The 44,025-nt window shown below is 68.8% G+C and carries 43 protein-coding genes; 23 read left to right on the top strand and 20 right to left on the bottom strand.

Going from position 1 to position 44,025, the window contains the following annotated elements; translation table 11 throughout:
- The 3 genes from H5J31_RS29460 to H5J31_RS29450 all read right to left on the bottom strand — a co-directional run.
- On the bottom strand, window positions 1–921 hold a 921-nt coding region (locus H5J31_RS29460), incomplete at its 3' end, for a sensor histidine kinase (protein WP_181775918.1).
- A complete protein-coding gene (locus H5J31_RS29455; protein ID WP_181775917.1) occupies window positions 918–1,595 on the bottom strand; it encodes a response regulator transcription factor in 678 nt (225 codons plus the stop codon). The genes H5J31_RS29460 and H5J31_RS29455, both read right to left, overlap by 4 nt.
- Window positions 1,596–1,644: 49 nt before the next feature.
- A complete protein-coding gene (locus H5J31_RS29450; protein ID WP_181775916.1) occupies window positions 1,645–3,126 on the bottom strand; it encodes a PucR family transcriptional regulator in 1,482 nt (493 codons plus the stop codon).
- A 111-nt stretch (window positions 3,127–3,237) separates the two neighbouring features.
- On the opposite strand from H5J31_RS29450, the gene H5J31_RS29445 reads away from it, so the two are divergent.
- The 5 genes from H5J31_RS29445 (at window position 3,238) to H5J31_RS29425 (ending at window position 10,254) form a co-directional block, all read left to right on the top strand.
- Complete coding sequence (locus tag H5J31_RS29445; protein ID WP_181775915.1) at window positions 3,238–4,689, top strand: sodium:solute symporter; 1,452 nt, start codon at window positions 3,238–3,240, stop codon at window positions 4,687–4,689.
- A 29-nt stretch (window positions 4,690–4,718) separates the two neighbouring features.
- Complete coding sequence (gene speB / locus H5J31_RS29440) at window positions 4,719–5,672, top strand: agmatinase (protein ID WP_181775914.1); 954 nt, start codon at window positions 4,719–4,721, stop codon at window positions 5,670–5,672.
- Window positions 5,669–7,324 carry a thiamine pyrophosphate-binding protein gene (locus H5J31_RS29435; RefSeq protein WP_181775913.1) on the top strand — a complete coding sequence of 552 codons (1,656 nt, stop codon included), beginning with the start codon at window positions 5,669–5,671 and terminating at the stop codon, window positions 7,322–7,324. The genes speB and H5J31_RS29435 overlap by 4 nt, the downstream gene beginning before the upstream one ends.
- The gene (locus tag H5J31_RS29430; protein ID WP_181775912.1) at window positions 7,321–8,727 is read left to right on the top strand and encodes an aminobutyraldehyde dehydrogenase; all 1,407 of its coding nucleotides are present in this window, start codon (window positions 7,321–7,323) and stop codon (window positions 8,725–8,727) included. The genes H5J31_RS29435 and H5J31_RS29430 overlap by 4 nt, the downstream gene beginning before the upstream one ends.
- Before the next feature lie 81 nt (window positions 8,728–8,808).
- Window positions 8,809–10,254 (top strand): purine-cytosine permease family protein, encoded by a 1,446-nt coding sequence (locus H5J31_RS29425; protein ID WP_181775911.1) that lies wholly within the window; start codon window positions 8,809–8,811, stop codon window positions 10,252–10,254.
- Here H5J31_RS29425 and H5J31_RS29420 read toward each other — a convergent pair.
- Window positions 10,251–11,066, bottom strand: a complete 816-nt coding sequence (locus H5J31_RS29420; protein ID WP_181775910.1) for an oxidoreductase — start codon at window positions 11,064–11,066, stop codon at window positions 10,251–10,253. The two genes, H5J31_RS29425 and H5J31_RS29420, sit on opposite strands and share 4 nt — an antisense overlap.
- Window positions 11,067–11,157: 91 nt before the next feature.
- Between H5J31_RS29420 and H5J31_RS29415 the strand changes: the two genes are divergently transcribed.
- On the top strand, window positions 11,158–11,685 hold the full coding sequence (locus H5J31_RS29415) for a TetR/AcrR family transcriptional regulator (RefSeq protein WP_181775909.1): 528 nt from the start codon (window positions 11,158–11,160) through the stop codon (window positions 11,683–11,685).
- Between the two features lie 77 nt (window positions 11,686–11,762).
- A complete protein-coding gene (locus tag H5J31_RS29410; protein WP_181775908.1) occupies window positions 11,763–12,413 on the top strand; it encodes a DJ-1/PfpI family protein in 651 nt (216 codons plus the stop codon).
- A 368-nt stretch (window positions 12,414–12,781) separates the two neighbouring features.
- Here the strand turns inward: H5J31_RS29410 and dxs are convergent, their stop codons facing one another.
- Window positions 12,782–14,686: a 1-deoxy-D-xylulose-5-phosphate synthase gene (gene dxs, locus H5J31_RS29405; RefSeq protein ID WP_181775907.1), complete on the bottom strand. Its 1,905-nt coding sequence runs from the start codon at window positions 14,684–14,686 to the stop codon at window positions 12,782–12,784.
- A gap of 218 nt (window positions 14,687–14,904) precedes the next feature.
- On the opposite strand from dxs, the gene H5J31_RS29400 reads away from it, so the two are divergent.
- Genes H5J31_RS29400 through H5J31_RS29390 form a run of 3 tightly spaced genes read left to right on the top strand, consistent with a single transcriptional unit; the run spans window position 14,905 to window position 19,467 of the window.
- Entirely contained in the window at window positions 14,905–16,389 is a 1,485-nt protein-coding gene (locus tag H5J31_RS29400) for an aldehyde dehydrogenase family protein (protein WP_181775906.1), read from the top strand.
- Between the two features lie 16 nt (window positions 16,390–16,405).
- Window positions 16,406–17,917, top strand: a complete 1,512-nt coding sequence (locus H5J31_RS29395) for an APC family permease (RefSeq protein ID WP_181775905.1) — start codon at window positions 16,406–16,408, stop codon at window positions 17,915–17,917.
- Window positions 17,914–19,467, top strand: a complete 1,554-nt coding sequence (locus tag H5J31_RS29390; protein WP_181775904.1) for a GMC family oxidoreductase — start codon at window positions 17,914–17,916, stop codon at window positions 19,465–19,467. Before H5J31_RS29395 ends, H5J31_RS29390 begins: the two co-directional genes overlap by 4 nt.
- A 605-nt stretch (window positions 19,468–20,072) precedes the next feature.
- On the opposite strand, the gene H5J31_RS39980 is transcribed toward H5J31_RS29390, so the two are convergent.
- From H5J31_RS39980 to H5J31_RS29375, 3 genes are all read right to left on the bottom strand, one after another.
- Window positions 20,073–20,288 (bottom strand): hypothetical protein, encoded by a 216-nt coding sequence (locus H5J31_RS39980; RefSeq protein ID WP_236005457.1) that lies wholly within the window; start codon window positions 20,286–20,288, stop codon window positions 20,073–20,075.
- Between the two features lie 379 nt (window positions 20,289–20,667).
- Window positions 20,668–21,873 carry a class I SAM-dependent RNA methyltransferase gene (locus H5J31_RS29380; RefSeq protein WP_181775902.1) on the bottom strand — a complete coding sequence of 402 codons (1,206 nt, stop codon included), beginning with the start codon at window positions 21,871–21,873 and terminating at the stop codon, window positions 20,668–20,670.
- Entirely contained in the window at window positions 21,870–23,903 is a 2,034-nt protein-coding gene (locus H5J31_RS29375) for an APC family permease (RefSeq protein WP_181775901.1), read from the bottom strand. The genes H5J31_RS29380 and H5J31_RS29375 overlap by 4 nt, the downstream gene beginning before the upstream one ends.
- Window positions 23,904–24,055: 152 nt before the next feature.
- Between H5J31_RS29375 and H5J31_RS29370 the strand changes: the two genes are divergently transcribed.
- Together H5J31_RS29370 and H5J31_RS29365 are read left to right on the top strand one after the other, a co-directional pair.
- The gene (locus H5J31_RS29370; RefSeq protein ID WP_181775900.1) at window positions 24,056–24,721 is read left to right on the top strand and encodes a potassium channel family protein; all 666 of its coding nucleotides are present in this window, start codon (window positions 24,056–24,058) and stop codon (window positions 24,719–24,721) included.
- Window positions 24,721–25,377, top strand: a complete 657-nt coding sequence (locus H5J31_RS29365) for a potassium channel family protein (protein WP_039917818.1) — start codon at window positions 24,721–24,723, stop codon at window positions 25,375–25,377. The genes H5J31_RS29370 and H5J31_RS29365 overlap by 1 nt, the downstream gene beginning before the upstream one ends.
- Before the next feature lie 103 nt (window positions 25,378–25,480).
- On the opposite strand, the gene H5J31_RS29360 is transcribed toward H5J31_RS29365, so the two are convergent.
- Both H5J31_RS29360 and H5J31_RS29355 read right to left on the bottom strand, forming a co-directional pair.
- The gene (locus tag H5J31_RS29360) at window positions 25,481–26,224 is read right to left on the bottom strand and encodes a DUF3159 domain-containing protein (protein WP_181775899.1); all 744 of its coding nucleotides are present in this window, start codon (window positions 26,222–26,224) and stop codon (window positions 25,481–25,483) included.
- A 9-nt stretch (window positions 26,225–26,233) separates the two neighbouring features.
- Window positions 26,234–26,614, bottom strand: coding sequence for an OB-fold nucleic acid binding domain-containing protein (locus H5J31_RS29355; RefSeq protein ID WP_181775898.1), 381 nt, complete (start codon window positions 26,612–26,614; stop codon window positions 26,234–26,236).
- A 103-nt stretch (window positions 26,615–26,717) separates the two neighbouring features.
- Here H5J31_RS29355 and H5J31_RS29350 point away from each other — a divergent pair, with 103 nt between their 5' ends.
- Window positions 26,718–27,428 (top strand): alpha/beta hydrolase, encoded by a 711-nt coding sequence (locus H5J31_RS29350; RefSeq protein ID WP_181775897.1) that lies wholly within the window; start codon window positions 26,718–26,720, stop codon window positions 27,426–27,428.
- On the opposite strand, the gene H5J31_RS29345 is transcribed toward H5J31_RS29350, so the two are convergent.
- Together H5J31_RS29345 and dut are read right to left on the bottom strand one after the other, a co-directional pair.
- The gene (locus H5J31_RS29345) at window positions 27,425–28,081 is read right to left on the bottom strand and encodes a DUF3710 domain-containing protein (RefSeq protein ID WP_181775896.1); all 657 of its coding nucleotides are present in this window, start codon (window positions 28,079–28,081) and stop codon (window positions 27,425–27,427) included. The genes H5J31_RS29350 and H5J31_RS29345 overlap by 4 nt on opposite strands.
- Window positions 28,081–28,563 (bottom strand): dUTP diphosphatase, encoded by a 483-nt coding sequence (gene dut, locus H5J31_RS29340; RefSeq protein ID WP_026467910.1) that lies wholly within the window; start codon window positions 28,561–28,563, stop codon window positions 28,081–28,083. Before dut ends, H5J31_RS29345 begins: the two co-directional genes overlap by 1 nt.
- 24 nt (window positions 28,564–28,587) lie before the next feature.
- On the opposite strand from dut, the gene H5J31_RS29335 reads away from it, so the two are divergent.
- Complete coding sequence (locus tag H5J31_RS29335; RefSeq protein ID WP_328701644.1) at window positions 28,588–29,082, top strand: DUF3093 domain-containing protein; 495 nt, start codon at window positions 28,588–28,590, stop codon at window positions 29,080–29,082.
- A 107-nt stretch (window positions 29,083–29,189) separates the two neighbouring features.
- On the opposite strand, the gene H5J31_RS29330 is transcribed toward H5J31_RS29335, so the two are convergent.
- The gene (locus H5J31_RS29330) at window positions 29,190–29,498 is read right to left on the bottom strand and encodes a DUF4193 domain-containing protein (RefSeq protein ID WP_005164528.1); all 309 of its coding nucleotides are present in this window, start codon (window positions 29,496–29,498) and stop codon (window positions 29,190–29,192) included.
- Between the two features lie 454 nt (window positions 29,499–29,952).
- Here H5J31_RS29330 and cei point away from each other — a divergent pair, with 454 nt between their 5' ends.
- Complete coding sequence (cei, locus tag H5J31_RS29325; protein WP_181775895.1) at window positions 29,953–30,636, top strand: envelope integrity protein Cei; 684 nt, start codon at window positions 29,953–29,955, stop codon at window positions 30,634–30,636.
- Window positions 30,637–30,717: 81 nt separating this feature from the next.
- Here cei and H5J31_RS29320 read toward each other — a convergent pair whose 3' ends face one another.
- Window positions 30,718–31,536, bottom strand: a complete 819-nt coding sequence (locus tag H5J31_RS29320; RefSeq protein WP_181775894.1) for an inositol monophosphatase family protein — start codon at window positions 31,534–31,536, stop codon at window positions 30,718–30,720.
- 67 nt (window positions 31,537–31,603) lie between these two features.
- Between H5J31_RS29320 and ppgK the strand changes: the two genes are divergently transcribed.
- Both ppgK and H5J31_RS29310 read left to right on the top strand, forming a co-directional pair.
- Entirely contained in the window at window positions 31,604–32,365 is a 762-nt protein-coding gene (gene ppgK, locus H5J31_RS29315) for a polyphosphate--glucose phosphotransferase (RefSeq protein WP_181775920.1), read from the top strand.
- A gap of 246 nt (window positions 32,366–32,611) precedes the next feature.
- Window positions 32,612–34,012 (top strand): RNA polymerase sigma factor, encoded by a 1,401-nt coding sequence (locus H5J31_RS29310; protein ID WP_181775893.1) that lies wholly within the window; start codon window positions 32,612–32,614, stop codon window positions 34,010–34,012.
- Window positions 34,013–34,084: 72 nt separating this feature from the next.
- Here H5J31_RS29310 and H5J31_RS29305 read toward each other — a convergent pair whose 3' ends face one another.
- A complete protein-coding gene (locus tag H5J31_RS29305; RefSeq protein WP_181775892.1) occupies window positions 34,085–35,284 on the bottom strand; it encodes a hypothetical protein in 1,200 nt (399 codons plus the stop codon).
- Window positions 35,285–35,406: 122 nt separating this feature from the next.
- On the opposite strand from H5J31_RS29305, the gene H5J31_RS29300 reads away from it, so the two are divergent.
- Window positions 35,407–35,733: a hypothetical protein gene (locus H5J31_RS29300; protein ID WP_181775891.1), complete on the top strand. Its 327-nt coding sequence runs from the start codon at window positions 35,407–35,409 to the stop codon at window positions 35,731–35,733.
- A 21-nt stretch (window positions 35,734–35,754) separates the two neighbouring features.
- On the opposite strand, the gene H5J31_RS29295 is transcribed toward H5J31_RS29300, so the two are convergent.
- A complete protein-coding gene (locus H5J31_RS29295; protein WP_181775890.1) occupies window positions 35,755–36,132 on the bottom strand; it encodes a hypothetical protein in 378 nt (125 codons plus the stop codon).
- A gap of 62 nt (window positions 36,133–36,194) precedes the next feature.
- Here H5J31_RS29295 and H5J31_RS29290 point away from each other — a divergent pair, with 62 nt between their 5' ends.
- Window positions 36,195–36,995, top strand: coding sequence for a class I SAM-dependent methyltransferase (locus H5J31_RS29290; protein WP_181775889.1), 801 nt, complete (start codon window positions 36,195–36,197; stop codon window positions 36,993–36,995).
- Entirely contained in the window at window positions 36,992–38,224 is a 1,233-nt protein-coding gene (locus H5J31_RS29285) for a hypothetical protein (protein WP_181775888.1), read from the top strand. Before H5J31_RS29290 ends, H5J31_RS29285 begins: the two co-directional genes overlap by 4 nt.
- Here the strand turns inward: H5J31_RS29285 and H5J31_RS29280 are convergent.
- Together H5J31_RS29280 and H5J31_RS29275 are read right to left on the bottom strand one after the other, a co-directional pair.
- The gene (locus H5J31_RS29280) at window positions 38,216–38,434 is read right to left on the bottom strand and encodes a hypothetical protein (protein ID WP_181775887.1); all 219 of its coding nucleotides are present in this window, start codon (window positions 38,432–38,434) and stop codon (window positions 38,216–38,218) included. The genes H5J31_RS29285 and H5J31_RS29280 overlap by 9 nt on opposite strands.
- A complete protein-coding gene (locus H5J31_RS29275) occupies window positions 38,431–39,033 on the bottom strand; it encodes a hypothetical protein (RefSeq protein ID WP_181775886.1) in 603 nt (200 codons plus the stop codon). The genes H5J31_RS29280 and H5J31_RS29275 overlap by 4 nt, the downstream gene beginning before the upstream one ends.
- A gap of 108 nt (window positions 39,034–39,141) precedes the next feature.
- Between H5J31_RS29275 and H5J31_RS29270 the strand changes: the two genes are divergently transcribed.
- From H5J31_RS29270 to H5J31_RS29260, 3 genes are all read left to right on the top strand, one after another.
- Window positions 39,142–40,338: a sensor histidine kinase gene (locus H5J31_RS29270; RefSeq protein ID WP_181775885.1), complete on the top strand. Its 1,197-nt coding sequence runs from the start codon at window positions 39,142–39,144 to the stop codon at window positions 40,336–40,338.
- Window positions 40,335–40,997 carry a response regulator gene (locus H5J31_RS29265; protein WP_181775884.1) on the top strand — a complete coding sequence of 221 codons (663 nt, stop codon included), beginning with the start codon at window positions 40,335–40,337 and terminating at the stop codon, window positions 40,995–40,997. Before H5J31_RS29270 ends, H5J31_RS29265 begins: the two co-directional genes overlap by 4 nt.
- A gap of 294 nt (window positions 40,998–41,291) precedes the next feature.
- Window positions 41,292–42,734 (top strand): APC family permease, encoded by a 1,443-nt coding sequence (locus H5J31_RS29260; protein WP_181775919.1) that lies wholly within the window; start codon window positions 41,292–41,294, stop codon window positions 42,732–42,734.
- Here H5J31_RS29260 and H5J31_RS29255 read toward each other — a convergent pair.
- Both H5J31_RS29255 and H5J31_RS40270 read right to left on the bottom strand, forming a co-directional pair.
- Entirely contained in the window at window positions 42,709–43,470 is a 762-nt protein-coding gene (locus H5J31_RS29255) for a DUF6885 family protein (protein WP_181775883.1), read from the bottom strand. The two genes, H5J31_RS29260 and H5J31_RS29255, sit on opposite strands and share 26 nt — an antisense overlap.
- Window positions 43,470–43,886, bottom strand: coding sequence for a GNAT family N-acetyltransferase (locus tag H5J31_RS40270; protein WP_181775882.1), 417 nt, complete (start codon window positions 43,884–43,886; stop codon window positions 43,470–43,472). The genes H5J31_RS29255 and H5J31_RS40270 overlap by 1 nt, the downstream gene beginning before the upstream one ends.
- Window positions 43,887–44,025: the final 139 nt, after the last annotated feature.

Raw genomic sequence — 44,025 nt, 5'->3', positions numbered from 1 at the left:
AGAGCGCACCCGCAGCACCGACCACTGTGGACCGGCTTGCGTGACGACGTCCAGCCAGCCGCGGTCGACGTTGTGCCGGATCGCGTTCTCCAGCAGGTTGCCCGCGATCCGTTCCAGGAGCGCGGGATCACCGAACGCCGGCGCGCCCGCGGTGGCGAATTCGGCGCGGATGCCCCGTTTCTCGGCGTCGGCCCGTACCGCGCGCCACGCGCTAGCGACGATCACCGCGAGGTCGACCGGTTCCCTGGCCACCAGCCCGGCGCCGTCCGTCCGCGCGAGCAACAACAGCGAGCCGACCAGGCGCTCGGCCCGTTCGGTCGCGTCGCGCACCACGCCGGCCATCCGCCGCAGTTCCGCCTCGTCGGCCTGTTCGTCGGCGAGGGTGACGTCGAGTTCGGTGCGGATGACGGCGAGCGGCGTCCGTAGTTCGTGGCTGGCGTTCGCGACGAAATGCCGCTGCGCGTCGAACGCGGCCTGCAACCGGTCGAGCATGTCGTCGAAGGTTTCGGCCAGTTCGGCGAGTTCGTCCTTGGTACGGACCTCGCCGATCCGCTCCCCCATCGACTCGATCGACAGCCGCCGTGCCGTACCGGTGATCTCGCGCAACGGCAGCAGGACGCGCGCGGTGAACGTCCACGCCAGGATCCCGGCCGCCAGCACCACGAAACAGAACGCGACCGCGCCGAACAGCAGCACCCGGTTCCGGGCGTAGATCCGCAGATGCTCGGTGACGGCGGAGGCGTCGACGTCCACGCCGTCGACCCGCACCGTGGTACCCGGCGGCAGTTGCGGGACGGCGGAAACGGCGTCGCCGACCAGATTCCAGGTGAGCCAGAGCAGCAGCAGGCTGACCAGCGCCACCAGCCCGGTCGCGAGCAGCGTGACCCGGCCACGCAGACTGCGAGCGCCGGACAGGTTCACCCTCGTGCGGTCCCCTGCTCAGGCACTCGGTACCCGGAACCGACGACGGTTTCGATGATCCCCGGCTCGCCGAGTTTCTTCCGCAGGGTCATCACGGTGACCCGGACCGTGGTGGTGAACGGGTCGGCGTTCTCGTCCCAGACGCGTTCGAGCAGTTCCTCACTGCTGACCACCGAACCGGCGGCCGACAGGAGCACCTCGAGCACGCCGAATTCCTTGCGCGTCAACTCGATCGGCCCGGTCGAACGGCGGACGGTCCGCTTCGCCGGGTCCAATTCGACGTCGCCGGAAGTCAGCAGCGGCGGCGCGGCCGGGGTCGCGCGGCGGCCCAGGGCGCGCACGCGCGCGACGAGTTCGGGGAACGCGAACGGCTTGGCGAGGTAGTCGTCGGCACCGAGGGACAGCCCGTCCACGCGATCCGACACCGAACTGCTCGCGGTGAGCATGAGCACGCGGGTCAGTTCACCGGACGCGACGATCTCGCGGCACAGGTCGTCACCGGACATGCCGGGCAGGTCGCGGTCGAGCAGCACGACGTCGTACCGGGTGACGGCGGCCTTCTCATGACCGTCGTCTCCGGTGAGCGCGATGTCCACCGCCATCCCCTCGCGCCGCAGGCCGCGTGCGATCGCGTCGGCGAGGGGTTCTTCGTCTTCGACTACCAGAATTCGCACGACCCTACGTTGCCATAGATTCCTGAGAGTGACCTGATTGGACCGACGGTCACGACCAGCGCAACGCGAACCACAGCCGCATCCGGGTCTCCGGATCCGCCAGATCGACCTCCAGTGCCCGTTCGATCTGCCCGATCCGGTGCCGGACGCTGTTGCGGTGCACGCCCAGTTCGGCGGCCGTCCGGTCCCAGCCGCCGTGGTGCGCGAGCCAGGTCCGCAGGGTGTCGACCAGCTCGCGGTCCCCTTTCCGGTCGAGTTCGCGCAGCGGTGCCAAGGCCTTGGCGGCGAACCCGGCGGCCGCGCTCGGCGCGATCAGCGCGTCGAGACCGAGCCCGGACGGCTCCGCCACCACCGGCCGCTCCAGCGCGCTGGCCCGCTTCAGCAGCAACTCGACTTCGGCGGCCGCTTCGGGGAGCCGGTCGGGCGGGACGGGAGAACTCAGCACGGCGAGCCAGCCGTCGGCGCGAAGGCGGTCGAGGTCGCCGATCTCCGGCGGTTCCTCGACGATCGCGTCGAACCGCGGCCCCGGCCGCAGCCGGACGAGCGGGGTGTCCAGCCGGGCACGCAGCCAGTCGTAGCGGGCGGCGACCTCATGGGGGCCGCGGCGGTAGGCGATCCCGGCGACCAGGCGGCGTTCCCCGTCGGCGGCACCGGTCTCCCCCAGCAACAACGCCGTGGCGACGGCGCCGAGACCGGCGGCGTCCGAACCCGCGCGTCCGGCCAGCCCGAGCAGGGCGGCCCCGACCGAAAGGATCGCGCGGTCGGCGCCGTCGAACCGCGAGGTGCGGCCGACCACGATCAGATGCGACGCCGTCGCCTGCGGGTACACCGGCTGCGCGACGACGTGGGTGCCGTCGGCCAGTTCCGTCGTCGCACTGCGGATCCCGCGGCCGGCCCGCAGCGTGGCGACCAGTTCCCGGACCTCGCCGGGCAGCGGTGACGGCGCGCCGTGGTCGGCGGCGAGGACATCGCCGACGCCGACCAGCGCCACCCACGCCCGCAGACGTCCGGCCAGCGCGTTCACCAGTTCGCCGACCCCGTCGCCCGCCGCCCTGGTCAGCGCCTCCCGCGCGACCGCGATCCGCCGCTGTTCCCGCTGCCCGGCCTCGGCCAGCGCGACCGACACCGCCCGGCTGATCGCGAGGAACGGCGTCCGGGGCCGGACGACCAGCAGCGGAAGACCGTGCCGCACACAAGCCGTCCGCAGCGACGGCGGCAACGTCTCGTACGCGCCCGGGGTGAGGCCGAAACCCAGCGCGGAGATCCCGCCGTCCACCAGCCGCCGGACGTAATGGTCGATCTCGGACGGCTCCGCCGGCAGGTTCACCCCGGCGGTGAGCAGCAGTTCGGCTCCCAGCAGGTACGGCGCGGGATCCCGCAGCTCACTGACGTGGGCCCAGCGCACCGGGGCGTCGAGCGCGCCGGGCCTCAGCGTCTCCACGACCGGGTCGATCGCGAGTTCCGGGTTGCCGACCACGGCCCGTAACGGGACATTCACATCGGAGTCGACTGGATCGTGGATCTGGGTCATTTGGTCCTCATTTTCACGCAACCTTGGACGGATCATCCCATGTCGTTCAAGGTGCGAACGAACCTACGGTGACCCGAACGAAGCGAACAGCCCCAACGCAAGGAGGACACCGTGGCCGGTGATTACGCGGTGATCGCGCTCTACATAGCGGGCATGATCGGGGTCGGCTGGTTCGGTCTGCGGCTCGCCAAGACCAAATCCGACTACCTGGTCGCGGGCCGCCGCCTCGGCTGGTTCATGTACTCGGGCACGATGTCCGCGGTCGTCCTCGGCGGCGCTTCGACGGTCGGCGGCGTGAAGCTCGGCTACACCTACGGCATCTCCGGCGCGTGGCTCGTCATCGCGATCGGCGTCGGCATCCTGGTCCTGCACACGCTGTTCGCACGGCGGCTGGTGAAACTACGCGTCTACACCGTCGGCGAGATGCTCGACCTGCGCTACGGCGGCTCCACCAGCGCCATCTCCGGCGTCGTCATGTGGGCGTACACGCTGATGCTGACCGTCACCTCGACGCTCGCGTTCGCCACCATCTTCAAGGTGCTGTTCAACGTCCCGAGCTGGGCCGGGATCGCCATCGGCGGTTCGATCGTGGTGCTCTACTCGGTGCTCGGCGGCATGTGGTCGATCACGCTGACCGACATCGTCCAGTTCGTCGTCAAGACGATCGGCATCCTGTTCATCCTGCTGCCGGTCTCGATCGTCTCGGCGGGCGGTTTCGACGGGATGGCCGCGCGGCTGGACGAGAGCTACTTCGAACTCACCGCCATCGGCGGCGACACGATCTTCACCTACTTCCTCATCTACAGCTTCGGTCTGCTGATCGGCCAGGACATCTGGCAGCGTGTGTTCACCGCGCGGACGCCGGGCATCGCCACCGGCGGCGGCGTGATCTCCGGTGTGTACTGCCTGGTCTACGGCCTCGCCGGCGCCCTGATCGGCACGGCCGCCAAGACGCTCTACCCGACGCTGGCCAGCGCGCAGGACGCGTTCGCGACCATCGTCGAGGAGCAACTGCCCGCCGGGATCCGCGGTCTGGTGCTCGCGGCCGCGCTGTCGGCGATGATGTCGACCGCGAGCGGCGCGCTCATCGCCTGCTCCACGGTCAGCACCTCGGACCTGATGTCCAAGCTGGGCCTCAAGAAGGCCGTCGACGAGGTCGGCAGGAACCGCGTCACCACGCTGATCCTGGGTATCGTCGCGATCGGCATCGCGATGGTCGTCGACGACGTGGTCAACGCGCTGACCATCGCCTACGACATCCTCGTCGGCGGTCTGCTGGTCGCGATCATCGGCGGGCTGGCCTGGAAACGCGGCACCCGCCAGGGCGCGCTCGCGTCGATGGTCGTCGGCACCGTCGTGGTCATCGCGTTCATGTTCATCGACGGCGTCGAAGCCAACAGCCCGATCTACTGGGGTCTCGGTTCCAGCCTCGCGGTCTACCTGCTGGTCAGCTTCCTGACCCCGCGGACCTCCGACGAGATCCTCACCGTCTGGACCCGTCGCCTGAACGGCAGCGCGGTCGCCGAAGAAGAAGCGGCGAAACTCGCCGCCTCGAAATCCTGACCTCCCACCGGAAACCAGAAGGAGACACAGTGCCTGTGCAGAACCCGATCGGACCCGTCGACTCGGCGAAGGTGCCCCGGTTCGCCGGTTTCGCCACCTTCGCGAGGCTTCCGCGGATCGATCAGGTCGAGCGTGCCGACGTCGCCGTCCTCGGTGTGCCGTTCGACGCCGGGGTGTCCTACCGCCCCGGCGCGCGGTTCGGCCCCGCCGCGCTCCGTGAGGCCAGCAGGCTCCTTCGCCCGTACCACCCGGGACTCGACGTCTCCCCGTTCGCCGAAACCCAGGTGGTCGACGCCGGTGACGTCGCGCTCAACCCGTTCGACATCGGGGAGGCGATCGAGACCCTGCAGGACGAGGCCGAGGCGCTGACCGCGGACGGGACGCGGCTGGTGACCGTCGGCGGCGACCACACGATCGCGCTACCGCTGCTGCGGGCGGCGGCGAAGAAGCACGGACCGGTGGCGCTGCTGCATTTCGACGCGCACCTCGACACCTGGGACACCTACTTCGGTGAGCCGTACACACACGGCACCCCGTTCCGGCGGGCGTCCGAGGAGGGCATCCTCGACACCGAAGCGCTGTCCCACGTCGGCACACGCGGCCCGCTCTACGGCAAGCGTGATCTGGAAGAGGACCGCCGGCTCGGATTCGGCATCGTCACCTCCGGCGACGTCCTGCGCCGCGGGGTCGCCGAGACCGTCGACGCGCTGCGCCAGCGCATCGGCGGCCGCCCGCTCTACATCTCGGTCGACATCGACGTGCTCGACCCGGCCCACGCGCCGGGTACCGGCACCCCCGAAGCGGGCGGGATGACCAGCCGCGAACTGCTGGAAATCCTGCGCGGGCTGCGGGACCTCAACCTCGTCGGGGCGGATGTGGTGGAGCTGGCGCCCGCTTACGATCATGCGGAGATCACCGCCATCGCGGCCTCCCACGTCGCCTACGACCTGGTGAGCCTGCTCAGTTTGGGGAAGGGCGCATGACCAACTCAGAACGGATAGGCGGCGACGTCGTCGTCGAAACCCTCCGCGCGCTCGGCGCGGACACCGTGTTCGGCCTGCCCGGCCAGCACGCGCTCGGCCTGTTCGAAGCGCTGCGGCGCACGGACGACCTGCGGGTGATCAGTTCGCGGGTGGAGAACAACCTGGCGTTCGCGGCCGACGGGCACGCCCGCGCGCGGCTCGCAGCGGACCCCGAGGGCCCGGTCCCGGTGACGCCGATGATCGTGTCGACCGGCCCCGGTGCGCTGCTGACTTTGGCTTCATTGCAGGAATCCCGGGCCGCGTCGGTGCCGGTGCTCGGCATCTCCAGCCAGATCCCGGTCGCCGGTCTCGGCGGCGGACGCCACGGCTACCTGCACGAACTGCCCGATCAGCAGGCCAGTTTCCGTGACGTCGTCAAATCGGTGCACGTCGTGCGGACCGTCGGCCAGATCCCGACGGCGTTGCGCGAGGCGTGGGAGTCGGCGGCCACCGCCCCCTACGGCCCGGTGTGGGTCGAGATCCCGCAGGACATCCTGCTGGCGCCGACGGATCTGCCATCGATCACCTCGGTGACCGCGAATCCGGCCCCGCTGGCACCGCTGCCGGAACTGATCACCGAAGCGGCGAATCTCCTTGGTGCGGCGGAAAAGCCGGTGATCCTCGCCGGAGGTGGCGCCCTGCGCTCCGGCTCACAGGCGGAACTGAAGGCGCTCGCGGAGGCCCTGCGCGCTCCGGTGCTGTCGACCTTCGGCGGCAAGGGTGTCTTCGCCTGGGACCACGAGCTTTCCGGGCAGTCGTGGCTGGAGGACTGGCACAGCACCGAGTTCCTTTCGGACGCGGATGTGCTGCTGGTACTGGGTTCCGGCCTCGGCGAGCTGTCCAGCAACTACCGCGAGTTCGCCCCGCGCGGCCGGATGATCCAGGTCGAGGCCGACCTCGGGAAGCTGGAGTCGAACTATCCGGCGCTCGGCATCCACGCCGACGTCCGCCTTGCCCTGCAAGGACTTCTGGAGCAGGTACCGTTCCGCCAGGCGGACGGCAAGGCGGAAGCCGCCGTGACCGAACTGCTGGGCAAGGTACGCGAGCGGCTCGACGGCCAGCCGCTCGAAGCCGAGCGCAGGCTCATCGACGACATCCGCGCGGCGGTTCCCGAGGGTACGCAGACGTTCTGGGACATGACGATCGCGGCCTACTGGGCCTGGTCGGTATGGAACCCCGAGGGTTCACCGATCCACACCGCGCAGGGCGCGGGCGGGCTCGGTTACGGCCTGCCCGGCGCGCTCGGCGGCGCCGTCGCCACCGGCGGCCCGGTGCTGGCGGTGTCCGGCGACGGCGGCGCGATGTACGGCATCGCCGAACTCGCCACCGCGGTCCAGCACGAACTGGACGTCACGTGGCTGGTGATCGACGACGGCGGTTACGGCATCTTGCGCGAGTATCTGACCGGCGCCTTCGGCCGGTCCACCGCGACCGAACTGGCGCGACCCGATTTCGCCGCCTTGGCACAGTCCTTCGGCGTCACCGCCACGGTGTCCTCTTTGGACACCGTCGGCAAGGATCTCGCCGAGGCCCTGCGTACGCCGGGCCCGTCGGTGGTCGTCGTCCCCGCCCTCCTGAAGATGTTCGAGCCGACCCACCTGGAGAAGAAATGACTCAGGTCCTGAATTTCGTCGACGGCACCGAGGTACCGGCGGCGGGATCGCGGACGCTCGACCTGGTGGACCCCGCCACCGGCGACGTCTTCGGCACCAGCGTGCTGTCCGAACAGTCCGATGTGGACGCCGCACTGGAGGCCGCCGAGCGGGCGTTCAAGGTGTGGCGCAAGAGCACGCCCGCCGAACGTCAGCTGGCGCTGCTGAAGATCGCCGACGCGGTCGAGGCCCGCGCGGAGGAGTTCGCCGAACTCGAAATCCGCGAGACCGGCAAGATCCGGGCCGTCGTCCTGGACGAGGAGATCCCGGAGTGCGTCAGCGCGCTGAGGTTCTTCGCCGGCGCGGCACGGCATCTCGAAGGCACCGCCGCGGGCGAGTACCTGCCGGGCCACACGTCGGCGATCCGCCGTGAGCCGGTCGGTGTCTGCGCGCAGATCGCGCCGTGGAACTACCCGCTGATGATGGGTGTCTGGAAGATCGCCCCGGCGCTGGCCGCCGGGAACACCGTCGTGCTGAAGCCCGCGGAGACCACGCCGTCGACGGCCGTGCTGCTGGCGAAGGTCGCGGCGGAGTTCCTGCCGCAGGGTGCCTTCAACGTGCTGTGCGGCGACCGCGACACCGGCCGTGCGCTGGTGAAGCACCCGATCACCGAGCTGGTCTCGATCACCGGGTCGACCCGCGCGGGCATCGACGTCGCCACCGTGGCGGCGGCCGACCTCAAGCGCACGCATCTGGAACTCGGCGGGAACGCGCCGCTGCTGGTCTTCGGTGACGTGAACCTCGCCGAGGCGGCGGAAGGCATCGTCGGCGCGGCGTTCTACAACGCCGGGCAGGACTGCACCGCGGGCAGCCGGGTGCTGGTGGACGCGGCGATCCACGACGAGTTCGTCGCGGAACTCACGAAGGCCGCCGCCGCGCAGGCACCCGGCCGGGACTTCGGCCCGCTCAACAGCGAGGCGCAGTTCGGCCGCGTTCGCGGTCTCGTCGAGCGACTGCCGTCGCACGCCCGCGTGGAGACCGGCGGCACTCCTGCCGGTGACCGCGGTTTCTTCTTCTCCCCCACCGTGATCTCGGGCCTGAAGCAGGACGACGAGATCGTGCAGGAGGAGATCTTCGGTCCGGTCGTCACCGTCCAGTCCTTTGTGGACGAGGACGAAGCGGTGCGCCTGGCCAACGGCGTCCCCTACGGGCTGGCGTCGTCGATCTGGACCAACGACCTCGGACGCGCGACCCGCGTCTCGGGCGAACTCGACTTCGGCTGCGTCTGGGTCAACACCCACGGGCCGCTGGTCTCGGAAATGCCCCATGGCGGCTTCGGGCACTCCGGCCACGGAAAGGACCTCTCGTCCTACTCCTTCGCCGAGTACACCCGCGTGAAGCACGTCATGACCCGCTTCGCCTGACCGCGTTTAGTCCTCTGGTTGCGGTAGTTGGTGGCACGAACTACCGCAACCAGAGGACTGGTTGCGTATTTGGAGGTCCCCATGGGTGACAAGGTCACCGAAGTCGAGCAGCACGGTATCGCGCCGATCCCGCCGGAGGAACAGACGTCGCGTCCGCGCGACCTGTTCCGGATGGCGTTCGGCGGCGCGAACACCTTCGCCACCATCATCCTCGGGACCCTCCCGATCGCCTTCGGGCTGAGCTTCTGGGCGGCGGTGGCGGCCACCGCCACGGGTGTCGTCGTCGGCGCGCTGGTGCTCTCGCCGATGTCGTTGTTCGGTCCGCTCACCCGGACCAACAACGCCGTCTCGTCCGGCGCGCACTTCGGCGTCGTCGGCCGTTGTGTCGGCTCCTTCCTTTCCCTTCTGACGGCGATCACCTTCTTCGCCATCTCGGTCTGGGTGAGCGGGGACGCCGTCGCCGGTGCGGCACAACGGCTTTTCGGCTTCGACGGCGGCGAGGTGCTCCGCGGTGTCGCGTACGGCGTCATCGCGCTCGCCACGCTGGTGGTGTGCATCTACGGCTACCGGTTCATGCTGCTGGTGAACCGGGTCGCCGTGGTGCTCGGCACGGCGATCATGCTGCTCGGGATCGTGGCCTACGGCGGCACTTTCGATCCCGGGTTCGCCGGCACCGGCACCTACGCGCTCGGGGACTTCTGGCCGACCTGGATCCTGGCCGCGCTCACCACGATGGCGAACCCGATCTCGTTCGGCGCGTTCCTCGGCGACTGGACGCGCTACATCCCCGCGCGCCACAGCCGCCGTTCCCTGCTGGCCGCGCCGTTCCTGGCACAGGTGGCGACGTTGCTGCCGTTCGGATTCGGCATCGCCACCGCGACGCTGGTCGCGGATCCGGCCGACTACATCACTGGCCTGACCGCGATGTCGCCGCTCTGGTACGCGATCCCGCTGATCGTGGTCGCGCTGATCGGTGGGCTGTCCACCGGTACGACGTCGCTCTACGGGACCGGCCTGGACTTCAGTTCGATCTTCGTGAAGCTGAGCCGGGTCCAGGCGACGCTGCTGATCGGCTCGCTCAGCGTCGTCTTCATCTTCGTCGGGAACTTCGTGCTGGACATGGTTTCGAGCATCAACGCCTTCGCCACGCTGATCGTGCTGTGCACGTCGCCGTGGATGGTGATCATGATGATCGGCTTCGTGCTGCGGCGCGGGTTCTACGATCCGGACGATCTCCAGGTCTTCAACCAGGGCCTCAAAGGCGGGCGCTACTGGTTCACCCGCGGCGTGAACTGGCGTGCGATGGCCGCGTGGATCCCGGCGACGACGCTGGGCCTGCTGACCGCCAACACCCCGATGATCGCCGGGCCGCTCAAGGACATCGCGGGCGGTGTCGACATCAGCATGGTGGTGACGCTGTGCACGGCGGCGATCGCGTATCCCTTGCTGGTCAAGCTCTTCCCCGAGCCGCGGGAGGTCTACGGGTACGCGGAACCCGCGGCGGCACCGGTGGTCGCGACCGCCTAGGCGAACCGGCGCAGGGCGCCGAGGAACAGCGCGTCGAAGGCGCGGTCCGGGAGCACCCGGCGCACGAACAGGATCGGTTTAGCCCCGAGTCCCGCGGCGTAGCGGGTCTTCGGGCGCCGGGCCTGGACCGCCTTCACGATCGCGTCGCCGATCACCTTCGGGTCCGAACCCCGTTCGGCCTGCGCGAAGAACTTCGCGAGTGCCTTGGCCTGAGGCGCGTAGGCGGTGTCACCCGAGGTCTTGAGCAGGTTCTCGACGGCGATGCCGCCCCATTCGGTCTTGATGGCGCCGGGCTGGACGACCACGACGTCGATGCCGAACGGCTTGAGTTCCAGCCGCAGCGAATCGCTCAAGCCCTCGACGGCGAACTTCGTCGAGTGGTACCAGCCGCCGAGCGGTTCGTAGATCTTGCCGCCGATCGACGAGACGTTCACGATCCTGCCGGAGCCCTGGGCGCGCATATGCGGTGTGGTGAGCTGGACCAGCCGCGCGAGGCCGAAGAGGTTGACCTCGAACTGGTACTTCCCCTCCGAGAGCGGCACGTCCTCGAAGGCGCCGTACGAGCCGTAGCCCGCGTTGTTGACCAGGACGTCGAGGCGGCCGGTCTCCTCGATGATCTGCTCGATGCCGGCGACCATCGACGCGTCGTCGGTGACGTCCATCTTGAGGATCTTGATCCCGCGTTCGACGAGCCCCGCCATCCGCTCGACGCGCCGCGCGGCGCCGTAGACGGTGTAGCCCGCTTCTCGCAGTGCCAGAGCCGTGGCTTCACCGATTCCCGCGGAAGCTCCCGTGACCAGTGCGACCTTCATGCCGATCTCCTAACTAACCAGTTGGTTGCCAATTCAGGTTGCCATGCGGCCCGGGTAGCTGTCAACCAACCAGTTAGTTAGACTGGGTCACATGGTCAGGGACAAGGAAGCGACCAAGCGGAAACTGCTGGACGCGGCGACGAGCGAATTCGCGACGTACGGCATCGCGGGCGCGCGGGTGGACCGCATCGCGACGAACGCCGGCGCCAACAAAGCGCTGATCTACGCCTATTTCTGCAGCAAGGAAGGCCTGTTCGAGGAGGTCGTGGCCGAACAGGTCGACCTCGCCATCAGGTCCGTCCCGATCACTCCCGACGACCTGCCCGGCTACGCGGGACGGCTGTTCGACCGCTACCTCGAGCACCCCGAAGTCCTGCGGCTCATGGGCTGGCTCCGGTTGGAGCAGGGCTTCGACGCTATGCCGGAGGCCGAACGGCGGGCCTACGCGGACAAGGTCGCCGCGATCCGGGAGGCGCAGCGCGCCGGATCCGTGCCGGACCATTTCGACGCCGAGGAGTTGCTGAGCCTCGTCGTGCACCTGTCGATCCTGGGTTTCTCCTCCGTCGCCGCGACCCGGGACCTCGTCGTCCGCTCGGTCGCCCGGATCACGGGAACCTGACCGGACTTTCACGCGACCACTGGGTACACACCTGGGAGGTCGTCTTGCAGCGTCGAACTTTTCTGCGTGCTTCAGCCTTGTCCGCCGGCGTCGCCGCCGGGGTCACCGTGCCCGCGGCCACCGCCGCGTCACCTTTGCGCGTTCAGATCCTGATGTACGACGGCGTGGAGGAACAGGACTTCATCGCGCCCGTGGAGGTTCTCGGGCTGGCCGGGAAACTCACCGGCGGCGCCGTTGTCGCTTCGCTGGTGAGCGCGGGACGGCCTGGGCCCGTGCGCTGCACCTATGGCACCACCGTCGACGTCGCGCGAGGCTGGTCGCCCGGCGAAGCCGACGTCCTCGTGGTGCCCGGCGGCGGCTACACGAACCGGAACGGGCCCGGGGTGCACCGGCTCATCGCCGATCAGGGTTTCCTGCGGCACCTGAAGGCTTCGCGGGCGCTGCCGGTCGGGATCTGCACCGGGACGATGGTGCTGTCCGCGGCAGGCCTGACGAAGGGCCGCAACGCGACGACGCACGCGGGCGCGAAGGCGGATCTCGCCGCCCAAGGCGCGAAGGTGATCGACGCCCGCGTCGTCGACGACGGCGACTTGATCACCGGCGGCGGCATCACCTCGGGCCTCGAGGTTTCGTTGTGGCTCGTCGAACGGTTCCTGGGCGCGAAAGCGGCCCAGCGCGCCGAGGTCGTACTGGAGTACGAGCGGCGGGGCACCGTCTGGCGCGCCTAGCGCGTGCTATGAACGACCCGTTACTTGCAAATTTTGCAAGTAACGGGTCGTTCATAGCACTTGTCAGGTGGTCGGATCGCCCGCCCGGGCTCCCTGAGCGAGAATCCGGCTCACCGTAGCTTGGTTCGTGCGGTTTGCCCGAGCGATCCGCCGTTGCGAAATCCCCATGGCGGCGGCGACCCATAAGTCCGTGAAGGCCTCCTTGCCTACTTTCAGGGTAGGGAAGGAGGCCTTCACGGACCGGGCCTACGACCCACCGCAGCCAATAGCCAGTGGGTACCTAAGACCCGGTGAGGCCGGGCAGTGTCGCGAACTCACATGACGGCAGGGACAACACGCGGCGGACCCGTGATCAATCGCGATCGGACTCAGCGGTGCGTGTCCTCCGGCGCCGGGGTCCGGCTCGCCAGGTTCGCGGACCATTCGGTGACCCGCCGCGCGACGTCCTGCGCGGTGAGGCCGACGCGGGCCAGCACCTCCTCGCGCGAGCCGTGGTCGTGGAACACCTGCGGCACCGCGAGGTCGCGCAGCGGCACGTCGCATTCGGCGTCGCGGAACAGCGCGGCCAGCGCGGAACCGAAACCGCCGTGACGGCCGCTGTCCTCGACACTCACGACCAGCTTGTGCTGCTCGGCCAGCGCCACCAGTTCGGCGGGCGCCGGGACGACCCAGCGCGGGTCGACCACGGTCACGCCGATGCCCTGGTCGGCCAGCCGGTCCGCGGCCGCGAGCCCGAGCATCGCGAACGCACCGACGGCGACCAGCAGCACATCGGCGTCGCCGGACGGCTTGCGCAGCACGTCCACCACCCCGACGCGTTCGACGGCGGGGACGGAGTCGATCACGCCGCCCTTGGAGAACCGCAGCGCCGTCGGCCCGTCTTCGACGGCGACAGCCTCTCGCAGTTCCTCGCGCAGCGTGCCGGCGTCGCGCGGCGCGGCGACCCGCATACCGGGCACCATGCCCAGCAGCGACAGGTCCCACATGCCGTGGTGACTCGGCCCGTCCGGCCCGGTGATGCCGGCGCGGTCCAGCACCAGCGTCACCGGCTGGCGGTGCAGCGCGACGTCCATCAGGACCTGGTCGAACGCGCGGTTCAGGAAGGTCGAGTAGACCGCGACGACCGGATGCTTGCCGCCCATCGCGAGACCGGCGGCCGAAGTCACCGCGTGCTGCTCGGCGATGCCGACGTCGTACCAGCGGTCCGGATACGCCTCGGCGAACTTGTGCAGTCCGGTCGAGCGGAGCATGGCCGCGGTGATCGCGACGACGTCCTCGCGGTCGGCGCCGATCTTGACCAGTTCGTCGGCGAAGACGCCGGTCCAGCTCGGGCCCTTGACCGGCGGCAGGCCGGTCTCCGGGTCGATCGGGTCGGTCTGGTGCATCTGGTCGGCCTGGTTGGTGACCGCGGGCTCGTAGCCGTGGCCCTTCTCCGTGACCACGTGCACGATGACGGCGCCGCCGAAGTCGCGGGCGCTCTGGAATGCCTTCTCCAGCGCCGCGAGGTCGTGTCCGTCGACCGGGCCGAGGTACTTCAGGCCCAGGTCGGAGAACATCATCTGCGGGCTCAGCGCGTCCTTGAGCCCCGCCTTCGCCGCGTGCAGCGCCGCGTAGATCGGCTTGCCGACGAAGGGCGTGTGCCGCAGGAGTTCCTTACCGCGGTCCAGAACGCGCTCGTAGCCCGGCTTGAGCCGCAACGCCGCGAGGTGGTCCGCGACGCCGCCGATGGTCGGCGAGTACGAGCGGCCGTTGTCGTTGATGACGATGACGACCGGGCGCCGCGGGTTCGCGGCGATGTTGTTGAGCGCCTCCCAGCACATGCCGCCGGTCAGCGCGCCGTCGCCGACGACCGCGATCGCGTGCCTGCCGCCACCGCCGAGTTCGAACGCCTTCGCCAGACCGTCCACATAGGACAGAGCGGTCGACGCGTGGCTGTTCTCGACGAGGTCGTGCTCGCTCTCGCCGCGCGCCGGGTAGCCGGTGAGGCCACCGAGCTGACGCAGCTTGCCGAAGCCGTCGTGCCTGCCGGTGACGATCTTGTGCACATACGCCTGGTGACCGACGTCCCACACGATGGCGTCGTTCGGCGAGTCGAAGACCCGGTGCAGCGCCATCGTCAGCTCGACCACACCGAGGTTCGGGCCGAGGTGACCACCGGCGAGCCGCACCTTCTCGACCAGGAAGTCGCGGATCTCCGCGGCCAGCTCGCCGAGCTGCTCCTGGTCCATCCGCTTCAAGTCGGCCGGTCCGTGCACGGACTCGAGCAACGTCACTCTCCCACCTCGCCTGGTTCCTCTTCCGCCGTTCCGGCCAGTCTACGGAGGGCACCTGAGAGCCTTCCGTCCACCGCGTCACGGGTCACATGTCAGAAAATCACCACACGGCACCCGACGGTGTGAACATGGTCTCTTTTGCCAAGTAGCGGTCACGTCGGGTGGCCGCGATAATCGCTGATCGACGGTTGAGCAGGAGCCGGTTTCGGAGGGGCTTGATGGCGGACTTTTTCATCGGTGGCGAATGGGTCGACGCGATCGGCGGTGGTCGCCGGGAGATCCGCTGCCCCGCTGACGGGTCGCTGGTCGCGGAAGTCGCCGAAGGCACCCGTGAAGACACCGAAGCGGCCATCGCCGCGGCAAGGAAGGCCTTCGACACCGGTCCTTGGCCGAACACCCCCGCCCCCGAACGCGGTGACCTGTTGCTGAAGGTCGCCGATCTCCTCGACCGCGACGCCGAGGCCTTCGCCCGCGCCGAGTCGCTCGACACCGGGAAACGGCTGGTCGAGAGCAAGTACGACATGGCCGACATCGCCGCGTGCCTGCGCTACTTCGGCAAACTCGCCGCCAACGACGCCGGCCGCGTGGTCGACACCGGCAACCCGGACGCGTTCAGCCGGATCGTGCACGAGCCGGTCGGCGTCTGCGGGCTGATCACGCCGTGGAACTACCCGCTCCTGCAGACCATCTGGAAGGTCGCCCCCGCGCTCGCGGCGGGCAACACCTTCGTCCTCAAACCCAGCGAGCTGACGCCGCACACCTGCATCATGCTGATGCGGCTGCTGACCGAGGCCGGGCTGCCCGCCGGCGTCGCGAACCTGGTGCTCGGCGCCGGTGCGCAGGCCGGGGCGCCGCTGTCCGAGCATCCCGACGTCGACCTCGTGTCGTTCACCGGCGGCCTCGCGACCGGCAAGATCATCGCCGCGTCCGCCGCCGCCACGGTCAAGAAGGTCGCGCTGGAACTGGGCGGCAAGAACCCGAACGTCGTCTTCGCCGACTCCGACTTCGACACCGCCGTCGACTACGCCCTGACCGCCGTGTTCCTGCATTCCGGGCAGGTCTGCTCGGCGGGTGCGCGGCTGATCGTCCAGGAGGAGTGGCACGAGAAGTTCGTCGACGAACTCGTCCGCCGGGCCGAACTGATCCGACTGGGTGGACCTTTCGACCCGAAGGCTGAAACCGGTCCGCTGATCTCGGCCGCCCATTTGGAAAAGATCGAACGCTACGTCGCCGCGGCCCTGGAAGAGGGCGCCGTCCTGCGCACCGGCGGCAAACGCCCCGACGATCGCGAGCTGGCGAAGGGGCACTACTACCTGCCGACCATCCTCGACAACGTGAAGCAGGGCAGCAGCGCCGTCGTCGACGAATCGTTCGGCCCGGTGCTCACCGTCGAGACCTTCACCGACGAGGACGACGCCGTCCGCATCGCCAACGACACGCACTACGGCCTCGCGGGCGCGGTGTTCACCTCCGACGCCTCCCGCGCGCAGCGGGTCGCGAACCGGCTGCGGCACGGCACGATCTGGATCAACGACTTCCACCCGTATCTGCCGCAGGCGGAATGGGGCGGCTACAAGCAATCCGGGTTCGGGCGCGAGCTCGGCCCGACGGGGCTGGCCGAGTACGTGGAGGCGAAGCACATCTACCAGAACCTCCGGCCCGCACCACAGCGCTGGTTCTCCGGGGAGCCCGCGTCCAACTAAAGAGGGGAAAGTGCCGATGAGTACTCCTTCCGACGACGGCCTCGCCGGTTTCGGGTACAAACAGGAACTCGAAAGAACGCTCGGCAATTTCCACACCTTCGCCGCCGGGATCAGCTACATCTCGATCCTGACCGGGACCTTCCAGCTGTTCTACTTCGGCTTCAGCTTCGGCGGGCCCGCCTACTGGTGGTCCTGGCCGATGGTGTTCGTCGGCCAGCTGATGGTGGCACTGTCGTTCGCCGAACTGGCCGCGCACTACCCGGTGGCCGGGTCCATCTACAACTGGTCGAAACGGCTCGGCAGCCAGCACGTCGCCTGGCTGGCCGGATGGATGATGCTGACCGCCTCGATCGTCAGCATCGCCGCCGTCGCGCTGGCCTACCAGATCACGCTCCCCCAGATCTGGTCGTTCTTCTCGTTCTCCGATGACAGCGCGGTGAACGCGGTCATCCTCGGCACCGGGCTCATCGTGTTCACCACGCTGGTGAACGCCTGGGGCGTCAAACTGATGGCGCGGATCAACAGCGCCGGCGTGTTCATCGAACTGATCGCCGCGGTCCTGCTGATCATCGCGCTCGCCGTCAACATCACGCGGGGCCCCGAAGTCGTGATGCAGACCAACAACACCGGCGCGGACCAGCCCTGGGGCTACTTCGGGGCGTTCCTGGTCGCCTCGCTCGCGTCGACCTACGTCATGTACGGCTTCGACACGGCCAGCTCGCTCGGCGAGGAGTCCCACGATCCGCGCAAGAACGCGCCCAAGGCGATCCTGCGCGCGCTGATCGCGTCGTTCGTCATCGGCGGGCTGATCCTGCTCCTCGCGCTGATGGCCGTCGGCGACATCAACAACCCGGAGATCGCCACCGGCGGGCTGCAGTTCATCGTGAAGGACGTCCTCGGCAGCACGATCGGCACGATCTTCCTGCTGGCGGTCGTCATCGCCATCACGGTGTGCAATCTGGCCGTGCAGTCGGCGTCGATCCGGATGATGTTCGCGATGGGCCGGGACAACAACCTGCCCGCGGGCAAGCATCTGGCGAGGGTTTCGCCGAAGACGAAGACCCCGGTGATCCCCGCGATCGTCTCCGGTGTCATCGCGGTGCTGATCCTGGTGGTCAACGTCGGCCAGCCGCAGATCTTCACGGTGATCACCAGTATCGGCATCATCATGATCTACCTGGCGTACCTGCTGGTGACGATCCCGATGCTGGTCAAGCGGTTCCGCGGGCAGTGGCCGCCGCCGAAGGTGGAGGGCACCAAGTACTTCTCCCTCGGGAAACTGGGCCTGCCGGTCAACATCCTGGGCGTGCTGTGGGGCGGCGCGATCGTGGTGAACCTGGCCTGGCCGCGACGCGAGGTCTACAACGCCACCGAGCCCTACCACTGGTACCTCGAATGGGGGGCCGTGCTGTTCGTCGGGGCGGTGGCGATCGTCGGTTTCGCGTACTACTGGTTCGTCCTGCGGCACAAGAGCGGCGTCCTGGCCGATCACGCCGCGGAAGCACATCCCGAGGAGGCAGCACAGTGACCGGAGAGTTCGACTACATCGTCGTCGGCGGCGGGACGGCGGGTTCGGTGGTCGCGGCGAGACTCTCGGAGGACCCGGACGTCACCGTGGCACTTCTGGAAGCCGGACCGTCCGATGTGGACGACCCCGCGGTGCTGGAGCTGACGAAATGGATGGGCCTGCTGGAATCCGGCTACGACTGGGACTACCTGGTCGAACCGCAGGACTCCGGCAACTCCTTCCTGCGCCACGCCCGTGCGCGAGTGCTCGGCGGCTGCTCGTCGCACAACTCGTGCATCGCGTTCTGGGCACCGGCGGAAGACCTCGACGAATGGTCGTCCCTCGGCCTGCCCGGCTGGTCGGCCGAGGACGTCTTCCCGCTGTACAAACGTCTTGAGACCAACGACGGCCCCGGCGACCACCACGGCCGCTCGGGTCCGGTGACGATCCGCTCGGTGCCGCCGAACGACCCGACCGGTGTCGCGCTGCTTCAGGCATGTGAGCAGGCGGGCATCCCGCGGACGGAGTTCAACTCCGGCAAGACCGTGACGCACGGCGCGAACTGGTTCCAGATCAACGCGCGCGAAGACGGCACCCGCTCGTCGGCGTCGGTGTCCTATCTGCACCCGATCATCGGGAAGCGGCCGAATCTGGAGATCATCACCGGCGCCCGCGTCCGGCGGCTCCTGTTCGACGGCAAACGCTGCACCGGCGCCGAATACCTGGCCGACGACCTGATCCACGGCGTCAAGCTGCGTGCGCGGCGCGAGGTCATCCTGTCGTCGGGCGCCATCGACACCCCGAAACTCCTGATGCTGTCGGGAATCGGCCCGGCCGAGCACCTGCGCGAAGTCGGCGTGGACGTGCTGGTGGACTCCCCCGGCGTCGGCGAGAACCTCCAGGATCACCCCGAAGGCGTCATCCAGTGGGACGCGCTGCAGCCGATGACCACCGAATCCACGCAATGGTGGGAGATCGGCATCTTCACCACCACGGAGGAAGGCCTCGACCGGCCGGACCTGATGTTCCACTACGGTTCCGTGCCGTTCGACATGAACACCCTGCGACACGGCTACCCGACGACGGAGAACGGCTTCTGCCTGACCCCGAACGTCACGCGCTCCCGCTCGACCGGCACCGTACGCCTGCGCAGCCGCGACTACCGGGACAAGCCGAAAGTGGATCCGCGCTACTTCAGCGATCCGCACGACATGCGCGTGATGACCTACGGCATCAAACTCGCCCGCAAGATCGCCGAACAACCCGCCCTCGACGAGTGGGCAGGCAAGGAACTGGCGCCCGGCAAGGACGTCAAGACCGATGACGAGATCGCCGACTACCTCCGCAAGACGCACAACACGGTCTATCACCCCTCGTGCACCGCGAAAATGGGCGGCGACGGGGACCCTTCCGCCGTATTGGACGCGCGGCTGCGGGTGCGCGGCGTCGAAGGCCTGCGGGTCGCCGACGGTTCGGCGATGCCGTTCCTGGTCGCGGTGAACCCGTGCATCACGACGATGGCGATCGGCGAAAGGTGCGCGGACATGCTCAAGGAAGACGCCCGCGCTTAGGGACTTCGGCCGGCTCGTGAGTGTTTTGGGTCGTTAGGGCCAACCGTGTCTTAGGTACCTACGGTCGGGCGGGTTGGCGTGACTGGACGGACGTCACACGTGACTGGACGGACGGCAAGCGTGACTGGACGGACGTCACCTGGTGTCGTCCGTCTGATCACATGTGTCGTCCGTCTGATCACATGTGCCGTCCACCCAGTCACGCGAAAGCACCGACCCGGCCCGGCTTGGTCGTGAGTGTTTTGAGTCGTTAGGGCCAACCGGGTCTTAGGTGCCCACTGAGTTCTGGCTGCGGTGGGTCGTAGGCCCGGTCCGTGAAGGCCTCCTTCCCTACCCTGAAAGTAGGCAAGGAGGCCTTCACGGAGACCGTGATCGCCACATCCCGCCCCAGGCACACCAGCAGTCACGCCGGCCGCGCGTGAAGGACCCTTCCCTCGGCTCAGCCGAGGAAACTCGACCTTCCCGGACTTCTGGGTCGTCAACGTGCACCAGCAGCGCGGGTGGCCAGGGTGCCGCGCCGTAGCCGGTCAAGGGACTTCGGCCGGGTCGTGAGTGTTTTGGGTCGTTAGAACGACCCAAAACACTCACGACAGGCGCGGTCTGACCTAATCGGTCACGATGGCCTGGCTGGCCCGGGTCCCGGTCATCTGATCCAGCGCCCAGGCCTTACCGAACTCGGCCAACGCGGGACCCGACCAAGACGAAGAGATCTTGACGCCCTGCCACAACGGCATCTTCGGCCCGGCGAGCGTGCCGTGACTGACCTGGACATCGACTGCGCCTTCCGCCCAGGTGAAGACGAAATGGGCGTACATGAACATGTACGCCTGCCGACCCAACGTGTCCCGTACGAGAATCGGTCCCTCGGAGGGATACGGCGCACTGTAGATGACCTGTTTCCGGCCGTTACGGTAGATGAATTCCTGAGAGGTGACTCCCGGAGGAAGCATTGACGGGAGCACTCGGTCAGTCCTCCACGATGGTGATCGTGCCGGTCCCGTCGCAACCGGAACAGCCTTTACCGTCGCAGTCACCGCATACCGACGTAAGTAAATTCATGATTCGGACCCATTCGCAAATGTCGATCAGAAAACCCCGTTGCGAATGAAGTTAACCAGCAAGAAAAGGGCGGACAAGCCCAAACAGCACTTGCCCGCCCGCAACCCGGAACAATCATTCCGGCGGTCTACGAATCAGCATTTATTGCAGCAACGCAACGCATTCGACGTGGTGCGTCATCGGGAAAGCATCGAAGGCGCGAAGGTCGCTGAGCCCGTATCCGTGCGCCGCGAACAGCGCGATGTCCCGCGCCAGCGCGGCCGGGTCGCAGGCGACGTAGACGATCCGGTCCGGCGAGCCTTCCACGATCGACTCGACGACGGCCTTGCCCGCGCCCTTGCGTGGCGGGTCGAGGACGACGACGTCGACGGGTTTGGGGGCGTCGGCCAGCAGGTGTTCGACGCGGCCGGAGCGCCAGCGGACCTGAGGGAGGTCGGCCAGGTTCTCCTCGCCGTCCGACACGGCGCGGCGGCCGGATTCGACGGCCAGGACGCGACCGTTCGGGCCGACCTGCGAAGCGAGCACAGAGGCGAAGAGGCCGACGCCGGCGTAGAGGTCCCACGCCACGCCGTCGCGCGGGGCTTCGGCCCATTCGGCGACGACGGCGGCGAGCGTGTCGGCGGCGTTCGGGTGGACCTGCCAGAAGCCGTGGGCGTCCAGTCGCCAGTCGCGGCCGGCGGCGTGCTGCACGGCGAGCCCGCCCGAGAGCTGACGCGAGCGGGTCTTCCCGTGGACCGTCGAGAGGTCACGCAGGTGCACGTGGCCGGCGCCGTCCTTGGTGACCTCGATTTCCGACCCGGGCCGCCATTTCCGCGACACGACGTCGTCGAGCGCGCCCGGCACGGTGATCGGGCAGTCGTCGATCGGGATCACGCGGTGGCTGTGGTGGGCCCGGAAGCCCGCGCGGCCGTCCTTGCCCGCGACGAGCCGGACGCGGCTGCGCCAGCCCAGGTAGTCACCGTCGAGGGCTTCGACGACGACGTCGCGCTCGATGCCGGCGAGCCGCTTCAGCTGCTCCGCGACCACGGCCGCTTTCAGCTCACGCTGATGTGCGGGGGTCGCGTGCTGCCAGTCGCAGCCGCCGCACTCCCCCGGCGCCGCGAGCGGGCACGGCGGCTCGACGCGTTCCGGGGACGCTTCGAGGACCTCGATCGCGTCGGCGCGGCAGAACGAGCCACCCTTGTCCTCGGTGACGGACGCCAGGACCCGTTCACCGGGCAGCGCGTGCCGCACGAACACGACCCGCCCTTCCGTCCGCGCGACGCAGTGCCCGCCGTGCGCGACCGCGCCGACCTCCAGCTCGATCGTCCGCCCGAGCCATGTACCGGTCGACGCGTCCACACTCATTCTGATTTTTCCTTGTCCTTGATCTTTTCGGGCGGCTTACCCGCCGGGGAGAACCCGCGCCGGACGTCGCCCGCCGCGGGGCGTGCCTTGCGGTCGCGGTTGATGGCCTTTTCCGACGATTCGAGCTGCCACGGCACGCTGGTCACCATGACGCCGGGCTGGAACAGCAGCCGCCCCTTGAGCCGCAGCGCGCTCTGATTGTGCAGCACCTGCTCCCACCAGTGCCCGACCACGTACTCCGGGATGAACACGGTCACCACGTTGCGCGGGTTGTCCCCGCGGACGCGCTTCACGTAGTCCAGCACCGGCTTCGTGATCTCGCGGTACGGCGATTCGATCACCTTCAGCGGCACCTTGAAATTGTGGTCGTCCCATTCCTGGACGAGTTTGCGCGTCTCCATGTCGTCGACGTTCACGGTGACGGCTTCGAGGACGTCCGGCCGCACGGCCTTGGCGTAGGAAAGCGCGCGCAACGTCGGCAGGTGCAGTTTCGAAATCAGCACGATCGCGTGGTTACGGGAAGGCAGTACGACCGGTTTCCGGTCCATCTCGCGCAATTCCTCGGCGACCCGGTCGTAATGTTTGCGGATCGCGGTCATCAGGGCGTAGATCGCCACCATCGCCGCGATCGCGATCCAGGCGCCGAGGAGGAACTTCGTGATCAGCACGATGACCAGCACGGTGCCGGTCATGGTGAGGCCGATCGCGTTGACCGTCTGCGAGCGCCGCATCCGCCGCCGCACCGTCGGGTCGGTCTCCCTGGCCAGCAAGCGGTTCCAGTGCCGGATCATGCCCGCCTGGCTGATCGTGAAGGAGACGAAAACCCCCACGATGTAGAGCTGGATGAGCTTCGTGACCTCGGCGTCGAAAGCGATGATCAGGACCAGCGCGAAGGCCGAGAGGAACAGGATGCCGTTGGAGAACGCGAGCCTGTCACCACGGGTGTGCAGCTGGCGCGGCAGATAGCGATCCTGCGCGAGGATCGAGCCGAGCACCGGGAAACCGTTGAACGCGGTGTTCGCGGCCAGCAGCAGGATGATCCCGGTGACGAAGGAGATGTAGTAGAAGCCCGGCGTGAAGTCGGCGAACACCGCGTGCGCGATCTGCGCGACGATCGTCTTCTGCTCGTAGCCTGCCGGGGCGCCGGACAGCTGCGTCTCGGGATGCTCGGCGAATTTGACCTCGGTGATGATCGCCAGCGTGATGATGCCGACCAGCATCGTCACCGCGAGCACGCCCATCATCAGCAGCGTGGTCGCCGCGTTCTTCGACTTGGGCTTCCGGAACGCCGGGACGCCGTTGCTGATCGCCTCGACCCCGGTCAGCGCCGCGGCGCCGGAGGAGAACGTCCGCAGCAGCAGGAAGAAGAACGCGAAACCGGTCAAAGAGGCTTCTTCGTGCAAGCCGAAATCGGCGCTTTCGGCCCGCATGTCGGCGCCCGAGGCCGCCTCGATCAGGCCCCAGACCACCATGCCGAGGATGCCGACGATGAATCCGTAGGTCGGGATCGCGAACGCTTTGCCCGATTCACGCACCCCGCGCAGGTTCAGCGCGGTCAGCACGACCACGATGACCACCGCGGCGATCACCTTGTGCTGCGCCACCCACGGGATGGCCGAACCGATGTTCGCGACGCCGGACGACGTCGACACCGCCACGGTGAGCACGTAGTCCACCAGCAGCGCGCTGGCCACGGTGAGACCGAATTTGCCGCCCAGATTGGTGTTGGCGACCTCGTAGTCCCCGCCGCCGCTGGGATAGGCGTGCACGTTCTGCCGGTAGGAGGCGACCACGACCAGCATGACGAGCGCGACGGCGACCCCGATCCAGGGCGCGAACGCATACGCGGACAAGCCGGCGACGCTGAGCGTCAGAAAGATTTCCTCAGGCGCGTACGCGACGCTGGAAAGCGCGTCCGACGCGAAGATCGGCAGCGCGATGCGCTTCGGCAGGAGCGTATGCGAGAGGCGGTCACTCCGGAATGGACGTCCGAGGACGAGCCGCTTCAATACGGTCGGGAACTTCGACACCTGGGAAGACTAACTGTGACGCACAGCGTCTCCGTTGAGGGTGGCGGCGGGGAGGACGGTGGAGTAGCCGACCGTGCTCACGGTAAGTTCGGCGCTGGTGTGTCTGGGTACCTGCGGACGGGTGAAACGTCCGCGAACTAAGGAGGCAGGGCGTGCACGTGGTGATCATGGGATGCGGCCGGGTCGGCGCATCCCTGGCCGCGGCGCTGGGGCGGCTCGGGCACGAGGTCGCCATCATCGACAAGACCCAGCAGGCGTTCCGGCGGCTCGGCAGTGATTTCCACGGTCAGCAGGTGGTCGGCGTCGGATTCGACCGGCAGGTGCTGATCGAGGCCGGGATCGAACGCGCGGGTGCCTTCGCGGCGGTGTCCAGTGGCGACAACTCGAACATCATCTCGGCGCGGGTGGCCAGGGAGAACTTCGGCATCGACAAGGTCGTCGCCAGGATCTACGACCACAAGCGCGCCGCCGTCTACGAACGGCTCGGCATCCCGACCGTGGCGACCGTCCCGTGGACGACCGACCGGTTCCTCCGCACCCTGCTCCCCGACGGCGTCGCCTCGGAATGGCGCGACCCTTCAGGCAGCGTCGCGCTCCTGCAACTCCCCTTGCACGAGGGGTGGTTCGGGCGCAGCGTGCGCGAACTGCAGGAGACCACCGGCGCGCGGGTCGCGTTCATCATGCGGTTCGGCACCGCCGTACTGCCCGACACCAAGGCCGTGATCCAGGCCGACGACACCGTCTACGTCGCCGCGAAGTCGGGGACTGTCAGCGACGTGACCACCGTCGCCGCTCGCGAACCGGAAGAGGAGAACTGATGCGGGTCGCGATTGCCGGGGCGGGCGCGGTGGGCCGGTCGATCGCCGCGGAGCTGATCGACGGGCGTCACCAGGTGATGCTCATCGAGCGTGAGGCCGACCAGTTCGAGCCGCATACCGTCGACCAGGCCGACTGGGTGCTGGGCGACGCCTGCGAGGTGTCGATCCTCGAGGAGTCGGGCATCGAGCAGTGCGACGTCGTGATCGCCGCGACCGGCGACGACAAGGCGAACCTGGTGGTGTCGCTGCTCGCGAAGACCGAGTTCGCGGTGCGCCGGGTGGTGGCGCGGGTGAACAACCCGGCCAACGAATGGCTGTTCAACGACGCCTGGGGCGTCGATGTCGCCGTGTCGACACCGCGGATGCTCGCGGCGATGGTCGAGGAGGCGGTGAGCGTCGGCGATCTCGTCCGGCTGATGACGTTCCGTCAGAGCCAGGCGAACCTGGTCGAACTCACCCTCCCGGAGGAGACGCCGCTGGCGGGCAAGGCGGTCAGCGAGATCAACCTTCCGCGGGACGCGGCGCTGGTGACGATCCTGCGCGGCGACCGGGTGATCGTGCCGCAGCCGGAGGATCCGCTGGAGCCGGGTGACGAGCTGCTGTTCGTCGCGACGTCGGACGTGGAACCGGAGATCCGGACCGCGCTGGGTTACTGAACGGTCCTGTCACGCCCCCAGCGCGTGTTATGAACGGACCTTTCATAACAAATCCTGTTATGAAAGGTCCGTTCATAACACGGGGGGATCTTGACGGAAGTGGCTAGTTCTCGACGGCGGGCGCCTGCGCGTACTTCTCGCGCAGGCGCGCCTCGACCTCGGCGTCGGTCTCCTCGCGGGGTGCCTCTTCGGCCTGCGCCTTGAGGTGCTTCTCCGACCGCCGTACCGCCCAGACGACACTGAGCAGGCCGAGCGCGTACAGCGGGTAGCCCATCGCGATCTTCGCGAAGGCCAGCCAGCCGGTGTAGTCCTCGTCGTAGAGCCAGCGCTGCACGATGAACCGGGCGCCGAAGATCAGCGCCATCGCACCGGTCGCGATCGAGTACGAGATCAGCGACTTCTTGTCCTTGCGCCAGGCGTGGCCGTTGCCGTTCAGCGCGTTCCACACCACACCGGCGAGCGGCCAGCGCACGACGATCGAGAGCACGAAGACGCCGAAGTAGACCAGGCTCGTCCAGATGCCGAACAGGAAGAAGCCCTTGGCCGAGCCGGTCCGGTAGGCGATGAACGCCGCGATCGCCACGCCGAAGAACCCGGAGATGGCGGGCTGCAGCGGCTCCTTGCGCACGACGCGCAGCACCGTGATGGCCACCGCGCTGCCGACGGCGGCCCAGATGCCGACGGTCAGGCCGAAGATCGCGTTCGCGATCACGAACACGATGACCGGCAGCGAGGAGTAGAACAGCCCCGACAGCCCGCCCATCTGTTCCAGCAGGGTGGGCTGGGGCTTTTCGCCCTCCGGCTCTTCCCCGGTCTTCTTCTGCTCGCCGCTGGCGGGTTCAGTCACGATGCGGGATCAACTCACAGTGCTCTGAAGTTCGTAATAGGGGTTGTAAAGCACCTTCTGGCCATCACGTTCGGCCATCCGGCCGCGCACCTTGATGGTTCGCCCGGGTTCGATTCCGGGGATCCGGCGGCGTCCGAGCCAGATTAGCGTCACACCCTGTGTGCCGTCGAACAGCTCGGCCTGCAGTGTCGCGGCCTCGTTGGACGGGCAGAGCTCCACGCTGCGGAGTCTGCCGAGCACCGTCACCTCTTGACCCGACCGGCAGTCACAGGCGCGCTGCGCACCGCCGGCCTCGGATTTTTCGGACAGGTCGTCGGCGTCGAGATCCTCGACGTCGCTGGTCAGCTTGCGAACCAACCGGCTGAAGTAGCCGCCGTCTTTGGCGGACATAACGGTGCTCCTGTGCTCCGGGGCCCCCGACTTGAACGGCCCGTGCGTAATCCAGCGTAACTGTGCTCAAGCCAGGGAAACCGGTTTGGGAGAAGATCGCAACGTGACCTCCGCTATTCCGCCTACGACGGCAGTCGTACTCCCCGGCACCGGGTCGGACGAAGTGTTCGTACGCAGGGTGTTCGAAGGCCCGTTGCGGGCGCTCGGCGTCCCTCTTCTGGCCCCTCCGCCACCCCCTGGGGACCGGCTCGCGGACGGCTATCTCACGGAGCTGGACCGGCTTGCCGCCGAACGTGGTCCACTGCTCGTCGGCGGCATCTCGTTCGGCGCGCATCTCTCGGCGGAGTGGGCGGTCCGCAATCCGGGCCGCTGCACCGGCCTGCTGGCCGCTCTCCCGGCCTGGAACGGTCCGGCCGGGGAAGCACCCGCGTCGCTGGCCGCACGCCTGTCAGCGGATCTGGTGGCCGAAAACGGGGTGGACGGCGCGCTGGCGAAATCGTCCGGCGGCGTCCCCGAGTGGCTCTCGGAAGAGCTCGGGCGGGCTTGGCGGCGGCACGGTGACGGCCTGGCGGCGAGTCTGCGTACGGCGGCTTCACATCCCGCGCCGGCACTCGAAGAGCTGAAAGGGCTCGACGTGCCCGCCGGGATCGGCGCCTGCGTGGACGATCCGATCCACCCGGCGGAGGTCGCCCGCGCCTGGGCGGCGGCCCTGCCGCGCGCCGAGGTCGGCGAGTCGACGCTCACCGCCCTCGGCGCGGACCGGGAATCCCTGGGCCGGGCGACCGTACTGGCCTGGTTGAAGGCCTCCGCCTAACCCTGCTGCTGTTCCGCGATGTGCTGCGCGACGGCGTCGGGCAGCGTGATGGTCAGCGGGGTGCGGACCGGCATCGGCGCGTCGCCGCGGTCGATGACGGTGTGCCGCACGATCTCGCGCAGCACCCCGGGCGCCTCCGACGCCTGCGACTGCGGCCCGGCGATGACACCGCGGAGCATCCAGCGCGGGCCGTCGACCCCGACGAACCGCAGCGCGACGTCACCGACGATCGCGGACAGCTCCAGTCCCCACTCCCCCATGCCGACCGACACCTTGGCGCCGTCGGCCCGCAGCTGCTCGGTGAGCTCGGTGCTGACGTCCTTCCACAGGCCGCCCGACCGGGGGGCCGCGTAGCCGCTGACGGTGATCTGGCCCTGCTCGGTGACGACGTGCACCGCGCGGACGCCGCCGCTGTCCGGGTCCATCTCGACCTGGACCTGGGAACCGTCGGGCACCGGCACCTTGACCGAGCCGAGGTCGATCCTCGGGATGCCGTCCTCGGGCGCGTCCGCGACGTCGAAGGGGCCGTCCGGGGTCTCCGAGAGCTGAGGCTCGATCTCCTCGGCGTCGTCGCTGCCGGAGCGGTCCACGACCTCGGGCGCGGCGTGCCGTCCGCTGGGCTTGGCCTCGCGCTTGCGTCCGAAAATCCCCACTAGTTCTCCGTTCCTTCCCTGGCTCCGGCTCCCAGTGTGGCGTGTCCGCCCGTGGAGCCATACCCTCCCTCGCCGCGCTCGGACGACTCGAGTTCGGCGACCTCGACGAACTCGGCCTGTTCGACCCGTTGCACGACCAGCTGCGCGATCCGGTCGCCGCGGGTGAGCACGACCTTCTCGGAGAGATCATGGTTGATCAGGCAGACGCGGATCTCACCGCGGTACCCGGAGTCGATCGTGCCGGGGGTGTTCACGACCGAGAGGCCGACCCGGGCGGCCAGGCCCGAGCGCGGGTGGACGAAGCCCGCGTAGCCGGGTGGCAGGGCGATCGCGACCCCCGTCCCGACCACGCCGCGTTCGCCGGGCGCGAGGACGAGATCCGAGGTGGTGACTAGGTCGGCGCCCGCGTCGCCGGGGCGCGCGTAGGCGGGGAGAGGGACCGACGGATCGATCCGGGAAAGCAGTACCTGAACGGTGGACACGGGCGGCGAGACTACCCTGAACACGTGGGTGAAAGCGTGAACGCGGCCGAAGGCGGCGCTGTCGAGCATTCAGAGCGGCTCTATGTCCCGTGGTGGGGCTGGCCGTTGCCGCTCCTGGGCGGCGGGCTGCTGGCGGCGGAGATCGACATGGGCTATCCCGGGCTGCGCGGATGGCTGCCGTACGTGGTGCTGATCCCCGCGGTGATCGCGCTGATGGTCTCGCTCGGCCGGTCCCGCGTGAAGGTCACCGGTGGCGACCGGCCGGAGCTGTGGCTTCGCGACGCGCACCTGCCGCTGGAGTTCGCGGGCGACGTCGAGGTCATCGACAAGGAACAGAAGCGCAAGGCCCTGGGCCGCGACGCCGATCCGGCGGCCTTCGTGCTGCACCGGGGCTGGGTCGGCCCGGTCGTGCGGGTCTGGCTCACCGATCCCGACGACCCGACGCCGTATTGGCTGTTCAGCACCCGGCACCCGGAGAAGGTGGCCGAACTGCTCCGCCAGCCCGCGTCGAAGTCCTAGGCAGTCGAAGTCCTAGGCAAAGGAAAGGGGGCCGGCCTCGCGGCCGACCCCCTTATTCCTGTTTAGACCCCGAAACCCCTGTCGCGCCGTCCCCTGTGCCCGTAGGCTCAGGCGCAGTCGCGGCAGATGAGCCGTCCGCCACTCTCCTCCGCCAGCCTGCTGCGGTGATGCACCAGGAAGCAGACGGAGCAGGTGAACTCGTCGGCCTGCTTGGGCACGACCTTCACGGTCAGGTCCTCGCCGGAAAGTCCGGAGAGGTCCGCGCCCGGCAGTTCGAAGTTCTCGGCGGTAGCGTCTTCGTCGACGTCCACGACGCCGGACTGGTTTTCGTTACGCCGTGCCTTGAGCTCTTCCAACGAGTCTTCGGCCAGCTCGTCGGCTTCGCTGCGGCGCGGAGCGTCGTAGTCGGTCGCCATTTGTCCCTCACCCCTGCGATGCTTCGATGTCAGATGGCCCGGACCCGCGAGCGCGCGGCTCGTGAGTCCTTCGTGCCGCTGGTTAACGTCCCAGCGCCCCTGTTTGTGCCCGGCATGGCAGTGAGCGAGGTCTCTCTTTTGCGCCTCTTACTGCCGCCTGAGCCCGCGAAGGGTAGCTCACGCCGATACCGGCTCTGCAACGAGTCAGACATTGCTGCGAATACGTCACCCAACAGGGGGAACCTGTTGTCAAGACGCCTGTCGTCCGAATGGGTTGCCCCCACGTCGGGAACCTCACCCCCTGGGCCCGGTCGCTTGCCCGGAGTGGTCATCACGTGGTGCTATCCGGAGGCCCGCGCCGATGACCTTCGCCGTAACGCATAGGCTGATCGGACACGACGGTGTGAGTGAACGCACCGTCCGGGGATCCGGGCTTTGGGGAAGGGACTGGCAGGTGGCGTCGGGGAACGGCATCGGGGACCGCGGGGCGAGGCCGTATCGCAAGCACAAGCCGCTGCCCGCGCTCATCGTGATCGGCGTGCTGGCGCTCGGCGCCGTGATCGTCTGGGTGAACGTCGTGACGAGCCGCAGCGACATCGACGCCGTGATCCGCTGCGATCCGCCGCCCGCGCCGCAGCAGGGCGTCACCTACACGCCGCTGGCGCACGACGGACTGGACGACCGCGCGCCGGTTCCGCCGGACAAGGTCGCCGTCCAGGTGCTCAACGGCTCCAAGGTGCGCGGCCAGGGCGGCATCGCCACCAGCTCGCTCAAGGAACTGGGTTTCTCGCAGGCCGTCGACCCGGTCAACGACCCCGCGTACGGGAACACCGAAGCCAAGTGCCGCGGCCAGATCCGCTTCGGCGAGAACGGCGCCGCGGCGGCCCGCACGCTGAGCCTGGTGGTCCCGTGCGCCGAACTGGTCAAGGACAACCGCAAGGACGCGTCGGTCACGCTCACCACCGGCACCCTGTTCGGCGACATCCGCCCGAAGGCGGAGGCGCGGAAGGTGCTGGACCAGCTCACCCAGTGGTCGAAGGCGCAGCAGGGCAGCGGCGGCGGTGAGCAGTCGGCCGGCGGCGGTGCCCCGGTGATCGACCAGACGCTGCTGAAGGCGGCTCGCGAAGCCCCCTGCTGATTTCGTGGACAAACGCGCTAGGAATGGCCCGTTACTTGCAAATTTTGCAAGTAACGGGCCATTCCTAGCGCGCCAGAGGGCTCAGATCGTGCCCACACCCGAGTCCAGGAGCGCCTGACGCAACGGCGTCGCGATCGACGGCGCCACCGCGAAGGTCGCGTCCGGTCCCAGCTCGGCGTCTTGTCCCGGAAGGGACACCAGGGCCCCCGCCTCGGCGGCGATGAGCGCTCCGGCGGCCCAGTCCCAGTGACCGAGCCCGTGTTCGACGTAGGCGTCCAGCCAGCCGGCCGCGACCGCGCACAGGTCCAGTGAGGCGGCGCCGTTGCGCCGGACGTCGCGCACCCGGGTCGCCAGTTCGGCGACGAACCGGGCCTGCTTCGTGCGGCGTTCGACCTTGTAGGCGAATCCGGTGCCGACGAGTGTCAGATCCAGCCGGGAAGGGGCGTTGACCGACAGCGGCCGCCCGTCCAGGAACGCGCCCTGCCCGCGCGCGGCGGTCCAGCGACGGCCGCTCACCGGTTCGACGACGGCGCCCGCCACCGAGACCCCGCCGACCTGCGCGGCCACCGAGACGGCGAACCACGGCAGGCCGTAGAGGAAGTTCACGGTGCCGTCGATCGGGTCGACCACCCAGGTCACCCCGTCGCCGGCGACGCCGCCGCCTTCCTCGCCCAGCACGGCGTCCTCGGGGCGCAGTTCGGCCAGCCGCGCGCGCACCAGCCGTTCCGACTCGTGGTCCACCGCGGTCACCACGTCGGTGTCGGCGGATTTGGTGTCCACCCGCACCTCGCGGCCCGCGTTCATCCCGGTCCAGGCCTCGTGGACCAGTTCCGCGGCCTCGCCCGCGACACGCTCGGCGACACTTTTCAGCAACGTCTCGTCAACTCCCACGTCCGCCATGTCACCACATCCGGTTAAAGTCTCCGAGGCAGGCTTCTGAATCGTGCGAGAAGGGACCACGTCCGTGGTGGAGGCGACCCGAGGTTTCGGTATCGACATCGGCGGCAGCGGGATCAAGGGCGCGCTGGTCGACTTGGCGCGGGGACAGCTGATCGGCGACCGGATCCGGATCGACACGCCGCAGCCGTCGACGCCCGAGGCGGTGGCCGACGTCGTCGCCGAGATCACCGGTCAGGCCGGGTGGGACGGTCCCGTCGGGGTCACCCTCCCCGCGGTGGTCAAGAAGGGCGTCGCGCACACCGCGGCCAACATCGACCACAAGTGGATCGGCACCGACGCCGACGCGCTGTTCGCCAAACGCCTCGGCCGCGGCGTCGACGACATCGCGATGCTGAACGACGCCGACGCCGCCGGCATGGCCGAGATCCGCTTCGGCGACCCGGTGGCCCGGCGTGGCGTGACGGCTCTGCTCACCTTCGGCACCGGCATCGGCAGCGCGGTCTTCCAGGACGGCAAGCTCGTCCCCAACACCGAATTCGGCCACATCGAGGTCGACGGTTTCGACGCGGAGAAGAAGGCCGCGGCGTCGGTCAAGGACAACGAGGAACTGTCGTACCCCCAATGGGCGGAACGGGTGAACAGGTATCTCACCGTGCTGGAAAACCTGATCTGGCCGGACCTGTTCATCGTGGGCGGCGGGGTCAGCAAGAAGTCTCACAAGTGGGTTCCGCTGCTGGAGATCCGCACGCCGGTCCTCGTCGCGTCCCTGCAGAACAACGCGGGCATCGTCGGCGCGGCGGCCGCCGCCGCAGAGGGCATCGAGCACTGACACGACCGCGTTGACATCCGTACTTCGGATGTCACTTCGGCGGGTCGGACGGCGTGTCGCGCCCGCCGGGCGGTGATCCGCGCCGCGACGCTGTCACGTATCGTCGTTACAATGGAACACGGCCCACGGCGGCGGCGCTCACGAGAACGTGGGAAACCGCAGGCCGGAGGGTGTTCCCCGAAGTTTGAGGCAGCCGAGACCATCAAGCCTCGGCTCGTCATGATCGACCGCTGCGAAAGGGCGTAAGTGGCAGCCGCAAGAACCGCAACCCGAAGCGGGACGAAGACAGCGACCGCAGCCGGCGAGCCGGCCGACGAGGCAGCCACCGACGCGGCCAAGCCCGCGGCGCGCAAGACCGCCGCCAAGGCGGCCGGCGCGAAGAAGGCCCCGGCGAAGAAGGCTCCGGCCAAGAAACCCACCACCAAGGGCGCCAAGACCGAAGACGGCGAACCGGAAGACGGTCCCGGCGACCTCGACGAAGCCGACCTCGAAACCCCGGATCTGTCCGACCTCGAAGAGGTCGAGGTGGACGTCGTCGACGCGACGGTCACCGAGGAGACGGAAGAGGACGCGGAGTCCGAGGAGGACGTCGAAGAGACGCCCCCGCGCGGGCGCCGCACGGCGGCCGACAAGAACGCCGGCAAGACCTCCGACAACCCGGACTTCGTCTGGGACGAGGAAGAGTCCGAGGCACTGCGCCAGGCCCGTAAGGACGCCGAGCTCACCGCTTCGGCCGACTCGGTCCGCGCGTACCTCAAGCAGATCGGCAAGGTCGCCCTGCTGAACGCCGAGGAGGAGGTGGAGCTCGCCAAGCGCATCGAGGCCGGGCTCTACGCCGCCGAACGCGTCCGCAACGCCGAGGAGGAGGGCGAGAAACTCGTCACCCAGATGCGGCGCGACCTCAAGTGGATCGTGCGTGACGGCGAGCGGGCGAAGAACCACCTCCTGGAGGCGAACCTCCGGCTCGTGGTGTCGCTGGCCAAGCGCTACACCGGCCGCGGCATGGCGTTCCTGGACCTGATCCAGGAGGGCAACCTCGGTCTGATCCGCGCGGTCGAGAAGTTCGACTACACCAAGGGCTACAAGTTCTCCACGTACGCCACCTGGTGGATCCGTCAGGCGATCACCCGCGCGATGGCCGACCAGGCCCGCACCATCCGTATCCCGGTGCACATGGTCGAGGTCATCAACAAGCTCGGCCGTATACAGCGCGAACTGCTGCAGGACCTCGGTCGCGAGCCCACCCCCGAAGAGCTCGCGAAGGAAATGGACATCTCCCCGGAGAAGGTCCTCGAGATCCAGCAGTACGCCCGCGAGCCGATCTCGCTCGACCAGACCATCGGCGACGAGGGCGACTCGCAGCTCGGTGACTTCATCGAGGACTCCGAGGCCGTCGTCGCGGTCGACGCGGTGTCGTTCACGTTGCTGCAGGACCAGCTCCAGTCGGTGCTGCAGACGCTGTCCGAACGTGAGGCGGGTGTGGTGCGGCTGCGGTTCGGCCTCACCGACGGCCAGCCTCGCACGCTCGACGAGATCGGCCAGGTGTACGGGGTGACCCGTGAGCGCATCCGGCAGATCGAGTCGAAGACGATGTCGAAGCTGCGTCACCCGTCGCGTTCGCAGGTGCTGCGCGACTACCTGGACTGATCCCAGGCTCACGAAAGACCCCGTCACCGCTGTTGGGTGACGGGGTCTTTCGCGTTCAGAGGACTGAACGCGTCAGGGGCGGCCGGTCAGGGTGGTCCACGGGACGTGCACGGTCACCCGTTCCCGGAGTTGCTCGTTCATCAGCCAGAGCTCGCCCGTCGCGGGCCAGTACGACAGGTTCTGCGAGTTCACCGGCGCCTTGCCGCTCAGCCGTGACGTCGACGTGCCGCCGACCCCGCCGTGCAGGCACGACGGATGGTCGCCCGCCACCCCGGCGTACTCCGGGCAGACGCCGGTCATCACGAAATACCCGTTGCGCGACACGGCTCCCTGCATTCCCCACACCGGCGACACGAAGCCTTCCTTCGCGTGCACGGTCCCATCGGCCGACAGCCTGGGCAGTCCGGTCGCGCGGTCGAACGGCCACCGCAGTACCCGGCTTCCCGCCGCGTTCGACACGTGTTCGGAGGTCACGATCGAACCGTCGCCGTGGTCGAAAGACATCGTCGAGAGACACGGACGCGGGCCGGTCGCGGTGGTGCAGGTGCCGCCGCCGGGATACCAGAACGCGCCGATCTGCGGCATCGCGTAGTCGTAGAAGGCCGCGTGGTACTTCCCGTCCGGGCCCTTCCCGACGACGCCGGAGCTGTCGTCGACCTTCCAGAAATGCCGTGTGTCGAACACCCGGATCACGCCGCCGGTGGTCGCGACGAACAACCGGTTCCCGATCCAGGTCATCCCGTGCCCATGTCCTTGCACGACGGCGAAGTCGTCGTTCGACGTAGGTTCGACGAGCAGCACGTGCCGGTAACCGAGGCCGGTCGCGTCCACAAAGGACAGCCGGACCATGGTGTCGCCCGGGGTGTGCCAGGACGTCGCCACCACCCGCTTGCCGCCGACCTTCCCGGTCGCCGCGTCGGCGTCGCCGGAGCCCGTGAGTCCCTGCGGGATCCAGTCGTTCGTCTTGTCGTCGTTCGCGTTCTCCCAGCAGAACCCCGCCGGTTTCAAGGCCGCCGCGAGATACGTGCCGTGGCACAGCGGACGACCCGTGCGGTTGGCCGACGAGAGGATCTCCGGAAGGCCACGAGCAGGGAGTTTCGTTTCCAGCGCGGCGATCCGCGCGCCGTAGGTGTCGAAGGTCGAGCCCGGCGTCCAGCGGTAGCCGTCGACCGTGGCCGCGTCCATCCGCGGGAAGCTCGCCGCGGCGGAGGCGATCCCGGGTACGAGCGCGAACACCAGCAACAGTGAAGCGAGCAGTCCCAGCCTCTTCATGGCACCAGCTTGGAGCCGTCTCGTACACGTTCGGTACAAACGGCGTCTTCAGGGTGTCAACGGGTTTCACCCCTGCTTGAAGGGCGTTGCCCGACCCGAGCCGGGATCAGCACAATTCAGGCATGTTCAAGAAACGGGCCCTTTCCCTCCTCGCCTTGGCGGCGACCGGCGCGACCATTCTGTTCGCGGCCGCCCCTGCCGCCTCCGCGTCCCAGAACGCCGTGGCGGCGGCCTGCTCCGCCGGCTACGTGGAATGGGATCCCGACGAGGGCAACGGTGAGGGCTGGTCGAGGTGCCAGCCCCCTTATTCCGTCGCGTACCACCGCGTGTTCCTCCTGTGCTACTACGACGGCGACAAGGTGAGCCCGTGGGTGAGGCCGTGGGAAGAAGCCCGAGTCACTTGCACGAATGGCAGCGGGGCCTACAGCGCCATCTCCATGACACGGTAGTCCTGATCCGGGCAAGCCCGTTCAGGAAACCGAAAGTCCGCGTTCCGCCAAGGATTCCTCGACGCGCAGCCGCTCGATCCCCCGGTCGAAACCCTCCGGCAGGGTGTCCAGCCGGTGCTCGACCTCGACCTCCCGGCAGGCCTGGACGAGCAGCGCGTCGTACGCCTGCCGGGTGCCGTACCGGCGGACGGCCGAAGCTCCGGAAGGGAGTTCCGCGAGCAGGCGGTGCACCCGGCGGAGATCGGCGGCGAGTTTCTCGATGGGCGGCCCGGCGGGGACCTCCGGTTCCCGGCGGCGGCGCCACCAGCGGAGCACCGCGGGAACCTTGATCGCGCACCAGAAAAGCACCGACGGCGCCACGGCGACAACGGTGTACAGCGCGACAGGCACGGTGGCCACGACTCAGGGTAATCCGCGTTCACCCCCCGGGAAAAGCCGCGAATCCGGGCTATATTCGCGAGGTGCTGACCGAGAGCTATCGCTACCCGGACACCGGCGACCACGTCACCGGGATGTTCATCCGACGGCACGAGCCGTACGACGGCTACTGGACGACCAGCGAGGACAGGGCACTCGGGAAGGTCGCCGAGCAGCTCACCACCACGCTCGGTGCGCGTGACGAGGTCAAGGCGCTCGACGCCGGCTGCGGCGAGGGCCGCCTTCTCCCCTGGCTCGCCCGCTTCTCCGCCGACATCACCGCCGCGGATCCCGACGCGGACAGGCTGGCCAAGGCGAGCGAGACCCTCGTCGAGGGCACAGAGTTCTCTTTCGCCGTCTCGCCGATCACCGAACTCGGCGGCGGCCCGTACGACCTCGTGGTGTGCAGTCACGTCATCCAGCACGTACCGACCTCGGACGTCACGCCGATCCTGCGCCGGCTGGCCGAGGTGACCGCGCCCGGCGGCGTCCTCGTGCTGGCCTACAGCCGGTCACCGATCGGGCAGGGCACATTCAGCCTGGACAGCGTCGAAGCCGGCTCCGAGGTCCGGTCCCGCCGTGTGTCGCGCGACGAGTTCGACCAGGCCCTGCGGGACGGCGACGGCCCGGCGCTCCCGATCCGTTACCTCGACCCCGAAGTGGTCGCCGCCGACGCCGCGGCCGCGGGCTGGCGCACCGAATGGGAGTGGACGTACCACGTCCTCGACGACCTCGGCCCCACCGACGAGCACATCGACCGCGACGAACTGGTCAACGCCTCCGGGCCACTGAGCCGCCACCTCGGCCGGGACCTGGTCGCGCTGCTGCGCCGCGAGGCCGCATGACCGCACTGCTCCTCACCTTCGCCTGGGCGGTCCCCCTGTCCGAGCGGGAGGCGGAGAAGGTCCTGGACGGCGGCCGCGACCGGGGCCTGCTGACGCATCTCGACGGCGAACTCGGCCGGGAGTGGACGGCCGCGGAGGACTTCCTCGCCAGCTACACGACCCCGCCGCGACGCCGGGTGCTGCGCAAACGCACCGGCGGCTCACGGCTGGCGATCCGGGTCGGCGCGGTCAGTCCGCCGTGCGAACTCGTGGTCACCTGGCATCCGAGCTACCACGCGATGACGCTGATCCTCGCCACCACGATCACCAGCGCGGACGCCGGTCACCCGTCCGCCGAATTCGACCTCGCCATCGCCGTCCTGCAGAGCCTCCAGGGCCGTGAGACGGCGAACGGCGAGGACGGGCTGCACGGCAGCTACGGCGAGATGTCGTTCCCCTCGCTTCTCAAGGCCGTCACCCACGTCTTCGAGGACCTCACCAAGGGCTGCGAGCTGTCCGAGGGCCTCAGCCGCAAGGGCTGGTGCGTCGAACTGCGATCCCACGACGGACATCCGCCCGCCCGGCGGGTCGCGGCCGATCCCCGGCCGTTCTACGGGCTGGCGACCAGCGACGAGGGCTGGCGATTCGTTCCGCACGACGTCGCTCGCGACGCGCTCGGGCCGTCCTGGGGCACCCGGACCTTCGTCGCCGCCTACACGATGGCGGGCGGGATCGTCTGCCTCAACAGCAAGGATTCCGAGTACGTCGAGCAGCAGGGCGAGCTGATGCGCGGCCCGTTCGGCGCGGACGAACCGTACTTCGGCATCGACAGCCACATCGGCGGGCTCGACCACGGGATGCTCTTCATCCTCGAACGGGTCCTGATCCGGATGGCGCTGGCCGATCAGTGGCTGCGCAACGCCCAGCGGGAGCTGGTGGCCCTCACCGCCAAGAGAAAGTCGCCGAATCGCACCCGGCTGCTCCGGGGCTCGCTCGACGACATCCTCGAAATGCTGCACTCGGTGCTCCCGCCCGAGGTCGACTCGCTGGAACGCCGTCTGGTCACCAGCATGGGCGTGGAGCGGATCATCGCCCAGCTCGACCGCCAGGCCGAGGCGATGGACGAGGAGACCAGGTACTCCTACGAGAACACGGTGAGCGGGCGGGTCACGCGGCTCACCGTGGTCACCGTCGTGCTGACGGTCGTCACCATCGTCCTCGGGGTCCTGCAGGTGGTCGTGTCACTCTGACTCCGAGCCGCGGCGGCGCGTCTTGCGGGCGCGCTCGGCGAACAGCAACGCCACACCCCCGGCCACCATCAGCGCGCTCACCACGACGTGCATCCCCGGCGGCAGCAGGTGGAGCTGGACGAACCAGCTCGGATTGCTGCTGCCCAGCAGCCGGTTGATCAGACCACCCGCGCCCTGCACCAGCAACAGGATCCCCAGCAACTCGATCATCGTCGGGCCCCTTCCTCGACTCGGGCGTCGTTCCTGCGGTCGTCCTTGGGTGAGAGCTCCTGCCACAGCGGCCCGGTGGCGAACCAGATGGCCGTCACGACACCCAGCCTCGGCAGCCAGCCCCACAACGGCGCGACCTGCTCGGTGTCACCGACCATGACGATCAGCAGGAGCAGCACTCCGGCGGCGAGCCCGCAGGCCAGCACACATTTGAACCATTCACGCCATTCGACGCGCAGCTTCTCCCGTCCCCGCGGCTTGGGCGGCGGAGGCGGCCCACCCGCGAACCGGTGGGCGAACCGGACGTCGGCCCACTTGATCATCGAGTGGCCGAACACCACGCTGAAGCCCAGGTAGACCGCGGCGAGGCCGTGCACGAAGTTCGCCTTGGCGCCGTTCTGCAGGTCGATGAGCGTCGCGCCCAGCACGACGAGGTCGATCACCGGGGTGAGCAGCAGCAGGACGATGCTCGTCCGCTTCAGCTTGAGCAGATAGCGGGCCACCAGGCCGGCGATGATGGCGACCCAGAAACCGATCTCCCCGCCGGCGACCACCGCCGCCATCGGGTTTTCCGCGATGAAGTCCCAGATCTTGTTCACGGTCCGAGTCTGTCTCGCGTGGGGCGCCGCCGCGTCGGCGTACGGCACGACATCACCGTCATCAGTTAGTAGGACCCGCCGGGCGCCCGGGTGTGCTGGGATGGACAGGTGCCCTCATCACCGCGCCTGCGCCACCTTCCCTTGTGGACGCAGGACCTCGTCATCGCGGCCGGCACCTGGGTGCTCGGACTCCTGGTCTACCTCAGCGGGATGCAGGTACTGCTCAACGGCCCGGACACGACGCCACTGTGGATCCGGCTGACCGAACTGACCGTGCTGTGCTCGCTGCAGGTCCTGCGCCGCAGGGTCCCGCTGGCGCTGCTGTGCTCGCTGGTCGTGGTCGGGGTGGACGCCACGTTCGGCCCCTCGCTGCCGATCATCCTCGTCTTCACGGACTTCCTGTACGCGGCGACGCTCTACGGTTCGCGGGGCGTCAGCAGGCTGATGATCGGGGTCGCCTCGCTGGGCACGCTCGGGGTGGTCTGCCTGGCGTTCATCGCCACCTCGCAGCTGCGGACGGCGGTCATCGTCGCGTTCGCGCTGTTGCCGTTCCTGATCACGCCGGTGTGGTGGGCGGCGAACGTGCGGCAGCAACGGGACATCGCCGACGGCGAGCGGTCGAACGCCGAGCAACTGGCGAGGATCGGCGAAATGGACCGGAAGGCCGCCGTGGCCGGGGAACGCTCGAAGATGGCGCGCGACCTGCACGACGTCATCGCCGGGCATCTTTCGGCGATCGCCATCCAGTCGGAGGCCGCGCTGACGATGGCCACCGCCGACCCGAAAATGTCCAGGGACGTCCTGGAATCGGTGCGGGAGAACAGTGTGAGCGCGCTGGAGGAGATGCGCGCGATGATCGGCCTGCTGCGCGAGGACGCCACCAATGGTGACCAGGAGATCGAGACGACCGCGCCCGCACGGCTGGCCGAACTGTCCAAACTGGTCGAATCGGCGCGCGCGAGCGGGCTGGAGGTCGAGGTCGGTTCCCTTGTGGACCATCCCCCCGCCCTGCCCGCCGCGGTCGATCTGACCGCGTACCGGATCGCGCAGGAGGCGCTCACCAACGCGGCCAAGCACGCCGCGGGCGGGCGGGCCGTACTCGACATCAGCTCCGGCGGAGGCATACTCACCGTCGAAGTGCGAAACGATCTTCGTCCCGGCTCCGGCTCGGGTGACGACGGCGGGACCGGACTCGGCCTGCTGAACATGCGGGAACGCGCCGCCGCGGTGGGCGGCACTCTCGCCGCCGGGCCGTCCGGCGGTGGCTGGCTGGTCCGCGCCGAACTGCCTCTGGAGGGGTCTTGAGCGACGGGAACATCAAAGTGCTGGTCGCCGACGACCACGGCGCGATCCGCGCCGGGTTGATGATGATCCTCGGCAACGCCGAGGGCATCGAGGTGGTCGGTGAGGCCGGGGACGGGGCCACCGCCGTCCGGCAGGCGAAGGCGTTGAAGCCGGACGTCGTGCTGATGGACGTCCGGATGCCCGGCGTCGACGGCATCGCGGCGACACGGGAACTGATCGCGGAGGGTCTGTGCGAGGTCCTCGTGCTGACCACCTTCGACCTCGACGAGTACGTCCACGCCGCGCTGCGGGCGGGCGCGGCCGGCTTCCTGCTGAAGTCGGTGGAGGCGTCACGGCTGATCGAGGCGGTGAAACTGGTCGCGGCGGGTGAAGGCGTGCTCGCCCCGCAGGTCACCCGGAAGCTGATCGCCGCGTTCGCCTCGGGGACCCGCGAGCCCACCGTCGCCCCCGACGGGCTCGGCGAGCTGACCGAACGCGAACGCGAGGTGCTGGCCTGCCTCGGCGGTGGCCTGTCCAACGCGCAGATCGGCACGCGGCTGCACATCGGCGAGACCACGGTGAAGACGCACGTCTCACGGGTGCTGACGAAGCTGGACCTGCGGTCGCGGGTGCAGGCGGCGATCCTCGCGCAGGAGAACGGGATCGCCCTGGACGCGTGAGCCGCGGCGCCGAACCGTGGTCGTGAGTGGCGATTCGGGTTCACTTGAGGGGGAAGTCGAAGGTTTCCGGTCGTGGTCCGGGTTGGGTGGTCCGCGCGCACGTCGCGAAAGCCACTTTCGCAACCTTGAAGGTTGCGAAAGTGGCTTTCGCAACACCGCCCGAGAGCACCGGCCGCCACTCGGCGCGGTCCACCACGGGCGCGTCGTATCCGGCGAAAGCCGCTTCGGCGTTCACCGATCTGCGAGGTGGGCGGCGATCTTCTAGCGTGACCCTTCATGCGGCGAACTCTGGACGTGGACGAGGTCCTGAAGCGACAGGACTCGGGTGAGCTGAAACGCCGCCTGCACGGGCGCGACCTGATCGGCTTCGGGGTCGGCATCATCATCGGCACCGGCATCTTCACCCTCGCCGGAGTCGAGGCGAAGACCCACGCGGGTCCGTCGGTGACGCTGTCGTTCGTGCTCGGCGCCGTCGTGGCCGGGCTGGCCGCCCTCTGCTACGCCGAACTCGCGTCCAGCGTGCCGACGGCCGGGAGCGCCTACACCTACGCCTTCGCCACCCTCGGCGAGACGTTCGCCTGGATCATCGGCTGGGACCTGCTGCTCGAGTTCGCCCTCGGCGCGGCCGTCGTTTCGCGTGGCTGGTCCGGCTATCTCGCGAATCTGATGGGGCTCTCCCCCGACTGGTTCGGCGAAGACGCGAAGGTGAACATCGGCGCTGTCGTGATCATCGCCGTGCTGACCGTGATCGCCGTCGTCGGGATCAAGGAGTCGGCGCGGGTGACGAATCTGCTCGTGCTGGTCAAGGTCGCGGTGTGCGTGCTGATCCTCGCGGTCGGCGTGTTCTACATCCGCGGCGAGAACCTCACCCCGTTCATCCCGCCCGCCCAGGCGCCGTCGGAGACGGCGAGCACCCTGCACCAGCCGATCGTGCAAGCCGCGCTCGGGCTGGAACAGTCCGTCTACGGCATCGCCGGGATGGTCACCGCCGCCGCGGTCGTCTTCTTCGCCTACACCGGTTTCGAGGCGCTCGCGAATCTCGGCGAAGAGACCGTGAACCCCAAACGCGATCTGCGGGTCGGCATCCTCGGCGCGCTCGGTGTCTGCGCGCTGCTCTACATCGGTGTCTCGCTGGTGCTGACCGGGATGGTTCCGTTCGCCGAGATCGACGCGGGCGCCCCGCTCGCCGACGCCTTCGACCGGGTCGGGCAGCACTGGGTGGGTGCGCTGATCTCGCTCGGCGCGGTCACCGGGCTGACGTCGGTGATGATGGTGGAACTGGTGACGATCGGGCGGATCGGCTTCGCGATGGGCCGCGACGGCCTCTTGCCGAAGAAGTTCGGCACCGCGCATCCGCGCTGGGGCACCCCGCACCGGATGACGATCGCCGGCGCGGTGCTGATCGCGGCCCTCGCCGCGTTCATCCCGATCTCGGAACTCGCCGACATGGTCAGCATCGGCGCGCTCTCGGCGATGATCATCGTCGCGATCGCCGTCCCGGTGCTGCGCAAACGCCGCCCGGACCTGGAACGCCCGTTCACCGTGCCGTTCTCGCCGTATCTGCCGATCGCGGCGGCGCTGGCGTGCTTCTACCTGATGCTGAACCTCGACGTGATGACCTGGCTGCGGTTCGCCGCGTGGCTGCTGCTCGGCCTGCTGATCTACGTCTTCTACGGCCGCAAGCACTCCCGGTTCGCCAAGCCCGACGACCTCAGTTCCACAGACCGGCCGTCTTGACGGCGGCGTCGGCGGACTCGGCGTCGGCGGTGTCGACCACGACCAGCATCCGGCTCAGCGCCGCGGCCAGCCATTCCACCGGTTGTTCGCGCAAACCGTTGTCCCCCAACGAGGGATAACCATCCATAAGGGACACCAGGGTGCCCTCGGCGCCGATCCGCATCCCGGCCACCAGGACGAAATGTCCTGCCTGCGGACGCCAGCGCGACGACCACAGCGGCGGGACACCGGTGTCGAGGTAGTCGGCCAGTGCGCGGACCGGGGTGTCGTGCGCGCCGAACTCGGCGGGGTCGACCTCGGCGATCAGCGCGACGCGCGGCAGATGCCACAACGCCGCCAGGAGCATGAAGAGCGACTGCGGCGCCCAGTTCCCGGTGGCGGGCACCGTGGCGAGCCGACCGCACGACAGCGTCCCGATCGCCCGCGCCAGGCCGTCCGGCGCGGTCCCTGCGCCCGAATCCGCCACCGGCAAGGAAAGCCGATAGTCCACACGGGACTCTTCACCCGCCGGGAGATCCGGCTCCCCGGGCAGGACCGTGCCCGCCAGCGCCGCGACCTCGTCCTGGTCGGAGACGTCGAACCCCGCCGCGCGCAGGGCGGCCAGCGCCGCGAACGGCCCGGCCAGCCCGTCCTTCTGCGGGAGTTCGGCCCGCGCGACCGCGACGAGATGCTCGCCGCCGGGCAGCCAGCGCGGGCCGGACAGCCCCGTGCGGTCGCCGTCGATTCCGGAGGACATCAGTCTTCGAAGCTCCACGACTGCATGACGAACTTCCCGTCCGTGTTCGCGCCCGCCGACGAGTAGGTCGCCAGCGCGGCCGTGTTGTCCGGTTCGACGCCGACCCACATACCGCGGCAACCGCGTTCCCGGGCGAGCGCGGCCAGCGCGTCGACCAGGTCCCGGCCGATCCCGCGCCGCTGGTAGTCCGGGTGGACGTCGAGTTCGTTGAGGAACATCTCGGTGCCCTTGTCCGGATGCGTCACCTCGGTGCCGGTGATCATCCCCGCCGCGAAGCCGTCCTCGTAGGCGATCAGCAGGTGGTTCTCCTCCGCCGCGAGGAATTTCTCGGACGCCTCCCGCTCCGCGGGGCCGTCGAATAGGTGCTCGGCGGCGACGGCCTCTTCGACGGTCGTCGCCCGCCGGATGTCGGCCACGTGTCCTCCAGGTTCTAGTAGCGCCACAGGTGTGCGGCGATGATCTCTTCGGTACCGCGGTCGGCGGCCCAGGCGGAGTCCGACGCGCGGACCGCGCGGAAGGCGCCCAGAAGGTCGTTTCCCAGCGCGCCCGCGACCC

The organism is Amycolatopsis pittospori (assembly GCF_013870525.1).
In the GTDB taxonomy this organism is placed as follows: domain Bacteria; phylum Actinomycetota; class Actinomycetes; order Mycobacteriales; family Pseudonocardiaceae; genus Amycolatopsis; species Amycolatopsis pittospori.
This window is presented reverse-complemented; position numbering and strand designations above follow the sequence as displayed.

Bases quoted from the DNA above. Each gene is read 5' to 3' on its own strand.
- H5J31_RS29450 (WP_181775916.1), bottom strand. From the start codon at position 3,126: ATGACCCAGATCCACGATCCAGTCGACTCCGATGTGAATGTCCCGTTA.
- H5J31_RS29435 (WP_181775913.1), top strand. From the start codon at position 5,669: ATGACCAACTCAGAACGGATAGGCGGCGACGTCGTCGTCGAAACCCTC.
- H5J31_RS29430 (WP_181775912.1), top strand. From the start codon at position 7,321: ATGACTCAGGTCCTGAATTTCGTCGACGGCACCGAGGTACCGGCGGCG.
- H5J31_RS29425 (WP_181775911.1), top strand. From the start codon at position 8,809: ATGGGTGACAAGGTCACCGAAGTCGAGCAGCACGGTATCGCGCCGATC.
- H5J31_RS29420 (WP_181775910.1), bottom strand. From the start codon at position 11,066: ATGAAGGTCGCACTGGTCACGGGAGCTTCCGCGGGAATCGGTGAAGCC.
- H5J31_RS29415 (WP_181775909.1), top strand. From the start codon at position 11,158: ATGGTCAGGGACAAGGAAGCGACCAAGCGGAAACTGCTGGACGCGGCG.
- H5J31_RS29400 (WP_181775906.1), top strand. From the start codon at position 14,905: ATGGCGGACTTTTTCATCGGTGGCGAATGGGTCGACGCGATCGGCGGT.
- H5J31_RS29395 (WP_181775905.1), top strand. From the start codon at position 16,406: ATGAGTACTCCTTCCGACGACGGCCTCGCCGGTTTCGGGTACAAACAG.
- H5J31_RS39980 (WP_236005457.1), bottom strand. From the start codon at position 20,288: ATGTTCATGTACGCCCATTTCGTCTTCACCTGGGCGGAAGGCGCAGTC.
- H5J31_RS29380 (WP_181775902.1), bottom strand. From the start codon at position 21,873: ATGAGTGTGGACGCGTCGACCGGTACATGGCTCGGGCGGACGATCGAG.
- H5J31_RS29365 (WP_039917818.1), top strand. From the start codon at position 24,721: ATGCGGGTCGCGATTGCCGGGGCGGGCGCGGTGGGCCGGTCGATCGCC.
- H5J31_RS29355 (WP_181775898.1), bottom strand. From the start codon at position 26,614: ATGTCCGCCAAAGACGGCGGCTACTTCAGCCGGTTGGTTCGCAAGCTG.
- H5J31_RS29330 (WP_005164528.1), bottom strand. From the start codon at position 29,498: ATGGCGACCGACTACGACGCTCCGCGCCGCAGCGAAGCCGACGAGCTG.
- H5J31_RS29320 (WP_181775894.1), bottom strand. From the start codon at position 31,536: ATGGCGGACGTGGGAGTTGACGAGACGTTGCTGAAAAGTGTCGCCGAG.
- H5J31_RS29305 (WP_181775892.1), bottom strand. From the start codon at position 35,284: ATGAAGAGGCTGGGACTGCTCGCTTCACTGTTGCTGGTGTTCGCGCTC.
- H5J31_RS29300 (WP_181775891.1), top strand. From the start codon at position 35,407: ATGTTCAAGAAACGGGCCCTTTCCCTCCTCGCCTTGGCGGCGACCGGC.
- H5J31_RS29285 (WP_181775888.1), top strand. From the start codon at position 36,992: ATGACCGCACTGCTCCTCACCTTCGCCTGGGCGGTCCCCCTGTCCGAG.
- H5J31_RS29280 (WP_181775887.1), bottom strand. From the start codon at position 38,434: ATGATCGAGTTGCTGGGGATCCTGTTGCTGGTGCAGGGCGCGGGTGGT.
- H5J31_RS29255 (WP_181775883.1), bottom strand. From the start codon at position 43,470: ATGTCCTCCGGAATCGACGGCGACCGCACGGGGCTGTCCGGCCCGCGC.